Annotated in this window: 55 protein-coding genes and 1 rRNA gene; 41 read left to right on the forward strand and 15 right to left on the reverse strand. The window is 42.6% G+C overall.

Translation table 11 applies throughout. The features are described 5' to 3' along the window. The 7 genes from AC4EHK_RS00005 to dnaA all read right to left on the reverse strand — a co-directional run. A 16S ribosomal RNA gene (locus AC4EHK_RS00005) occupies positions 1–309 on the reverse strand; the annotation flags it as partial. An 850-nt stretch (positions 310–1,159) separates the two neighbouring features. After that, a complete protein-coding gene (gene gyrA, locus AC4EHK_RS00010) occupies positions 1,160–3,742 on the reverse strand; it encodes a DNA gyrase subunit A (protein ID WP_490976755.1) in 2,583 nt (860 codons plus the stop codon). A gap of 30 nt (positions 3,743–3,772) precedes the next feature. Continuing rightward, positions 3,773–5,701 (reverse strand): DNA topoisomerase (ATP-hydrolyzing) subunit B, encoded by a 1,929-nt coding sequence (gene gyrB / locus AC4EHK_RS00015; protein ID WP_490976756.1) that lies wholly within the window; start codon positions 5,699–5,701, stop codon positions 3,773–3,775. Positions 5,702–5,884: 183 nt separating this feature from the next. Next, positions 5,885–6,997 carry a DNA replication/repair protein RecF gene (recF, locus tag AC4EHK_RS00020; protein WP_490976757.1) on the reverse strand — a complete coding sequence of 371 codons (1,113 nt, stop codon included), beginning with the start codon at positions 6,995–6,997 and terminating at the stop codon, positions 5,885–5,887. After that, entirely contained in the window at positions 6,987–7,226 is a 240-nt protein-coding gene (yaaA, locus tag AC4EHK_RS00025) for a S4 domain-containing protein YaaA (protein ID WP_490976758.1), read from the reverse strand. Before yaaA ends, recF begins: the two co-directional genes overlap by 11 nt. A gap of 106 nt (positions 7,227–7,332) precedes the next feature. Further along, positions 7,333–8,469, reverse strand: a complete 1,137-nt coding sequence (gene dnaN / locus AC4EHK_RS00030; protein ID WP_490976759.1) for a DNA polymerase III subunit beta — start codon at positions 8,467–8,469, stop codon at positions 7,333–7,335. Between the two features lie 173 nt (positions 8,470–8,642). Continuing rightward, positions 8,643–9,986: a chromosomal replication initiator protein DnaA gene (gene dnaA / locus AC4EHK_RS00035; protein WP_142830332.1), complete on the reverse strand. Its 1,344-nt coding sequence runs from the start codon at positions 9,984–9,986 to the stop codon at positions 8,643–8,645. A 490-nt stretch (positions 9,987–10,476) separates the two neighbouring features. Between dnaA and rpmH the strand changes: the two genes are divergently transcribed. From rpmH to AC4EHK_RS00115, 16 genes are all read left to right on the forward strand, one after another. Next, positions 10,477–10,614 (forward strand): 50S ribosomal protein L34, encoded by a 138-nt coding sequence (gene rpmH / locus AC4EHK_RS00040; RefSeq protein WP_006830546.1) that lies wholly within the window; start codon positions 10,477–10,479, stop codon positions 10,612–10,614. Between the two features lie 80 nt (positions 10,615–10,694). Further along, positions 10,695–11,036 carry a ribonuclease P protein component gene (rnpA, locus tag AC4EHK_RS00045; protein WP_490976760.1) on the forward strand — a complete coding sequence of 114 codons (342 nt, stop codon included), beginning with the start codon at positions 10,695–10,697 and terminating at the stop codon, positions 11,034–11,036. Between the two features lie 60 nt (positions 11,037–11,096). Beyond that, complete coding sequence (gene yidC / locus AC4EHK_RS00050) at positions 11,097–11,882, forward strand: membrane protein insertase YidC (protein WP_490976761.1); 786 nt, start codon at positions 11,097–11,099, stop codon at positions 11,880–11,882. Continuing rightward, complete coding sequence (gene jag, locus AC4EHK_RS00055; RefSeq protein WP_490976762.1) at positions 11,879–12,628, forward strand: RNA-binding cell elongation regulator Jag/EloR; 750 nt, start codon at positions 11,879–11,881, stop codon at positions 12,626–12,628. The genes yidC and jag overlap by 4 nt, the downstream gene beginning before the upstream one ends. A 267-nt stretch (positions 12,629–12,895) precedes the next feature. Then, positions 12,896–14,281: a tRNA uridine-5-carboxymethylaminomethyl(34) synthesis GTPase MnmE gene (gene mnmE, locus AC4EHK_RS00060; RefSeq protein WP_490976763.1), complete on the forward strand. Its 1,386-nt coding sequence runs from the start codon at positions 12,896–12,898 to the stop codon at positions 14,279–14,281. A 22-nt stretch (positions 14,282–14,303) separates the two neighbouring features. Next, positions 14,304–16,193 carry a tRNA uridine-5-carboxymethylaminomethyl(34) synthesis enzyme MnmG gene (mnmG, locus tag AC4EHK_RS00065; protein WP_490976764.1) on the forward strand — a complete coding sequence of 630 codons (1,890 nt, stop codon included), beginning with the start codon at positions 14,304–14,306 and terminating at the stop codon, positions 16,191–16,193. 96 nt (positions 16,194–16,289) lie between these two features. Then, on the forward strand, positions 16,290–17,003 hold the full coding sequence (rsmG, locus tag AC4EHK_RS00070) for a 16S rRNA (guanine(527)-N(7))-methyltransferase RsmG (RefSeq protein ID WP_490976765.1): 714 nt from the start codon (positions 16,290–16,292) through the stop codon (positions 17,001–17,003). A gap of 88 nt (positions 17,004–17,091) precedes the next feature. Then, positions 17,092–17,958 (forward strand): nucleoid occlusion protein, encoded by an 867-nt coding sequence (gene noc, locus AC4EHK_RS00075; RefSeq protein WP_490976766.1) that lies wholly within the window; start codon positions 17,092–17,094, stop codon positions 17,956–17,958. A 156-nt stretch (positions 17,959–18,114) separates the two neighbouring features. Further along, positions 18,115–18,876, forward strand: a complete 762-nt coding sequence (locus AC4EHK_RS00080) for a ParA family protein (RefSeq protein ID WP_142830346.1) — start codon at positions 18,115–18,117, stop codon at positions 18,874–18,876. Further along, entirely contained in the window at positions 18,869–19,702 is an 834-nt protein-coding gene (locus AC4EHK_RS00085; RefSeq protein ID WP_490976767.1) for a ParB/RepB/Spo0J family partition protein, read from the forward strand. The genes AC4EHK_RS00080 and AC4EHK_RS00085 overlap by 8 nt, the downstream gene beginning before the upstream one ends. 142 nt (positions 19,703–19,844) lie before the next feature. Beyond that, positions 19,845–20,558 carry a DUF554 domain-containing protein gene (locus AC4EHK_RS00090; protein WP_490976768.1) on the forward strand — a complete coding sequence of 238 codons (714 nt, stop codon included), beginning with the start codon at positions 19,845–19,847 and terminating at the stop codon, positions 20,556–20,558. Between the two features lie 10 nt (positions 20,559–20,568). Next, the gene (locus AC4EHK_RS00095; RefSeq protein WP_490976769.1) at positions 20,569–21,459 is read left to right on the forward strand and encodes a mechanosensitive ion channel family protein; all 891 of its coding nucleotides are present in this window, start codon (positions 20,569–20,571) and stop codon (positions 21,457–21,459) included. Between the two features lie 17 nt (positions 21,460–21,476). Next, positions 21,477–21,677, forward strand: a complete 201-nt coding sequence (locus AC4EHK_RS00100; protein WP_490976770.1) for a DUF951 domain-containing protein — start codon at positions 21,477–21,479, stop codon at positions 21,675–21,677. An 88-nt stretch (positions 21,678–21,765) separates the two neighbouring features. After that, complete coding sequence (gene ychF, locus AC4EHK_RS00105; RefSeq protein ID WP_490977898.1) at positions 21,766–22,866, forward strand: redox-regulated ATPase YchF; 1,101 nt, start codon at positions 21,766–21,768, stop codon at positions 22,864–22,866. A gap of 82 nt (positions 22,867–22,948) precedes the next feature. Further along, a complete protein-coding gene (locus AC4EHK_RS00110; protein ID WP_490976771.1) occupies positions 22,949–23,101 on the forward strand; it encodes a hypothetical protein in 153 nt (50 codons plus the stop codon). Positions 23,102–23,201: 100 nt separating this feature from the next. Continuing rightward, the gene (locus AC4EHK_RS00115; protein ID WP_490976772.1) at positions 23,202–23,582 is read left to right on the forward strand and encodes a gamma-glutamylcyclotransferase family protein; all 381 of its coding nucleotides are present in this window, start codon (positions 23,202–23,204) and stop codon (positions 23,580–23,582) included. A gap of 15 nt (positions 23,583–23,597) precedes the next feature. Here the strand turns inward: AC4EHK_RS00115 and AC4EHK_RS00120 are convergent, their stop codons facing one another. Then, positions 23,598–24,155, reverse strand: a complete 558-nt coding sequence (locus tag AC4EHK_RS00120) for a DUF3267 domain-containing protein (RefSeq protein ID WP_490976773.1) — start codon at positions 24,153–24,155, stop codon at positions 23,598–23,600. 177 nt (positions 24,156–24,332) lie between these two features. Between AC4EHK_RS00120 and rpsF the strand changes: the two genes are divergently transcribed. The 17 genes from rpsF to AC4EHK_RS00205 all read left to right on the forward strand — a co-directional run bounded on the left by rpsF (position 24,333) and on the right by AC4EHK_RS00205 (position 42,179). Further along, positions 24,333–24,620: a 30S ribosomal protein S6 gene (gene rpsF / locus AC4EHK_RS00125; protein WP_106533339.1), complete on the forward strand. Its 288-nt coding sequence runs from the start codon at positions 24,333–24,335 to the stop codon at positions 24,618–24,620. A gap of 50 nt (positions 24,621–24,670) precedes the next feature. Continuing rightward, a complete protein-coding gene (gene ssb / locus AC4EHK_RS00130; RefSeq protein WP_490976774.1) occupies positions 24,671–25,147 on the forward strand; it encodes a single-stranded DNA-binding protein in 477 nt (158 codons plus the stop codon). A gap of 49 nt (positions 25,148–25,196) precedes the next feature. After that, positions 25,197–25,433 carry a 30S ribosomal protein S18 gene (rpsR, locus tag AC4EHK_RS00135; RefSeq protein ID WP_006830564.1) on the forward strand — a complete coding sequence of 79 codons (237 nt, stop codon included), beginning with the start codon at positions 25,197–25,199 and terminating at the stop codon, positions 25,431–25,433. 343 nt (positions 25,434–25,776) lie between these two features. Then, positions 25,777–26,736, forward strand: a complete 960-nt coding sequence (locus AC4EHK_RS00140) for a YybS family protein (RefSeq protein WP_490976775.1) — start codon at positions 25,777–25,779, stop codon at positions 26,734–26,736. A 14-nt stretch (positions 26,737–26,750) separates the two neighbouring features. Continuing rightward, the gene (locus tag AC4EHK_RS00145) at positions 26,751–28,727 is read left to right on the forward strand and encodes a DHH family phosphoesterase (protein ID WP_490976776.1); all 1,977 of its coding nucleotides are present in this window, start codon (positions 26,751–26,753) and stop codon (positions 28,725–28,727) included. Further along, entirely contained in the window at positions 28,724–29,173 is a 450-nt protein-coding gene (gene rplI / locus AC4EHK_RS00150) for a 50S ribosomal protein L9 (protein WP_490976777.1), read from the forward strand. The genes AC4EHK_RS00145 and rplI overlap by 4 nt, the downstream gene beginning before the upstream one ends. Positions 29,174–29,185: 12 nt before the next feature. Continuing rightward, positions 29,186–30,541: a replicative DNA helicase gene (gene dnaB, locus AC4EHK_RS00155; protein ID WP_490976778.1), complete on the forward strand. Its 1,356-nt coding sequence runs from the start codon at positions 29,186–29,188 to the stop codon at positions 30,539–30,541. 131 nt (positions 30,542–30,672) lie between these two features. Continuing rightward, positions 30,673–31,959, forward strand: coding sequence for an adenylosuccinate synthase (locus AC4EHK_RS00160; protein WP_490976779.1), 1,287 nt, complete (start codon positions 30,673–30,675; stop codon positions 31,957–31,959). Between the two features lie 494 nt (positions 31,960–32,453). After that, entirely contained in the window at positions 32,454–33,161 is a 708-nt protein-coding gene (gene yycF, locus AC4EHK_RS00165) for a response regulator YycF (RefSeq protein ID WP_142830287.1), read from the forward strand. Positions 33,162–33,165: 4 nt separating this feature from the next. Then, positions 33,166–34,995 (forward strand): cell wall metabolism sensor histidine kinase WalK, encoded by a 1,830-nt coding sequence (gene walK / locus AC4EHK_RS00170; protein ID WP_490976780.1) that lies wholly within the window; start codon positions 33,166–33,168, stop codon positions 34,993–34,995. Continuing rightward, complete coding sequence (locus AC4EHK_RS00175) at positions 34,986–36,320, forward strand: YycH family regulatory protein (protein ID WP_490976781.1); 1,335 nt, start codon at positions 34,986–34,988, stop codon at positions 36,318–36,320. The genes walK and AC4EHK_RS00175 overlap by 10 nt, the downstream gene beginning before the upstream one ends. After that, on the forward strand, positions 36,307–37,134 hold the full coding sequence (locus AC4EHK_RS00180; protein ID WP_490976782.1) for a two-component system regulatory protein YycI: 828 nt from the start codon (positions 36,307–36,309) through the stop codon (positions 37,132–37,134). Before AC4EHK_RS00175 ends, AC4EHK_RS00180 begins: the two co-directional genes overlap by 14 nt. A gap of 13 nt (positions 37,135–37,147) precedes the next feature. Continuing rightward, positions 37,148–37,936 carry an MBL fold metallo-hydrolase gene (locus tag AC4EHK_RS00185; protein ID WP_490976783.1) on the forward strand — a complete coding sequence of 263 codons (789 nt, stop codon included), beginning with the start codon at positions 37,148–37,150 and terminating at the stop codon, positions 37,934–37,936. 307 nt (positions 37,937–38,243) lie between these two features. Continuing rightward, complete coding sequence (locus AC4EHK_RS00190; protein ID WP_490976784.1) at positions 38,244–39,449, forward strand: S1C family serine protease; 1,206 nt, start codon at positions 38,244–38,246, stop codon at positions 39,447–39,449. A 544-nt stretch (positions 39,450–39,993) separates the two neighbouring features. Continuing rightward, positions 39,994–40,158 carry a CxxH/CxxC protein gene (locus AC4EHK_RS00195; protein WP_490976785.1) on the forward strand — a complete coding sequence of 55 codons (165 nt, stop codon included), beginning with the start codon at positions 39,994–39,996 and terminating at the stop codon, positions 40,156–40,158. An 89-nt stretch (positions 40,159–40,247) separates the two neighbouring features. Then, positions 40,248–40,727 (forward strand): 23S rRNA (pseudouridine(1915)-N(3))-methyltransferase RlmH, encoded by a 480-nt coding sequence (gene rlmH / locus AC4EHK_RS00200; protein ID WP_490976786.1) that lies wholly within the window; start codon positions 40,248–40,250, stop codon positions 40,725–40,727. 72 nt (positions 40,728–40,799) lie between these two features. Continuing rightward, complete coding sequence (locus AC4EHK_RS00205) at positions 40,800–42,179, forward strand: hypothetical protein (RefSeq protein ID WP_490976787.1); 1,380 nt, start codon at positions 40,800–40,802, stop codon at positions 42,177–42,179. 184 nt (positions 42,180–42,363) lie between these two features. Here AC4EHK_RS00205 and AC4EHK_RS00210 read toward each other — a convergent pair whose 3' ends face one another. The 3 genes from AC4EHK_RS00210 to AC4EHK_RS00220 are packed head-to-tail and all read right to left on the reverse strand — an operon-like array spanning position 42,364 to position 45,792. Then, on the reverse strand, positions 42,364–44,379 hold the full coding sequence (locus AC4EHK_RS00210) for a hypothetical protein (RefSeq protein ID WP_490976788.1): 2,016 nt from the start codon (positions 44,377–44,379) through the stop codon (positions 42,364–42,366). Next, positions 44,376–44,843 carry a hypothetical protein gene (locus AC4EHK_RS00215; RefSeq protein ID WP_490976789.1) on the reverse strand — a complete coding sequence of 156 codons (468 nt, stop codon included), beginning with the start codon at positions 44,841–44,843 and terminating at the stop codon, positions 44,376–44,378. The genes AC4EHK_RS00210 and AC4EHK_RS00215 overlap by 4 nt, the downstream gene beginning before the upstream one ends. Positions 44,844–44,847: 4 nt before the next feature. Beyond that, on the reverse strand, positions 44,848–45,792 hold the full coding sequence (locus AC4EHK_RS00220; RefSeq protein WP_490976790.1) for a hypothetical protein: 945 nt from the start codon (positions 45,790–45,792) through the stop codon (positions 44,848–44,850). Between the two features lie 354 nt (positions 45,793–46,146). Here AC4EHK_RS00220 and AC4EHK_RS00225 point away from each other — a divergent pair, with 354 nt between their 5' ends. Continuing rightward, complete coding sequence (locus tag AC4EHK_RS00225; RefSeq protein WP_490976791.1) at positions 46,147–47,592, forward strand: hypothetical protein; 1,446 nt, start codon at positions 46,147–46,149, stop codon at positions 47,590–47,592. Between the two features lie 148 nt (positions 47,593–47,740). After that, positions 47,741–48,499: a hypothetical protein gene (locus AC4EHK_RS00230; RefSeq protein WP_490976792.1), complete on the forward strand. Its 759-nt coding sequence runs from the start codon at positions 47,741–47,743 to the stop codon at positions 48,497–48,499. A gap of 250 nt (positions 48,500–48,749) precedes the next feature. Here AC4EHK_RS00230 and AC4EHK_RS00235 read toward each other — a convergent pair whose 3' ends face one another. From AC4EHK_RS00235 to fdhA, 3 genes are all read right to left on the reverse strand, one after another. After that, positions 48,750–49,499: an SDR family NAD(P)-dependent oxidoreductase gene (locus AC4EHK_RS00235; RefSeq protein WP_490976793.1), complete on the reverse strand. Its 750-nt coding sequence runs from the start codon at positions 49,497–49,499 to the stop codon at positions 48,750–48,752. A gap of 213 nt (positions 49,500–49,712) precedes the next feature. Further along, positions 49,713–50,132 carry a GlcG/HbpS family heme-binding protein gene (locus AC4EHK_RS00240; protein WP_490976794.1) on the reverse strand — a complete coding sequence of 140 codons (420 nt, stop codon included), beginning with the start codon at positions 50,130–50,132 and terminating at the stop codon, positions 49,713–49,715. Between the two features lie 45 nt (positions 50,133–50,177). Beyond that, positions 50,178–51,395, reverse strand: a complete 1,218-nt coding sequence (gene fdhA / locus AC4EHK_RS00245; protein WP_490976795.1) for a formaldehyde dehydrogenase, glutathione-independent — start codon at positions 51,393–51,395, stop codon at positions 50,178–50,180. 196 nt (positions 51,396–51,591) lie between these two features. On the opposite strand from fdhA, the gene AC4EHK_RS00250 reads away from it, so the two are divergent. The 6 genes from AC4EHK_RS00250 to AC4EHK_RS00275 all read left to right on the forward strand — a co-directional run bounded on the left by AC4EHK_RS00250 (position 51,592) and on the right by AC4EHK_RS00275 (position 56,585). Then, complete coding sequence (locus AC4EHK_RS00250) at positions 51,592–51,963, forward strand: winged helix-turn-helix transcriptional regulator (RefSeq protein ID WP_490976796.1); 372 nt, start codon at positions 51,592–51,594, stop codon at positions 51,961–51,963. Positions 51,964–52,182: 219 nt separating this feature from the next. Further along, the gene (locus tag AC4EHK_RS00255) at positions 52,183–53,031 is read left to right on the forward strand and encodes an NAD-dependent epimerase/dehydratase family protein (RefSeq protein ID WP_490976797.1); all 849 of its coding nucleotides are present in this window, start codon (positions 52,183–52,185) and stop codon (positions 53,029–53,031) included. 33 nt (positions 53,032–53,064) lie between these two features. Then, entirely contained in the window at positions 53,065–53,904 is an 840-nt protein-coding gene (locus AC4EHK_RS00260) for an aldo/keto reductase (protein WP_490976798.1), read from the forward strand. A 203-nt stretch (positions 53,905–54,107) separates the two neighbouring features. Next, positions 54,108–54,725, forward strand: a complete 618-nt coding sequence (locus AC4EHK_RS00265; protein WP_490976799.1) for an NAD(P)-dependent oxidoreductase — start codon at positions 54,108–54,110, stop codon at positions 54,723–54,725. A 47-nt stretch (positions 54,726–54,772) separates the two neighbouring features. After that, entirely contained in the window at positions 54,773–55,255 is a 483-nt protein-coding gene (locus tag AC4EHK_RS00270; protein ID WP_490976800.1) for a nucleoside deaminase, read from the forward strand. A gap of 133 nt (positions 55,256–55,388) precedes the next feature. Next, the gene (locus tag AC4EHK_RS00275; RefSeq protein ID WP_490976801.1) at positions 55,389–56,585 is read left to right on the forward strand and encodes a DUF4317 domain-containing protein; all 1,197 of its coding nucleotides are present in this window, start codon (positions 55,389–55,391) and stop codon (positions 56,583–56,585) included. Between the two features lie 87 nt (positions 56,586–56,672). On the opposite strand, the gene AC4EHK_RS00280 is transcribed toward AC4EHK_RS00275, so the two are convergent. After that, the gene (locus AC4EHK_RS00280) at positions 56,673–57,641 is read right to left on the reverse strand and encodes a sugar phosphate isomerase/epimerase family protein (RefSeq protein ID WP_490976802.1); all 969 of its coding nucleotides are present in this window, start codon (positions 57,639–57,641) and stop codon (positions 56,673–56,675) included. Positions 57,642–57,671: the final 30 nt, after the last annotated feature.

Raw genomic sequence — 57,671 nt, forward strand, 5'->3', positions numbered from 1 at the left:
CCCTCTCAGGTCGGCTACGCATCGTCGCCTTGGTAGGCCATTACCCCACCAACTAGCTAATGCGCCGCGGGCCCATCCTGCAGTGACAGCCGAAACCGTCTTTCCGTGCCGCCTCAGGAGAGGCGACAAACTATTCGGTATTAGCACCGGTTTCCCGGAGTTATCCCGATCTGCAGGGCAGGTTGCCCACGTGTTACTCACCCGTCCGCCGCTAAACCAAAGGAGCAAGCTCCAATGGTTCCGCTCGACTTGCATGTATTAGGCACGCCGCCAGCGTTCGTCCTGAGCCAGGATCAAACTCTCCATTATAGAGTAGTATTGATTGCTCAAATACTTGCTGGCGTTTCGCGGTCCGAAGACGCGCGATTCGCTCGTGATCTGCATAACGCTGATCAGTAGTTTTGCGCGGGCCGTTTTGCGCGGCCGTTGCGTTTTGTTGACGTTTTGCTGTTCAGTTTTCAAGGTTCAAGTTGTTTGCCGCGCTCATTGGCGACTTGATTAATATATCATGCTGACATATGAGAGTCAACAGTTTATGCAAAAAACTTTGGTTTTATCGAAAACTTCTTTTGAAGTGAAGATCTCACTATTTTATTAGAGTAGAATCACAGTGAGATTTAAGATCTAGAACCTTCTCAAAAAACATGGATTGTAAATAAAAAGCAAGATGGGCTTTAGCCGGTAGTGAAAGATATCAAAAACTGAATTAATAACTCACACCTCTATTCAGGATACTAATAAAGTTCTAGTAGCATCAGTTTCACTAACAGCAGAACAGTTAGCTCATTAATTTAAGACAGTAAAATTTCTGCACCGTCTAACGCCCCCTGGCACGTGCTATCGTTCCAGACACTATAAAATAGCTTTTAATTCTCACACACCATCTGCGCTTCTATATTTACTAAGACAATCCTAGAGATCTATTCGTTCCAGAATAAAATAATACTTTTCGTTAGTAAAAAATTTTGCTGCTAAGGATTGCCATATCCAACTGCTATGGAAATTTTTATCTGGAGGCTGCATAAAGAGAGGATTGAGGCAGCTCTTTAAAGGTCCTTGTCTATCAGACGCTTCATTGATAGGAGAACCAGACAACTCACTGTATAATTTTTAGCATAAAAAACCCGCTGAATAGCATCAGCGGGGGGCAAAGTTATTTTTATTCTTCGTCTTCTTCTGGAGTTTCTTCTATATCATCAATCTTTTCATCAGCAACAACATCTTCTGCTTCATAGACATCTGCTTCTGCACTTTCTTCGATCAATGTTTTTTCGACATCCTCTTCAATCTCTTCCAGATCTTCAGGGATCTCAATATCTTTTTTGACTTTAGCCACAGTCGCGACAATCTCATCGTCACCGAGACGAATTAACCGAACACCTTGTGTGCTTCTGCCTGTTGTCGAAATATCGTTGACGTCCATGCGGATCAATATTCCGTTAACGGTGATCAGCATGATGTCCTCTGTTCCATTAACAGTCCTAACAGCTACAAGCGGTCCGTTTTTATCCGTGATCTGACACGTTTTGATTCCCATGCCGCCTCTGGATTGGACACGGTACTCAGCTTCTTTGGTCTGTTTGCCGTATCCTTTTTCCGTGATAACCAGTACGTTGTCGTTCGGATCCAAAATCTCCATGCCGACTACTGCATCCCCTTCACGAAGACGGATGCCTCGAACGCCACTGGCTGTTCGGCCCATGCTGCGAATGTCGGTTTCAGGGAATCGGATCAAGGCGCCATTTTTTGTACCAATAACCATTTCCTTGTTGCCGTCTGTTAACTTAACTGAAATCAGCTCGTCTTCTTCGCGAAGGCTGATGGCAATCAAACCGTTTTGGCGAATATTGGCGTAATTCGTCACAGGGGTCCGTTTGCTAATGCCTTCACGTGTCGTAAAGAAGAAGAACGCATCTTCTTTAAATTCGTTGACGCGTATTACGGCTGTAACTTTCTCTTCTTTGCTGATTTCCAATAAGTTAACCAGCGGCAAGCCTTTGGCAGTACGGCCGTACTCAGGAATCTGATAGCCTTTTTTGCGGTACACTTTTCCTTTGTTCGTAAAGAACAAAATGGTGTCGTGTGTCGACGTATACAGCAAATGTTCCACGAAGTCATCTTCGTTGGTGCCCATTCCCTGCACTCCGCGCCCGCCGCGTTTTTGGCTGCGGTACGTGTTTGCCGGCAAACGTTTGATATACCCGTTGTGCGTCAGCGTTAATACTGAAGCTTCCACTGGAATCAAATCTTCGTCTTCGAACATTTCCGCTCCGCCAGTCGTAATTTCGGTTCTGCGTTTATCGCTGAAGCGCTCTTTGATTTCAAGCATCTCTTCCTGGATGATTTCAAGAATGCGGTGTTCATTCGCTAGAATGTCACGAAGTTCTTCAATCAATTTTACGAGGCCTAAATACTCTTCCTCGATTTTATCGCGTTCCAATCCAGTTAAACGCTGCAAACGCATGTCTAAAATCGCTTGCGATTGGCGTTCAGTTAAATTGAAATCGGTCATCAATCCATTGCGTGCCTGCTCGGCCGTTTGTGAACCACGGATCAAGGCAATGATTGCATCGATGTGATCCAATGCAATCCGAAGACCTTCCAGAATGTGGGCGCGGTCTTCTGCTTTGGTCAATTCAAATTGGGTACGGCGGCGAATGACCACTTTTTGGTGCTCCAGGTAATGGAAAAGAATTTCTTTCAAGCCCAGAACTTTCGGATGGCCGTCTACCAGCGCCAGCATATTGATGCCGAAGCTCGTTTGCATAGCGGTTTGCTTGTATAAATTATTCAATAAGACACTTGCGCTGGCATCTCTGCGAACTTCGATGACGATGCGCATGCCGTTGCGGTCAGATTCATCCCGCAGATCGGTGATGCCGTCAATTCGCTTATCGCGAACCAATTCAGCAATCTTCTCGATCAAGCGGGCTTTGTTTACCTGGTAAGGAATTTCGTTGACGATGATGACTTCCTTGCCATTGGCTTTTGTTTCGATGTCGACAACTGACCGCACGAGGACGGAACCTTTACCCGTTTCATAAGCACGGCGAATGCCGCTGCGGCCAAGAATAATGCCGCCTGTCGGGAAATCAGGGCCTGGAATAAATTCCATCAATTCTTCAGTCGTGATGGCTGGGTTATCAGCCAATGCCAACACTGCATCAATGGTTTCACCCAAATGATGCGGTGGAATATTGGTCGCCATCCCAACTGCTATACCGGAAGTTCCGTTTACTAGCAAGTTCGGGAAACGGCTCGGCAAAACAATCGGCTCTTTTTCCTGGCCATCATAGTTATCTCTATAGTCAATTGTGTTTTTATTTAAGTCGCGCAGCAATTCCATGGAAATCTTCGACATTTTCGACTCCGTGTAACGCATCGCTGCAGCTGAATCTCCATCAACAGACCCGAAATTTCCGTGTCCGTCCACCAGCATATAGCGGTAACTGAAATCTTGTGCCATGCGGACCATGGTTTCATAAACAGCTGTGTCACCGTGAGGATGGTATTTACCAATAACGTCTCCCACAATACGCGCTGATTTTTTATAAGCTTTGTCTGAGGTAATCCCCAAATCGTACATTGCATAAAGAATGCGGCGGTGAACCGGTTTTAACCCGTCACGCACATCCGGCAAGGCACGGGATACGATTACGCTCATTGCATAATCCAAAAAAGAAGTTCGCATTTCCGTACTTATGTTTATTTCTTCAACACCACTGCTAGGCCGTTCAGCCATACCCGCAGCCTCCTCTCAACTCTACATCACTTAAACGTCCAGGTTTTTAACGTATTTCGCATTTTCTTCGATAAAGTTACGGCGTGGTTCAACGTCGTCTCCCATTAAGATGTGGAAGGTTTCGTCCGCTACCATTGCATCGTTTAACGTGACTTGCAGCAAAGTCCGGACATCCGGATCCATTGTCGTGTCCCATAGCTGTGTTGCGTTCATTTCTCCCAACCCTTTATACCGCTGAATATTCGGCTTTGGTGTTGGAGACAATTTTTCAAGTGCATCTTTTAATTGCTGATCTGTATACACGTAATCCACGTGCTTGCCTTGTTTGATCTGGAACAATGGCGGCTGGGCAATATAAATATAGCCAGCTTCAAGCAACGGGCGCATATAACGGAACAAGAACGTCAGCAGCAAGGTACGGATGTGAGCTCCATCGACATCCGCATCAGTCATGATAACGACTTTGTGGTAGCGTGCTTTTGCCAAATTGAATTCTTCACCGATTCCTGTGCCCAGCGCCGTAATGATGTTGCGAATTTCAGCATTGGTGAGAATACGGTCAAGGCGGGCTTTTTCTACGTTCAGGATTTTTCCTCGAAGCGGCAAAATGGCCTGGAAATGACGGTCACGGCCAGATTTGGCTGAGCCTCCCGCTGAGTCACCCTCAACGATGTAAATTTCACTGATTTTAGGATCGCGTGATGAACAGTCGGCCAGTTTACCTGGAAGACTTGAAACTTCCAGTACCGATTTGCGGCGTGTAAATTCACGGGCTTTTTTAGCAGCCATCCGTGCGTGTGAAGCCATAATTCCTTTTTCAATGATTTTTCGCGAAACGGATGGATTCTCCAATAAGAATCGTTCAAATCCGCCAGAGAATAAATTATTGACGATGGTGCTGACTTCCGTATTGCCTAATTTTGTTTTTGTCTGACCTTCAAATTGTGGATCCGGATGCTTAATCGAAATAATTGCAGTTAATCCTTCGCGCACATCGTCGCCCGTCAAATTGAGGTCCTGCTCTTTCAACATGCCATTTTTGCGGCCATAGTCATTGACTACACGTGTCAAAGCGGTTTTAAAGCCGGATTCATGCGTTCCGCCTTCGTGGGTATTGATATTATTGGCAAAAGAAAAAATATTGGCTGCATAGCCGGCATTGTATTGCATCGCAACTTCCACGGTAATGCCTTCCCTTTCAGCTTCGACGAAAATGGCTTCTTCGTGCAGCGGATCTTTTGTTTTGTTTAAATGCTCCACGTAGGACTTGATGCCGCCTTCAAAATGATAGACTTTTTCTTTTTCTTCTCCTTCGCGCTCATCTTTTACGACGATTTTTAAGCCACGGTTCAAATAAGCAAGTTCGCGCAGGCGATGATCTAAAATATCAAATTCATAAACTGTGGTTTCTTTGAAAATTTCCGCATCCGCTTTGAAACGGATCGTTGTGCCTGTATGATCGGAGTCTCCGATGACATGCAAGTCTTCGGTGACTGCACCGCGTTCAAATTTAATATAATGTCTTTTTTCATCACGGTTAACGTAAACTTCCGTTGTCTCAGACAAGGCATTTACTACTGAAGCACCTACACCGTGAAGGCCACCGGATACTTTATAGCCGCCGCCACCAAACTTACCGCCGGCGTGCAGTACAGTCATGATAACTTCAACTGCCGGGCGTCCCATTTTTTCCTGCATGCCCACGGGAATTCCACGGCCGTTATCTTCCACGCGGATCCAGTTGTCAGGTTCAATCGCAACTTTGATTTCGGTACAGTGACCGGCCAAAGCTTCATCTATGCTATTGTCGACAATTTCCCATACTAAATGGTGAAGCCCTCTCGAACCCGTCGAACCAATATACATTCCGGGTCTTTTTCGAACAGCTTCCAATCCTTCTAATACTTGTATTTGACTCGCTTCATAGGACTCTTGTAAACCTTTTTCTTCCATAGCCATTCCACTCACCTGCTCTTTCTTACGCATTTCTAATCACTCGTGTCCGATAAAATTTTATAAGTGCAATCTTTACTTACAATCGGCCGCACAAAAGCAGCCGGCATCTTATTTTTGTATGGGATGACGGCAAACGTTCTAACTATTCGAAAGACATACTGCGCTAATCAACAGATTAACGCACAGTCACACCTTGACTGTGCCGTTGGTAACTTCAAAAAGACGGGCACTTTGGATTGTTTCGTGCTGGATGCCTTCGACACTTGTCGTTGTGACAAAGGTTTGGACAGACCCTTTAATCGTATTCAGTAAATGGGATTGTCTGTAGTCATCTAATTCAGAAAGCACATCATCAAGCAACAGTACTGGCGCTTCTCCGACTTCCTGCTTGATTAACTCGATTTCAGCTAATTTTAAGGATAAAGCCGTGGTCCGCTGCTGTCCTTGCGAACCATAAGTCTGGACATCGTACCCATTAACAAAAAATTGGAGTTCGTCCCGGTGAGGACCTACGAGCGTCACTCCTCGTTCGATTTCCCGTTTCCGGACTTCTGCCAGTTTTTGCTCTAAAAAAGACGCCATTTCTGCAGGCGTCCATTCGGGCTTTAAACCACTGATCGGTTGATAGCGGATTTGAAGTTGTTCCAGCCCTCGGGAAATGCCGTGATGGATCGGTTCGGCCCATTTCTGCAAAAGTTCCATAAACTGATACCGTTTGCGGATGATTTTGACAGCCGATTCGATAAATTGTTCTGTATAGACGTCAAACATGACGTCATTGATTGTTTGTTTCCCATAATGTTGCTTCAATATGTGGTTTCTTTGTTTAAGCAGTTTTTGATAAGTAACCAAATCATGCAAATACACTGGAGAAATCTGGCCAATCTCCATATCAATAAAACGTCTCCGTACTTGCGGGCTTCCTTTGACCAAATGCAGATCTTCAGGTGCAAACATGACAACGTTTAATTGGCCAACATAATCGCTCAGCCTGCGCTGTTCGAGATGATTGACTTTTGCTTTTTTCCCTTTTTTTGACAAGGTGATTTCAAGGGGAAGTTTGCCGTATTTACGGAAAACATCAGCTTTAATTTTACCATATTCGGCCTCCCAGCGGACCAATTCTTTATCATTGGATGTACGGTGGGATTTAGCCATGGATAAAACATACAAGGATTCCATGATATTGGTTTTGCCTTGTGCATTTTCTCCTATAAAGACGTTGATCTCTGGAGAAAATTCCAGCTCTAACGATTCATAGTTTCGATAATTGACAAGCTCAAGGCGGTCAATCCGCATCGAAGCTCATGCCTTCAGCGGTCACAATGCGAAAATCTCCAAACTCTGGAATATTCACCAGATCATTTGGACGCAGCTTGCGCCCTCTGCGGTTTTCAGCTTCACCATTTACAAAAACTTCGTGTTCGCCTAAAAACCATTTGGCCATTCCGCCTGAACTTATTGTATCCGTCATTTTTAACAATTGCCCAAGTGTTATATATTCAGTCTCAATCCCGATTTCTCTCAAAATGCACTCATCCTTCGATTCATAGTCTATCCCTCTATTTTACCCTATTTTAGCTAAAAAGTAAAAAGGATAGCCTAGATGGCTATCCTGGGGGTCTGTTTTAAATTTAATATGTTCGGACGGGAAGAATCAGTTGCAAAATCGAGTCGTCCAACGCTGATTTCAAAATGAACGGACGCATCGCTCCAGTAAACTGAATGACCACATCTTGTCCATCGATTGCTTTTAATGCATCCATCATAAATTTAGCGCTAAAAGAGATTTTCAGTTCTTCTCCTTCAATGCTGTGAGCCTGCAGCTGCTCTTCTACTTTCCCTACTTCAGGTGAGTTAGAAGAAACTTCTACTTCGTTTCCAGCGCTTGCTGAAAAACGAACAACGTTATTGCGTTCTTCCCTTGCGAGCAATGACGCCCGGTCAATTGCCTGCAGGAGCGAACGGCCGTTTACAGTTACGGTAGTTTTATATTCTGCCGGGATTAAACGAGTTGTATCCGGATAGTTCCCTTCTAATAGACGGGAAAAGAAAAGAATGTGCTTAGATTTGAATAAAACTTGCTGATTGGTCATAACGATTTCAACAGCTTCAGAAGTGTCATCCAAAATTTTATTCAACTCAGTCAAACTTTTCCCAGGAATTACAACGCTGTATTCCCCTTCTGGCAAAGTTTCCAATTTCGTTTTACGGCGAGCCAGTCGGTGGCTGTCAGTTGCTACACAAACAAGTTCTCCATCTTTTACTTCCCAATGGACGCCTGTTAAGACAGGACGCGTTTCAGAACTTGATACCGCAAAGACTGTTTCACGGTTAATGGTTTTTAGCAGATCTGCCGGAATCGTAAACAGGCGGTCATCTTGAATATCCGGCAATTGTGGATAATCCATTGCATCCAAGCCAATTAGGTGGAATTCGGATTTTCCTGAACGGATATGCGTTTGGAAATTCCCTGTAATTTCGATTTCTACTTCATTTGTCGGCAGCTTACGAATGATTTCGCCGAATACCTTAGCTTGAAGAACAATGCTTCCTCCATCTGTTACTTGGATGATTTGTTCTCCACCTTCTTCTGCTGGGATAAATGTTTGGATCGTGATATCAGAATCACTGCCCGTCAATCTCATTCCATCTGAAGAAACATCCATTTTAATTCCCGTTAAGATCGGAATTGTGGTTTTTGAACTTACTGCTTTCATTACATCGTTTAATCCTTCAACTAATCGCTCACGTTTTATCTCGAATTTCATTCTCGAACCTCGCTTATATATATATTTTATTTAAGGGCTTTTAAAGTAATAGTAGTAGTAGGGGCTGTGAATATGTGGATAAGCCACTTAGAGCCAATAAAAGCAGCTTATCCACATGTAGACAGCCTGTGCATAAACTGCTTGCTAATTTATTGGGTTATCCACAACTCTTTTTACTTGCCAAGCGCACTTTTGATGTCCTTGACGTCTTGCTGAAGCTGCTGATTGTCTTTCAGCATTTTAGAAATTTTGTCATGTGCGTGAATAACCGTTGTGTGATCGCGTCCGCCAAATTCCTCGCCAATTTTAGGCAAAGAGAAATCCGTCATTTCACGGGACAGGTACATAGCGACCTGGCGTGGGTAGGCAATATCTTTTGTGCGGCGTTTTGTTTTAAAATCTTCTAATTTGACGTTAAACTGCTCACCGACTGCGTTTTGGATGTCCAAAATGGTAATAACTTTCGGTTTTGAGTTCGGCATAATATCTTTTAAAGCTTCTGCAGCCAGTTCAGCACTCATGTCGCGGTTGATCAAAGAGGAATAAGCCACAACGCGGATTAAGGCCCCTTCAAGTTCGCGAATATTCGAGTCGATGGAATTGGCGATGTACGTCATGACGTCGTTTGGAATATCCAATCCATCTGCTTTTGCTTTTTTGCGCAAAATTGCAATTCGTGTTTCCAAGTCAGGCGGTGTAATGTCCGTGATCAAGCCCCATTCAAAGCGGGAGCGAAGTCGGTCTTCCAGTGTCGGGATCTCTTTTGGAGGCCGATCACTGGAAATAATGATCTGTTTGGATTCTTCGTGCAAGGTGTTGAATGTATGGAAAAATTCTTCCTGTGTCTGCTCTTTGCCCGCTAAAAACTGAATATCGTCAATAAGAAGAATGTCGACACCCCTGTATTTGTCGCGGAATTCGCCTGTTTTGTTGTCACGAATGGAATTGATGAATTCGTTTGTAAACTTTTCCGAAGACAAGTAAACCACTTTAGCATTCGGATTGTGTTCCAGGACATAATGTCCAATTGCGTGCATTAAATGCGTCTTGCCAAGTCCAACTCCCCCATAGATAAACAGCGGGTTATAAGCTTTTGCCGGTGCTTCGGCCACGGCCAAAGATGCGGCATGGGCAAAGCGGTTGCCTGAACCAATTACAAACGTATCGAAAGTATATTTCGGATTCAGCATGCCAGGCAAAAACTCTTGCTGCTGGTCTTGTCCCGGTTTAACTCGAGGTGCAGGGAGTTGAAAATCATCCATATCCTGATCTTTGGGCACAACAAATTTGATCATCATATCATCACCGGTGGAATCCGATAAAATTCCAGTAATCAAGTGTACGTAGTGGTTTTCCAACCAATCACGTGCAAACGAATTCGGTGCTGAAATAGTGACTGTATCATCCTGGTAGGATAAAAGTTTTGTCGATTTTAACCACGTTTCAAAACTTGGTTTGGAGATTTTAGTTTCAACTTGGGCTAAGACACTCGACCAAAGTTCGTCTAAGTGTTCCAATAGCTCTTCTCCTTTATATGTAACTATATTTTAAAGTATATCATACACAAAATCACAGCTTGTGGATAACATTTGCAAACAAGGTGGTGAATAACTATCCACACCTTACCCACAATTTGTGGATAACTTATTTAGGGTGAAAACTATTAACAAGTGAAAACAAGTTAATGTTACCAAAAAAGATGAGACAACACAAGAAGTTCTTTAAGTTATCCACACATCTTTTTTTGCTCACACCAGAACTATCCACAAGGGGTTTGTATGTTAAAAAACTGTAGATAAGGCATGTGGATAAATATTTTTGAGAAAAAATAGTGCACAGGCCATCAAGAGAGAAAGGAATGATCTGTGTATAACTTAAAAGGGAAGGAGGAGGGAGATTCAGAAGGCTTTTACAATAAGACGTTGACATTTATACCCGTACGCCTTTATAATAGTCGAGACTGTCTTTAGTAAAAATAGTTAACTCTTATTATAGGAGGTGTCACATATGACATTGCGCACATACCAACCAAATACACGCAAACACAGCAAAGTACACGGCTTCAGAGCACGTATGAGCACAAAAAACGGACGCAGAGTAATAGCTGCACGCCGTCGTAAAGGAAGAAAAGTATTATCAGCTTAAGTCCACTGACCGCATCAGTGGTCTTTTTTTCTTTTCTGCACGTTTTTGTCGGAAAAGCATTAAAATAAGCAGGTGAAAGAATGAACAAGCACCAACGGATCAAGAAGAACAAAGAATTTCAGCAAATATTTAAAAGAGGAAAATCTTTTGCGAATCGGCAGTTCATTGTTTACGTATTAAAGGATGAACAAACCGAATTTCGCTTAGGATTGTCCGTCAGCAAAAAAGTAGGGAACGCAGTCGCCCGCAACCGCATTAAACGCTATATCCGGCAAACTTTCTTGGAATTGAAAGATGACTTATTGCCGAATGCAGACTACATTATTATCGCCCGACCACAGGCGGCCACATTGGATTTTCACGAAAGCAAGAAAAGTCTTGAACATGTATTGAAGATCGCACGCGCATTGCCCAGGAAGTAGAAGACAACACAGAATAGATGTTATTATAGAAGTAATTGAAATTAGTTTGGGGGAAGAAGGGTGAATAAGAAATTAGTTTTGCTTATTTCACTGATTGCAGTAACGTTGCTGCTTTCTGGCTGTACCGAGTTTGATCAGCCGATCAGTGACCAGAGTGAAGGGTTTTGGAATGAATTTATCGTTTGGCCATTGGTATCAGCCATTGTATTCTTCAAAGATTTGCTGGGAACTTACGGTTTCGGAATTATCGCAGTTACGGTCATCATCCGGTTGGTAATGCTGCCATTGATGATCAAACAAACGAAAAGTTCAAAACGTATGCAGGAAGTACAGCCTGAGCTTGTGAAGTTGAAAGAAAAGTACAAGTCAAAAGATGCCGTTACGCAGCAGAAGTACCAAAAAGAAATGATGGCGCTGTTCCAAGAAAAAGGCGTGAATCCAATGGCGGGTTGTTTGCCTGTATTGATTCAAATGCCGGTTCTGATCGGTTTCTATCATGCAATCAGCCGCATGAACAGCACACCTGAAATCGATTTGGGCTCATTTCTGATTTTCCCGCTGGCAGAACCAAGCATTATTTTAGCTATTATTGCTGGATTGATGCAGTTTATCGTTTTGCGGACGGGTCCAACAATGGACAATCCGCAAATGAAAATCATGATGTATTTCATGCCGGTAATGATTATCGGATTTGGTATTGTCTTGCCATCCGCACTAACACTTTATTGGGTTATCGGGAATATCATTTCGCTTATCCAAAACTTGTTCATCTACCGTCCATGGGAGAAAAAAGAAGTACCTCAGCAGCAACCTGTTAAAACGAAAGCAGGAGGGGTTAAAAAGTGAAACAGATTACGCAAACGGGTCCAACTGTTGAAAACGCGATATCTGAAGCATTAGAAAAACTCCAAGTTACACGTGAAGAAGTAAGCATAGAAGTTATTCAGGAAGAAAAAAAGGGGTTCTTCGGTTTCGGCGCCAAAAAAGCAGAAGTTGAAGTTACTGTTATTGAAAAAAACCCGCTTCCTGAAAAAGAAAAATCGAATGCTGCAGCAGAAAAAGCGGTTGAAATCGACGAAATACTTGAGGTTTCGCCTGCAAAAGAGGAACAAGCGGAAGAAATTCCTGCAATCTCGAATGAACAGGCGATTCAAGAAACAAAAAACTACATCCAATCGATTGCTAAAGGGATGAAAATCGATGATTTATCGATTACTCATGAGCATCGAGGCAAAAAAGTTAGTTTTTATTTGGAAAGTGACAAAGTCGCCATGCTGATCGGCAAACGAGGACAAACTTTGAACTCTCTTCAGCAGCTGGCACAGCTTGTTGCCAACAAATACTCCAACCAATTCATGATGGTTCAACTGGACGCTGAGAATTACCGTGAACGCCGCCAGGAGACGCTGGAGCAATTGGCGGATCGAATGGCCGACAAAGCCATTCGGACCGGTGGACGGGTTCAGTTTGAACCGATGCCATCATACGAGCGAAAAGTCATTCACCAAGCATTATCAAGACGTTTAGACATTGATACGCATTCGGAAGGGAAAGACCCCAACCGTTATCTCGTCATTGAACCACATAAATAAGATGAAGTCCGCCGACATGGCGGGCTTTTTTTATGTCGAATTAATGAAATTTATCAAAACAAAGCACTGTGTCTTTTGATTTCGAGTACTTTATGCTATTGTAGTATGTTAGAAAGCCATGTGCATTTACTGGTTGTCCACATGTGGACAACTTTTTTAGAGTGTAAATTAAAGTTATGAACATATATTTTGGCATTCGGGTTGTTGCGCTGCTTTGTTTTTTATCCACAGCTGGCGCTGCTGCTTTTCTCAAAAGGGGGAACCATCATGGAATTCGATACAATTGCTGCCATATCAACACCGAGCGGAGAGGGAGCAATCGCGATTGTTCGTCTGAGCGGTCCGGAAGCTGTTGCTATTGCAGATAAGCTGTTTCGGGCTGCCAGTAAGAAAGCATTGGCTGCTCAACCTACCCATACCATCCATTACGGTCATCTTGAAGATCCGGCAACAGCGGAAGTAGTGGAAGAAGTTATGGTGTCGCTGATGAAAGCGCCCAAAACGTTCACACGTGAAGATGTTATTGAAATCAACTGCCACGGCGGAATTGTATCGGTCAATCGAGTGCTCGAGCTAGCATTGCGTGCAGGAGCCAGGCTTGCGGAGCCAGGCGAGTTCACAAAACGGGCATTTTTGAATGGCCGCATTGATTTGTCCCAGGCAGAAGCCGTTATGGACCTGATTCGTGCGAAGACGGACCGTGCCATGGATGTTGCACTCAACCAGATGGAAGGGAAACTGTCGAAACTGATTGGGACGCTGCGTCAGGCCCTGTTGGAATCGATTGCCCAAATGGAAGTGAATATTGATTACCCGGAATATGACGATGTAGAAGAAATGACGCGTCCAATTATGCTGGAAAAATCAAAATGGGTCCGTTCGGAAATTGATAAATTGCTGAAGACATCCTCGCAAGGGAAAATTTTGCGAGAAGGACTTTCAACCGTCATTTTGGGGCGTCCCAATGTTGGGAAATCTTCTCTATTAAACAGTTTGGTTCAGGAAAATAAAGCCATTGTCACAGAAATAGCGGGAACAACCCGTGATATAATAGAAGAATACGTAAATGTCCGCGGTGTGCCGCTGCGCTTGGTCGATACGGCAGGAATTCGGGAAACCGAAGACATTGTCGAACGGATTGGCGTTGAACGGTCACGTAAAGTGTTGAAAGAAGCCGATTTGATTCTTTACGTATTAAATTATGCAGAATCATTGACTCCTGAAGACGAGCTGCTGTTTGAAACGGTAAAAGATATGGACTATATTGTCGTTATCAATAAAACCGATTTGCCGCAAAAAATCGATCTGGAACAGGTGCAGAAACTGGCCGGTGAAAAATTACTGGTGACAACTTCCCTAATCGAAGAAGAAGGCATCGATCAGCTTGAAGAAGCCATCGCTGCTTTGTTCTTCCAAGGGGAAATCGAAGCAGGGGACATGACCTATGTGTCCAATGTGCGCCACATTGCATTGCTGCATCAGGCTCACCAAACCATCTCAGATGCCATAAATGCGGCTGAAATGGAAGTTCCTGTAGATATGATTCAAATTGATGTCACACGAACATGGGAAATTCTTGGGGAAATTATTGGAGACACCGCAGATGACGGCCTCCTGAACCAGTTATTCTCTCAGTTCTGTCTAGGGAAATAAAACTCGAAGGGAATGAACGAACATGCCACAATACGAAGCAGGCACGTTCGATGTCATCGTAGTAGGAGCTGGACATGCAGGAGCAGAAGCTGCTCTTGCCTCAGCACGAATGGGCGCTAAAACGCTTGTTTTGACGATGAATCTGGATATGATCGCATTTATGCCATGCAACCCATCCATTGGTGGGCCCGCAAAAGGCATTGTTGTACGTGAAATTGACGCACTTGGCGGAGCCATGGGACGCGTTATCGATAAAACACACATTCAAATGAGAATGTTGAATACAGCAAAAGGACCGGCTGTCCGCGCGCTGCGTGCACAAGCCGACAAAGTGCTTTACCAGCAGGAAATGAAACGCCTGATGGAAGAAGAACCAAATTTAACGTTGCACCAGGGCATCGCTGAAGAATTAGTTGTCGAAGATGGCAAAATCCAAGGATTGATCACGCAAGTAGGGGGCATTTACCGTGCTAATTCCGTCGTTATTACGACCGGAACATTCCTGCGCGGCGAAATCATCATCGGGGATCTGCGTTATTCAAGCGGACCAAACAATCAGCAGCCTTCCATTAAATTGGCAGAAAATCTGGAGAAGCTCGGCTTTGAAACGGTTCGTTTTAAAACGGGAACGCCTCCACGTGTCAACAGCAACAGCATTGACTACAGCAAAACCGAAATTCAGCCTGGCGATGATGTGCCGCGTGCCTTCAGCTACGAAACCACTGAATACATCACCGATCAGCTGCCATGCTGGTTGACTTATACAAACGAACAGACGCATCAAGTCATTGACGACAATCTTCACCTGTCGCCAATGTATTCGGGAATGATTAAAGGAACTGGACCGCGCTATTGTCCTTCGATTGAAGATAAAGTCGTCCGTTTCAACGATAAACCGCGCCATCAGATTTTCTTGGAGCCTGAAGGCCGTAATACGCGTGAGGTTTACGTACAAGGCCTTTCAACCAGTTTGCCTGAACATGTTCAGCGGAAGCTCTTAGAATCGATTCCGGGGCTTGAGAAGGCTGAAATGATGCGTGCTGGCTACGCGATCGAATATGATTCCATCGTACCAACGCAATTATGGCCGACATTGGAGTCAAAACGGATTGAAAATCTTTATACAGCAGGGCAAATCAACGGAACTTCCGGCTACGAAGAAGCAGCTGGCCAAGGACTGATGGCTGGGATCAATGCAGCAGCTAAAGTGCTCGGCAAAGAAGAAGTTATTTTGAGCCGTTCGGATGCTTATATCGGTGTTTTGATCGATGATTTAGTAACAAAAGGAACCAATGAACCTTACCGTTTGCTGACTTCCCGTGCAGAATACCGGTTATTACTGCGCCACGATAACGCAGACATACGGTTGACTGAACTGGCTTATGCAATCGGCATGGTCAAAGAAGAACGCTACGTGAAGTTCCTGGCGAAAAAAGAGCGCATCGAAGAAGAAATCAAACGCTTGAGAGGTATTATGATCAAGCCGAATGAAATCACCCAGCAAGTGATCCGGGACGCTGGAGGCAGTGAATTGAAAGATGGCATTCGCGGAGCGGATTTGTTGAAACGTCCAGAAATGACATACGACATGATTTCACAGCTGACTGCCTCAACCGTAGAGCTTGAAGATGAAGTCAAAGAACAAGTCGAAATTCATATTAAATACGAAGGCTATATCGAAAAATCATTGCAGCAAGTTGATAAACTCAAGAAGATGGAAAACAAGAAAATTCCAGAAAATATTGATTATCATGCAATTTCGGGAATTGCGACCGAAGCACGCGGCAAGCTGACAGAGGTTCGTCCGCTGTCGATTGCACAGGCTTCCCGCATCTCCGGCGTAAATCCGGCTGACATATCCATCTTATTGGTGTATATTGAACAAGGAAAGATTGCGAAAATCTCAGTTTGATCTTAAAGGCATAAGCTAGACAACAAAATGGGCTGGCGCATACCAGTCCATTTTCTTTTACATAGAACGCCCGTGAAAAAGAGGGAGGAAGCCAGCTTGAATGAACAACAGTTTAAAGAGGCCCTCAGTGAAAAGGGAATCCTTTTGACCGAGCAGCAGCTAGAGCAATTTCGAATTTACTACAAGGAATTGGTCGAATGGAACGAAAAAATGAACCTGACAGCAATAACAGAGCAACTAGCCGTTTACTTAAAACACTTTTATGATTCGATCAGTGCCGCATTCTATTTGGATTTCACAAAGTCGATGAAACTTTGCGATGTCGGAGCGGGAGCCGGATTCCCCAGCATTCCACTAAAAATTTGTTTTCCTCATATTGAAGTGACGATTGTCGATTCATTGAACAAGCGCATTCAGTTTCTGGAGCATTTGAGCAGTAAGCTTGAACTTAATAAGATGCAATTCGTCCATTCAAGAGCAGAAGATTTTGGACAGTCACTGCACCGTGAAAGCTATGATTTGGTAACAGCGCGTGCTGTAGCTCGATTGTCAGTTTTGGCAGAATTATGTGTCCCACTTGTTAAAAAGGGTGGAGTATTTGCGGCCATGAAAGCTGCATCTGCTGCAGACGAATTGGGCGACGCGGAAAAAGCATTGCAGAAACTTGGGGTGAAATTGGAAGCTGTACATTCATTCCTTTTGCCGATAGAAGAAAGTGAACGCTATATCCAGGTTTTCAAGAAGTTCAAAGAAACGCCAAGAAAATACCCACGAAAAGCGGGCGTTCCTAATAAATCTCCCATTTCTTAATGTTTCACGTGAAACAATTTACTCTTTAAGGAATATCGGTGATCTAGATTCAGCAGTAAAGTGAGCAAGTAAAAGGTGGTGCTTGAGGATGAAAAGTCCTTTTTCCCGTTTCTTCGGAGGCGGCGATAAAGCAAATGAGACAGCGAAGAAAGAAGCGACAGAACCTAAGTCTTCAGAAGAAGTATTAAAATTGCCACTCGATAAAATACACGCCAATAAGTTTCAGCCAAGAACCGTATTTGATCAAGAGAAGATTGAAGAACTGGCACGAACGATTCATGTTCACGGCGTCATCCAGCCGATTGTCGTTCGGAAATCTGATACTGAAGGGGAATACGAAATCATTGCTGGAGAACGGCGTTTCCGTGCCATGAAGTCCTTGGATTGGAAGGAAGTCCCGGCAATCCTTCGCAATCTCAGTGATAAAGAAACTGCTTCCATTGCGTTAATAGAAAACCTGCAACGGGAAGAGTTGACATCAATTGAAGAAGCTCATGCCTATCAAAATCTGCTGGAGATTCAAGAAATTACGCAGGAGGCACTGGCGCAGCGCCTTGGCAAAGGACAGTCAACGGTGGCCAATAAGCTACGGCTTTTGAAATTGCCCGAAGAAATTCAAACGGCTTTGCTCAATCGGTTATTGACGGAGCGGCATGCAAGAGCGCTGTTGCAAGTCAAGGATGCCGAAGCACAGAAAAAGCTATTCGATGAAACAATCGAAGAAAGCTTGAATGTAAAACAGTTGGAAGCGAAAGTGACGAAACTGCTTTCGGACGATCCCAAAAAGCCGAAATCTCGCAGAAAAGCAGTTAGTCGAGACGTACGAATTGCAATGAACACCATTAAACAGTCTTTGGATATGGTTTCCCAAAGTGGCATCGATTTGACCACAGAGGAAGAAGAACATGAAGAATATTATCAAATCACAGTGAAAATTCCAAAAAAGAAATTATAAAGTGCTCTTTCCAGTATGGAAAGAGCTTTTTTAATGGCTTTGTCATCGTATTGTTGAAAAATTTTGATACAATAAAGAAATGGGAGCCTAACAGAATGGCTAAAATACTGGTTCCGCAGTAAAATGAAGAGAAGATTAAAGAAAGTTGGTGCAAGTGTGGGTAGAACTATTGCGATCGCCAATCAAAAGGGCGGCGTAGGAAAAACAACGTCTTCAGTGAACTTAAGTGCCTGCCTTGCTTATTTAGGCAAAAAAGTTCTATTAATAGATATAGATCCTCAAGGAAATGCCACTAGCGGAGTAGGGGTAAACAAAGGGGATGTCAATCAGTGCATTTACGAAGTGTTAATTGACGATGTCGATGTAAAAAGCACAATTATGGAAACAAAAGTAGAAAATTTGCATGTGGTTCCTGCCACAATTTCTCTTGCAGGTGCTGAAATTGAGTTGGTGTCGACCATTTCAAGAGAAGCACGCCTGAAAAATGCCTTGGAAGAAGTCAAAGATATGTACGATTACATAATCATTGACTGCCCGCCTTCATTAGGATTGCTGACATTAAATTCCTTAACAGCGTCTGATGCGATTATTATTCCTGTGCAATGCGAGTACTATGCGTTAGAAGGACTAAGCCAATTATTAAGTACTATTCGCTTAGTGCAAAAGCATTTAAATCATGATTTAATGATTGATGGTGTCCTATTAACAATGCTGGATGCGCGGACAAACTTGGGAATTCAAGTAATCGAAGAAGTAAAAAAATATTTCCAGGACAAAGTCTACAAAACAATCATTCCAAGAAACGTAAGATTGAGTGAAGCACCGAGCCACGGAGAGCCAATTATTATTTATGATCCAAAATCCAGAGGCGCAGAAGTGTATTTAGAATTGGCGAAGGAAGTGATTCATAATGGCTAAAGGATTGGGAAAAGGCATTAATGCATTGTTTCCAGGTGAGACAATCAATGAAGCAGACAAAGTGAACCAAATCAGTGTCGGTGAAATCCGGACGAATCCTTACCAACCAAGAAAAATTTTCGATCAGGCTGCATTAGAAGAATTGGCGGAATCCATTAAAGAACATGGAATTTTACAGCCGATTGTTGTGAGAAAAGCTGGTGATAAATTTGAGCTGGTTGTAGGAGAACGCCGATTCCGCGCAGCCAAATTGATTAAATTAAAAGAAGTTCCAGCCATTATTAAAGAGTTGACCGATCAACAAATGATGGAACTTGCTATATTAGAAAACCTTCAACGGGAAGATCTAACACCGATTGAAGAAGCAGAAGCCTACCAGAAATTGATGGAAGCTTTAAACTTAACCCAAGAACAGCTTGCTTTCCGCTTAGGCAAGAGTCGTCCTCATATTGCCAACCATGTCCGTCTTTTGGCTTTGCCTCAAAATGTCCGCAAACTTATCTCTGATAAAGAGTTGTCAATGGGACATGGACGTACGTTATTGGGATTAAGAAGCAAAAAACTGATTCCTGAAACAGCAGAAAAGGTAGTCAAAGAAAACTTGAATGTTCGACAACTTGAGAATTTAGTCCAACGTTTAAACGAAGATGTTCCACGTGAAACAGTTGAGAAAAAGAAAGATATTTTTATAGAAGAAAAACAATCTGAACTTAGAGATCGTTTCGGCACAAATGTCCAAATTAAGAAAAATAAGAACAAAGGCAAAATTGAAATCGAGTTTTTCTCAGAAGATGATTTGGAACGTATTTTAGAATTGTTAAGCTAAAGAGTGCCTATTTCCCAAAAGGGGAATAGGTTCTGTTTTTGAAAAAGAGTATGTGCAATAACTAAAGTGCAGGGACTTATTCTTTTAAAAAGAGGGAGAAGAGAATAAGTTGATAAAAAGAACCTTGTAAGGGGGAGAAGCAGTGGTTCTGTTTGGGACGTTGATCAATGCGCTTTTAATTGTTGTGGGAACCATTTTAGGAAGGGCTCTACGCAATATTCCTGAAAAAATGAAAGAAACGGTCATGTACGTTATTGGGCTGGCCGTAGTTGTCCTTGGACTGCAAATGGGATTTGAGAGCCAAAATTTCGTTATTGTCATCATTAGCTTAGTGCTGGGGGCCGTTCTTGGGGAATGGTCAAACATAGATGGTAAACTAAATGCATTTGGCCATTGGATTGAACGCATGCTGGGAGCAAAGGAAAGCAAAGGCAGCATCGCCCAAGGTTTTGTTACCGCAACATTGATTTTTGTCATAGGTGCGATGGGAATCATTGGAGCAATGGAAAGCGGCTTGAGCAATGAACATGGAGTCTTGATTTCGAAAGGGATTATTGATGGTTTTACGTCCATCGTTCTGGCCTCTACGCTCGGCTTTGGCGTTTTGCTCGCCGCTATTCCGGTATTTGTGTACCAAGGTTTGATTGCTTTGTTTGCAACTCAAATTAGTTTGGCCATCCCTGCGGATGCACTTGACATGTTCATCATGGAAATGAGTGCAACGGGTGGAGTTATGATCGCAGCCATTGGTTTGAATATGATGGGGGTTACAAAAATTAGAGTAGCAAACTTGTTGCCGGGAATATTGGTAGTTGGAATCGTGGTTACGGTTATTTATAAATTTAATTTGATGTGAAGGTGAAAGAGTGAATGTTGAAAAAATAACAGAGCAAGTAATGGGTGTTCTTTCAGATGAAGCAATGTGGATAGGCTTAGTCGTTATTTTTCTGAAAGTGATTTTGATAACGGTAGCAGCGGTGATTTTAGTGAAAGTGCTGCGTGTATTGATCCGCAAGACTTTTTCGGTCCGAATTAAAGGCCCGATGCTGTATAACGAACGGCGGCAGCAAACCTTATCGAAACTATTATCGAATGTCGTGGCCTATGTAGTTTATTTCATAGCAGGTGTTTCGATTCTGTCGACGTTTACCATTGATATTACCGGTTTGATTGCCGGTGCAGGGGTGTTGGGTCTGGCAATCGGTTTTGGTGCTCAAAACTTGGTGCGGGATGTTATCACCGGTTTCTTTATTATTTTTGAAGATCAGTTTTCGGTAGGGGATTATGTTCGCATCGGCGCGGCTGAAGGAACTGTGGAAGAGATTGGATTGCGGACGACAAAAGTAAAAGCGTGGACCGGTGAATTGTTTATTTTTCCGAATGGCACGATTACGGATGTTGTAAACTTTTCCATCCATAATTCCATTGCAGTGGTCGACGTCAATATTTCGTATGAATCGGATATTACACGCGTTGAGAGTTTAATTATGGAGTTTTTGGACAGCTTGCAAGACCGCTATGAACAAATCATTAAACCGGCGGAACTATTGGGTGTCCAAAACTTAACGACAACTGAAATTGTCATGCGTATCACCGCAGAAACTTTGCCAATGCAGCATTTTGCTGTGGCCCGAGGGATGCGCCGTGATTTGAAGGATTTCCTGGATCAGCGCGGTGTTGAAATTCCTTACCCGCGTATGGTAATGATGCAGCGTTCTCCGGAAGAAGCTGCAACCGCAAAAGATGTGAAAGTTTAAAAGAGGGAGGCAAACTCATGGAGATGAAAGAGTTTGGACTGAACGATGTAGTTGAAATGAAAAAAGGCCACCCGTGTGGAGCCAATGCCTGGAAAATTATCCGTATGGGAGCTGACGTCCGCATTAAATGTGAGGGCTGCCAGCACAGCGTTATGCTGCCTCGTGTGGAATTCAACAAAAAGATGAAAAAAGTTTTGGTTAAAGCCGAAGCGGAATGAAAAATGGACAATTTCAAGTTTCGTTCTTATAATGAAATGGTTGTGTAAAAAATAATTCGTTTGATATAGAGGAAAGGTTGTGAATCCTATGGCATTAACTGCAGGGATTGTAGGATTACCAAACGTGGGGAAATCCACATTATTTAATGCAATTACGAAAGCGGGAGCCGAGGCGGCAAACTACCCGTTCTGTACAATAGATCCAAACGTCGGGATTGTTGAAGTTCCAGATGAGCGTCTGAACAAATTGACAGAATTAGTGGATCCGAAAAAAACTGTACCAACAGCTTTCGAGTTTACTGATATTGCAGGAATTGTTGAGGGCGCCAGCAAAGGCGAAGGCCTGGGCAACAAGTTCTTGTCTCACATTCGCGAAGTTGATGCAATTTGCCAAGTGGTTCGCTGCTTTGCAGACGACAATATCACGCATGTAACTGGTAAAGTAGACCCGATTTCCGATATTGAAGTCATTAACCTGGAATTGGTGTTGGCGGATATGGAAAGCATCGAAAAGCGTATTGTGCGTGCTGCAAAATTGATCAAACAAAGAGACAAAGATGCAGTTGCAGAAGAACCTGTCTTGATGAAACTACGTGAAGCTTTTGAAAACGGCGATTTGGCGCGTTCGATCGAATTCACAGAAGATGAGCTGCAGATTGCCAAAGGATTCAACTTATTGACACTTAAACCAATGCTTTATGTAGCAAACGTTTCAGAAGATGAGATCGCAGATGCCGATAACAACGAATACGTTCAAAAGGTTCGCGAATTCGCAGCCAAAGACAATGCCGATGTTATCGTAATTTGCGCGAAAATCGAAGAAGAAATGGCTGAACTGGAAGACGAGGAAAAAGAAATGTTCCTTGAAGAGCTGGGCATTAAAGAATCTGGGTTGGATCAATTGGTTAAAGCTTCATACAGCCTTCTTGGATTAGCCACTTACTTTACGGCCGGCGTTCAAGAAGTACGTGCATGGACATTCAAAAAAGGCATGAAAGCACCACAATGTGCCGGCGTTATCCACTCTGACTTCGAACGCGGATTTATCCGTGCCGAAACGGTTGCTTACGAAGAACTAGTTGAAGCCGGATCAATGGCATCAGCGAAAGAAGCCGGAAAAGTGCGTCAAGAAGGCAAAGAATACATCGTCAAAGACGGCGACGTTATGTTATTTAGATTTAATGTCTAAAAGCGAGGATGGCCGTCAAGGTTCGACAGGCATAAGGCGGACCAGCAGAGTGGCGTTCTTTGCCACGTCGCTGGGGTGACTTATGACCCGAGAATCTGGACGCCGCAGCTGGATAGAACTAAAAGCGGAGGCGCCTGTCCAGTCCCGACAAGCGCTGGAGACCTTGCAGGTAATGGCGTATTTTGCCATTGCAGGCAGGGTCGAAGCGACTCGAGGGACTAGGCGCCGCAGCTAGATATACTAAAAGCGGAAACGACAGCTGGAACACGAAGTACCAAAAACTAAAAAAAACCGGGTGCAGTGCTGCATCCGGTTTTTGCATGGAGGAATAGGAAATGTTGTTATTTGCATACGGAACGCTGAAACGCGGCGGGAAGTATCATTGTTATTTGGAAGAAGCGGAATTAGTGGAAGAACAAGCGACGGCAAAAGGAAGCCTATACGATACTGGAATGGGCTATCCGGCCATGGCATTAACGGGCAGCGGGCAGGTTGAAGGGGAAGTCTATGAAATTCCGGATGTGTTGTGGCCGGCATTGGATTACTTGGAAGATTACGCTGGTAACCCTGATACGGATTTATATGAAAAAACGACCATTGAGGTAGAAGCAGGCGGCAAATCTCTGGAAACAGTTGTGTATGTTGCAAAAGATAAAAAACTGCTGAAACAGCATATTCCAACAGGAACGTGGGAAGTCGAACAATTTGTACGATAGAAAAAAGCGCCGCTGCTAGTCGGCGCTTTCGGATTCAGGATAGTGATCGTAAACATGAAGGCGCGGCAGTGCAGGGTCATCAATGATCCAGGCCGCGTTTTTTTCTTTGCGCAATTCTCGGTACATGATAAAATCTCCAAACGCTCCCGCAGTCAGCATGGCACCCAGCAGCACCAATACTTGGCTGTCAAACCAAAATCCCAAAACTGTCGGGATGAAGGCAGTGGTCCAAAATGGCAGCAGCATCACTTTGCGCATGGCGCGATTTTGGACGGGGTGTGTGGTGGTGGCATAAGCGATGCCCATTTTCAGGTTGAAGCCGTAATTCAATGAAGAAACCGGGACTTTTCCAAAAAGGACAAAGCCAATCAAATGGAAAACTTCATGAACCACAATCAGCACTGCGTAGCCCACTGCAAAGAAGAGGATTCCACTCAAAGAAAAATGGAATGCTAAAGGCTCGTTTAAAAAATGGTAGGCCGTTGCAAATGCGACCAGCAAAAACAGGTTGAACCAAAGGGCTTTGGGAGCTATTTCATCCATTTTTAACTCAATGATGTGGGAAGGGGTCATAGCTTCACGTCCTTCTGTGTCTGTACAAAAAGTATAGAGGATTTCTCCTGCAAAATCATGCTTGCGAGCCTATATGAGATGTGATACAATACAGTGATGTGAGTAATATTTATGAATTGCTTGCTCCTTGCCCGCTGGATACAGCAGGGCCCAAGTCCATGAGGAGGTGACAACACGATGAGAGAATATGAATTAATGTATATCATTCAGCCTGCAATTGAAGAGGAAGCGAAGAAAGCTCTAGTTGAGCGTTTCAACGACATCCTTACTTCTAACGGTGCTGAGATCATCGAGTCGAAAGAGTGGGGTAAACGTCGTTTAGCTTATGAAATCAACGATTTACGTGAAGGTTTCTACCAAATCGTAAAAGTAAACGCTGGTTCTGAAGCTATCAACGAATACACACGTCTTGCGAACATTAACGAAGACATTATTCGTCATATCGCTGTACGCAAAGACGCGTAAACAGGATACTGGCACTGCAATTTTTTTGACTTGAAGGAGGTTGAATTCTGATGATTAACCGAGTTGTTTTAGTCGGAAGACTGACAAAAGATCCAGATCTTCGTTACACACCAAGCGGCGCGGCAGTTGCCCGTTTTACACTAGCTGTAAGCCGGACATTCTCGAACGCTCAAGGTGAACGCGAAACTGATTTCATTAATTGTACCGTTTGGCGCAAACAAGCTGAAAACACAGCGAATTTCCTGAAAAAAGGAAGCTTGGCTGGCGTTGAAGGCCGCATTCAGACAGGTAGCTACGAGGGACAAGACGGGAAACGCGTTTATACGACAGAAGTAGTGGCAGACAGTGTTCAATTCCTTGAACCGAAAAGCGCCAATACGGACCGTTCACAAGGACAGCAGCCTTCCTATCAACAGAACAACCAATCACCGAGTCCAAGTCAGCAAAATCATACTCGTGTAGATGAAGATCCATTCTCAAGCGGCAGCGGCCCGATCGAAGTATCGGACGACGATTTGCCGTTCTAAGATGAATTGAATCTGACGATCAACTTTTAAGTAAAGGAGGTAATTCGATATGGCACCACGTCGCGGAGGAAAAAAACGGAAAAAGGTTTGTTACTTCACTTCCAACAACATCACGCACATTGACTATAAAGATACTGACCTTTTGAAGAAATTCATTTCTGAAAGAGGAAAAATCTTGCCACGTCGTGTTACAGGCACTAGCGCTAAATGGCAACGTAAGTTGACAATCGCTATCAAACGCTCTCGTATCATGGCACTTCTACCGTTTGTTGCGGAAGAAAGATAATTAAAGAAAAGCGAAAGCACCCGGAATTTGGGTGTTGGCGTCTGGACGATGATTTCAAAAAGACCGGGAAACCGGTCTTTTTTTTATGCGGTAAAACAATAATGCAACGCCAGAAGGAAGAAGTTGCCCGAGTATGATGGTTGTTAAGACACAGGAAGATTGATTTTCGAATACAAGCATGCGATAAAGCAATTCGACAAACTAAAGTGCTGTACGCTTTGTGTCACCTTCTGCCCTCGGGCAATTATGCTTTACCACGGAACCGCTCGTTTTGTTCAGATTCTTGAATCATGGTACAATTACAAGGATGAAATCTGCCCGAAAGAGGGGAAAAAACAGTCATATGCAAAATCAACAAACGAGACAACTTACAAACGGGGCAATGATGGCTGCGGTGTTTACGGTCCTGCTGGCAATCTCGGTGTACGTGCCTGTTTTGAGTTTAGTAAGTACTTTGATTCTAGCATTGCCGGTCGCTTGGTATAGCGCCAAGTATCCATGGAAAGCTTCTGCGCTCTTCGCATCGGTCTGCCTGGTACTGTCGTTCATCATTGGCGGTCTTTTATCAGTACCGCTTGCACTGATCCATGTGCCGTTGGGCTTAGCGATTGGTATTTCAATTTATTATAAAAAAAGCAAATTATTCATGTTCATGGGTGCCAGCATTGTATTATTGGTGTCCTTGATGGTCCAATACGTGGCTTCGATTGCGTTGTTTGGCATTAATGTCCTGGAAGAGTTTTCGGCCATGTTCGATCAATCCTATGAACAAACAGGTTCATTAATGGAACGTTTTGGTGCTACGGAAACATCCATGGAAGAGTACAATGAACTTGTTGCGCAACTGCAGTTTTCGTTTGAAACGCTGTTGCCGGTTTTATTGGTGCTTGGGGTTTTCATGTCAGTGTGGGTGCTTTTGCTGATCCTGTTGCCAATCTTGAAACGTCTTGGAATCGCAGCTCCTAAGTTCCCGCCGTTTCGAAACATGAAATTGCCAAAATCTGTTTTATGGTATTATTTAATCGTATTGCTCGTTTCGCTGTTATCAGAACTTGAACCTGGAACGATGGCATATATGATTTTTATTAACGCAACCGTGTTGCTTCAATTCTTACTGTTTTTGCAAGGTGTTTCTTTCTATCACTTCTATATCCATCAGGAAGGCTGGCCAAAATGGGTGACGGTGCTGGTAACGATATTGGCATTGCCGCTGCAATCATTTACGAGTATTGTCGGAATCGTGGACCTTGGATTCGATATCCGGGGTTGGGTCAAGCGGGCACACGAGTTTAAAGGAAAATAAGGAGCTGAAGAATAATGTCGGCTTTTTTTAGAAAAAGAAAACTTCGATATCCGCTGATCGCATTGCTGTCTCTTGGTATGGCGGCAGCGATTCTGATTTCGCTTTGGTCGGAATGGGCAGCTGGAATTTTTACGCTGCTCTTTACGCTCGCCTTTACGGCGGCGTGGGTGACGGAAAAAAGAGTGTACGAAGCCACTGAAAAACACATCGAAACCTTGTCCTACCGGATGAAAAAAGTCGGAGAAGAAGCACTGCTGGAGATGCCGATTGGAATTTTGCTGGTCAATGATAAATACAACATTGATTGGGCGAATCCTTATATGACATCGACACTCGAGTACGATACGCTAATTGGCGAGTCTCTCTATACACTGTCGGATGATTTTCAAGCACTTGTGAAATCTGATGACGAAAAAGACGCGATCATTACCTTGGGCGGCCGAAAATACCGCGTTTACTATAAAGCGGATGATCGGTTGTTTTACCTTTTTGATATTACCGAGCAACTGGAAATTGAGACGCTTTATCACGCAGACCGCACTGTCATCGGCATCTTGTTTATTGACAATTACGATGAGCTTGCTCAGGGCATGGATGACCAAACGCGCAGCAATTTAAACAGTTTGGTGACATCGCTCGTCAATCAATGGGGGGCGACGCAAGGCATTTTTGTCAAGCGCATTTCGTCTGACCGCTTTATGGCGGTTTTTAACGAATCGATTTTGACAGAGCTGGAACAGTCGAAGTTTGCTATTCTGGATGACATTCGTGAAGTAACGGCCAAAGACAATTTGGCTTTAACTTTGAGCATCGGGGTAGGTGCCGGTTCCGGATCGCTGGTTGAACTTGGCGGTTTGGCTCAATCGGGCTTGGACTTGGTACTCGGCCGCGGCGGAGACCAGGTTGCCATTAAGCATCCAAGCGGAAAAGTGAAATTTTACGGCGGCAAGACCAACCCAGTTGAAAAACGGACCCGGGTTCGGGCGCGCGTTATTTCGCATGCATTGCGTGACTTGATTCAGGAAAGTGATCAGGTATTTGTTATGGGCCATAAAATGCCCGATATGGATTCAATCGGCGCCGCAGTCGGCGTGGCCAAAATGGCGGCTATGAATAAAGTCAAAGGTCGGATCATCATTGATTTTGATGAATACGACCGTAGTGTCATGAGGCTGATGGAAGAAATCGAAGGGGCACCTGAGCTGTTTGAGCAGTTTATTACACCAGAAGAAGCTTTGGCAGACATGACCGAGCATTCATTGCTGGTCATCGTGGATACGCATAAGCCATCAATGGTTATCGATGAACGGGTCTTGCAGCGGATGGAACGGGTCGTCTTGATTGATCACCACCGCAGAGGCGAGGAGTTTATTACCAATACGATGCTGGTTTATATGGAGCCTTACGCTTCTTCAACTGCTGAATTGGTGACTGAACTGATTGAGTACCAGCCAAAGCACGAAAAACTGTCTATGCTGGAAGCTACCGCAATGCTTGCAGGAATTATTGTGGACACGAAAAGCTTTACGTTGAGGACCGGTGCACGGACATTCGAAGCCGCGTCTTACTTGCGTTCGAATGGAGCCGATACAGTGCTCGTCCAGCGCATCCTGAAAGAAGATTTGGAAACTTACGTTGAACGTGCGAAAATTGTCCAGACCGTGGAATTTGTCAGCAACGGCATTGCCATTGCCAAAGGAGAACCTGATCGTGTTTACAGCCCGGTGTTGATTGCACAAACCGCCGATATCCTGTTGACCATGAAAGACGTCAATGCCTCTTTTGTGGTGGCTGAGCGATCAGAAGGCGGCATTGGCATCAGTGCGCGTTCACTCGGGGAAGTAAACGTCCAAATCATTATGGAGAATCTTGGCGGCGGCGGCCATTTAACCAATGCAGCCACCCAGATGCCAAATGCAACAATAGACGAAGCCGTGAGACAATTAAAAGCGGTCATCTTGGAAGATTATGAAGGAGGAACAAACGAATGAAAGTAATATTCTTGAAAGACGTAAAAGGCAAAGGCAAAAAAGGTGAAATTAAAAACGTAGCGGATGGCTACGCACATAACTTCCTATTAAAAAACAACTTGGCAATTGAAGCCAATCAGGCAACGATCAGCAAATTGGATGGCCAGAAGAAAAAAGAACAAAAAGAAGCAGATCACGAGCGTGAGGAAGCGGAACAGCTAAAAGAAAAGCTAGAAAGCCTGACAATCGAATTGACGGCTAAATCCGGAGAAGGCGGGCGCCTTTTCGGTTCGATTACAACAAAACAAGTAGCAACCGCCCTTGAGAAAAAACACGGCATTAAATTGGACAAGCGCAAAATGGATTTAGACGATGCAATCCGCGCGCTTGGCTATACCAACATTCCTGTAAAATTGCATCAAGATGTGACCGCTACGCTTCGAGTTCATGTTACTGAAGAAGCGTAAGGTGGGAGATTGATGAACGAAGCAATTGATCGCGTCCCCCCACACAACCATGAAGCCGAACAATCGGTCATTGGCGCCATCTTTTTAGAACCGCCTTCTCTTATCACAGTTGCTGAAATTGTGATGGCAGAAGATTTTTACCGGATTGCCCACCAAAAGATTTTCCAGACGATGCTGAATCTGTCAGATCACGGAAAAGCGATAGATGTGGTAACCGTGACAGAAGAGCTTTCTGTCAAAAAAGAATTGGAAGACGTCGGCGGTTTATCCTACTTAACAGAAATCGCCAACGCCGTGCCAACGGCAGCAAACGTAGCGCATTATGCCCACATTGTGGAAGAAAAAGCGCTGCTGCGCCGGCTTATCCGGGTAGCGACAACGATTGTGGAAGATGGCTTTACCCGTGAAGACGAAGTGGAAGCATTGCTTTCGGAAGCGGAAAAGAAAATGATGGAAGTATCGAGCCGGAAAAAAGCCGGTGACTTTACCCACATCAAAGATGTCTTAGTCAAGACTTATGACAACATCGAACTGCTGCATACCCGCAAAGGGGACGTTACAGGCATCCCTACAGGCTTCCGTGACTTAGATAAGATAACAGCAGGGTTTCAGCGCAACGACCTCATCATCGTGGCTGCACGGCCTTCTGTTGGTAAGACGGCTTTTGCTTTGAACGTGGCGCAAAACGTCGCGACGAAAACCGATGAGAACGTCGCCATCTTCAGTTTGGAGATGGGTGCTGAGCAGCTGGTAATGCGTATGCTTTGTGCTGAAGGCAATATTGATGCGCAGGTGCTGCGTACCGGGGCTTTACAGAACGAAGACTGGCGCAAGCTGACGATGGCAATGGGCAGTTTGTCGAATGCCGGTATTTTCATCGATGATACACCGGGGATCCGGGTCAACGATATCCGCGCCAAATGCCGCCGCCTGAAACAGGAATACGGCCTTGGCATGATCATGATCGATTACCTTCAGTTGATCGCGGGACCCGGTAAATCCGGTGAAAACCGCCAGCAGGAAGTATCGGATATTTCCCGTTCTTTGAAAGGTCTGGCGCGTGAGTTAGAAGTGCCGGTCATCGCTTTGTCTCAGCTGTCCCGTGGAGTGGAGCAGCGGCAGGACAAGCGGCCGATGATGTCGGATTTGCGTGAATCCGGAAGTATTGAGCAGGATGCTGATATTGTATCCTTCCTGTACCGCGAAGATTATTACGACAAAGAAACCGAAGACCAAAATATGATTGAAATCATCATTGCCAAACAGCGTAACGGCCCGACCGGTACGGTAAAACTGGCATTTGTGAAAGAATACAATAAATTTGTCACCATTGACTGGAGCGAACATGAATCCGGCGGAGACTTTTAAACACGAACATTAAATGTGGTAACACATTTGGATGTTCGTGTTTTCTTCTGTTTTGTGTTGACGATTGGCCGTTCTATTGGTACAATAAACACTGTTTGAGACAGGGCATATGCCTAACGGAGGTGCGGACGATGACATCAGTCGTAGTAGTAGGAACGCAATGGGGAGACGAAGGAAAAGGGAAGATCACTGATTTTCTATCTGAACATGCAGAAGTAATTGCACGTTACCAAGGCGGGAACAACGCTGGACATACCATTATTTTTGGTGGAGAAACGTACAAATTGCATTTGATTCCTTCAGGGATTTTTTATAAAGATAAAACATCGGTTATCGGAAACGGCATGGTCGTGGATCCGAAAGCGCTTGTGAAAGAATTAAAAGGCCTGCATGACCGTGGAGTGACAACGGAGAATTTGCGCATTTCCAACCGTGCACACGTCTTGTTGCCATATCACATCAAGCAGGACGAAGTGGAAGAAGAGCGCCGCGGAGTAAATAAAATCGGAACAACAGGCAAAGGCATCGGCCCTGCTTATATGGACAAAGCAGCACGTGTCGGAATTCGCATGGCGGATTTGTTGGATCATGTTGTGTTCGAAGAAAAACTGCGTATGAACTTAAAAGAGAAAAACCGTCTGTTCGAGAAGTTTTACGAAACAGAAGGATTTACTGTAGAAGAAATCATGGAAGAGTATTACGCATATGGCCAGGAAATCGCCAAATATGTAACGGACACATCAAAAGTGTTGAACGATGCCATTGACTCAGGCCTGCGGGTCCTGTTTGAAGGCGCGCAAGGTGTTATGCTCGATATCGATCAAGGGACGTATCCATTTGTTACATCTTCTAACCCGGTAGCGGGCGGAGTGACAATTGGTGCAGGTGTTGGCCCGACAACAATTCAGCATGTTATTGGTGTCTGCAAAGCCTATACGTCGCGTGTTGGCGACGGACCGTTCCCGACAGAATTGCATGACGAAGTGGGTCAACAGATTCGCGAAGTCGGCAAAGAATACGGAACCACCACTGGACGCCCACGCCGCATCGGCTGGTTTGACAGCGTGGTAGTGCGCCATGCACGCCGTGTCAGCGGTTTGACGGATTTGACGGTTAACTCGATTGACGTGTTGACAGGCCTTGAAACGGTGAAGATTTGTACAGCTTACCGCTACCAGGGAGAACTGATCACCGAGTACCCAGCAAACCTGCGTATGCTGGATGAGTGCGAACCGGTTTATGAAGAACTTCCAGGCTGGTCGGAAGATGTGACAAGCTGCAAATCATTGGATGAACTTCCTGCAAACGCGCGCCATTACTTGGAGCGCATCTCTCAATTAACAGGCGTTCAGATTTCGATTTTTTCAGTCGGTCCTGACCGCAACCAAACGAATATTGTAACGAGTGTGTGGAGATAATTTTTAATAGCAGTAGATGAATCGGATTAATTGATTTGCTGGGGTTGCTATTCCGCATAACAACTCCGCTTTCCTGCGGACTTGCGCCGAACTAACTCGGCCTAAACGTCCGAGTGGATTTCGGCACTGCGTTATTCCGCGGGAGTCTCCGTTGTTATGCTCCATAGCTAAGTGATTAATGGTCTAAAGAGCAAATTCTACAATTCATCGTTACCATTTTTATTAAGCAGTCGCCTTTGGCGGCTGTTTTTTTGCCGTTCACTTTTTAGAGAATAAAAGAGGAAGAAAGAGATGGATAAGGTCTGTATGACAAAGAAAAGGCTGTGGTGTAACACAGCGCTTGTATGGCCTGCTTGGGTTTCCGGGAGTGCCCAAGGTGCACAGCCGCTGAATAGGTGCGAAACGGCCTAAAGAATGATAAAGTATAGGGTAGTAAAGAGTGTTCAATGGACAAAATAGGGTGTACGTGGAAAGAAAAAAAGGGGAGAAAAATGATGAGTAAAACAATATTGGTTGTAGACGATGAGAAGCCGATTGCAGACATTCTGCAGTTTAACTTAAAAAAAGAAGGATTTAATGTAGTGTGTGCATATGATGGAGACGAAGCAATCAAGATTGCGGGGGAAATTCAGCCAGACTTGATGCTGTTGGATATTATGCTGCCAAACCGTGACGGCATGGAAGTGTGCCGCGAAATTCGCAAAAAGTTTGATTTTCCAATTATCATGCTAACGGCAAAAGACTCGGAAATTGACAAGGTTCTGGGCCTTGAATTGGGTGCAGATGATTACGTCACAAAGCCTTTTTCGACACGTGAATTAATCGCGCGCGTAAAAGCGAATTTGCGCCGCCAAAATATCGCACCCGCAGAAGACGAAGGACAAAATTCAAACGACATTCAGGTCGGTTCTTTGACGATTCAACCGGACGCCTATCTTGTGCTAAAGCGTGAGGAAACCATCGAATTGACGCACCGTGAATTCGAATTGCTTCACTACCTCGGCAAGCACATCGGCCAAGTCATGACCCGCGAGCACTTGCTGCAGACGGTGTGGGGCTATGATTACTTTGGCGACGTTCGGACCGTGGATGTGACCATCCGACGCTTGCGTGAGAAAATTGAAGACAACCCGAGTCATCCTGCGTGGATCGTGACACGCCGTGGTGTCGGGTATTATTTGCGAAATCCTGAGCAGGAGTAATTGAATGTCAAAAGTTAATTTTTTAAAATCGATACACGTAAAATTTGTGTTAATTTACATTTTGCTGATTCTTTTGGCTATGCAGATTATTGGTCTTTATTTTGCCCAGCAGCTGGAAGAAACACTGAAAGGGAACTTTGAGAGTTCCATTAGAGACCGAATGGAAATTATCGAATTCAGTGTCCGTGAAGAAATGATCAAAGAGCGGACAGATGAAGATTTGACGCTCGAGCAGACGCTGCGAACGGTTTTATACGGTTTCCAGTCCGACGATCTCATTGAAATACGAGTCGTCGATACGCGCTACAGCATTCTGGCCTCATCAGACATCGAGAGCCAGTCGTTGGTTGGGCAACGTTCGACCACTGATTTGGTGCGGCGCTCTATTGTCGGCGAAACCGAGCTGGAGCAAACGTTTGTTGATGAAGAAAGCGATGAGCGGATTTGGGTGCGGACTCAACCAATCATTGCCGCAGGTGGAGAGATTCTCGGGACTTTATATGTCGTGGCAGAAGTTGAAAATGTCTACGATCAAATGGACGATATCAACTCGATTCTTGCAGTGGGTACCGCGATTTCTCTGGTCATAACCGCAATTCTTGGGATTTTAGTCGCGCAGACCATTTCGCGGCCGATTGCGGATATGCGGAGGCAAGCACAGGCGATGGCCAAAGGGAATTTTTCGCGTAAAGTACGGGTTTACAGTGACGACGAAATCGGTCAGCTTGCCCGTGCCTTTAACCATTTGACAAACAGGCTGCAAGAATCCCAGCAGTCAACGGAAAGCGAACGCCGCAAATTGGCATCGGTTCTTTCCAATATGACAGATGGCGTTTTGTCGACGGATAGACGGGGACGCATCATTTTAATCAATGATCCTGCGCTGCAATTGCTGAATGTTTCACGTGAAACGGTGATTAACCGGCCAGTAACCAGCGTCCTGGGGCTGGAGGAAGAATACACCTTTGAAGATTTGATCGATATGAAAGAAGCAGTGACACTTGATTTTAGTTCGTATGAACAAAGCACCTTATTGCGGACGACGTTTTCAGTCATCCAAAAAGAAACAGGATTTGTTAACGGACTGATTGCGGTTCTGCATGACAACACAGAGCAGGAAAAAATTGATATTGAACGCCGCGAATTTGTAGCCAATGTATCGCATGAATTACGAACGCCGCTCACGACGATGCGCAGTTATTTGGAAGCATTGGCTGATGGGGCATGGCAGGATCCGAATCTTGCGCCGAACTTCCTGAACGTGACGCAAACAGAAACCGAACGGATGATCCGGCTCGTTAATGATTTGCTGAAATTGTCGAAAATGGATTCGAGTGAGACGGAATTGAGCAAGGAAATGGTCGAGTTTACTGTCTTTTTCAATCGCATCATTGACCGGTTTGAAATGTCGAAATCGCACAAGGTTCACTTTGATCGGCATTTGCCGAAGGACCAGTATTTTGTGGAAATCGATCCTGATAAACTGACCCAGGTAATCGACAACATCATCTCCAATGCCTTGAAATATTCTCCAGAAGGCGGCAAAGTCCGCTTTGACATGACAGTGGAGGAAGGTTTCCTTCTGATTCAGATCAGTGATGAAGGAATGGGAATCCCGAAAGAAAATGTGGACCGCATTTTTGACCGCTTTTACCGTGTTGACCGAGCGCGTTCGCGTGAAATGGGCGGAACCGGTTTAGGGCTGGCTATTTCAAAAGAAATGATTAACGCCCATGGCGGCGTCATTTGGGCAGAAAGCAAATACGGAAAAGGCACAACCATCTTCTTCACGCTGCCTTTCGAGATGGATGATGGAGGAGGTGAGTGGGATTGAAATATGTAGAGCAAATCAAATCAGGTGCTTTATTTCTACTGATCTTACTTAGTCTGGCATTGACGTTCACGATCTGGACGTTCACTCCTTCTCACGAAACCATTGAGCCGCCGACTACTGTCGATGAGCCAATCGCAGACACTAAAAATACAGAAGAAATTGTACGTCCGGTAAAATTGCTGTTCCATAATGAGGAAGACGTTACGGGAACTACTGATCAAGGAAATGTCCAACTGTTGCTCGATGCACTGGAGCAATGGCAAATTGAGGATGTCCGATTGGTACAGGAAGAAACGACTCCTGATACGATGGAATCTTATATGCATAGCTCGAACCGGGCAGTTGTCTACTATCCGGGTCTCGTCCCGTTTCCGGTATTTGACACAATGACGAACATTAACGACACAGCAATTCCTGAATCGTCTTTTGACCGAATCGTCATCGAATGGGATGCACCCGCTAACGATCGACCGGCCCTTTACTTTATCAATACGGTATCCGGCGGAATCTATAAAGCGGCAATTCCTTCTGAAAGCTTAAGACAATTCCAGGCGGATATCTTAGCCGAGGCTGCAGAATACGAAACTTATATCACAAATGAATCAATCGGTGCCTTGCCCGTCTATGTGACAGAAGGTGAAGTTGAGAAATCGAGTGTTGATTATTTGCCTGAGGACACATCGACTTCACAATTTGCGGAAGCCTTATTGGATGGACCGGCATTGGAATTGTCTGCTGATTTAACGACTCAAGAATATACAGGTAATTCTGGTGCGTTTATAAGAGAAAATCCTAACACGAAAAGCATCAGGTATATTCAACCTAGAGCCGAAACGTCCGATCCAGCAATTCCATCCGATTTATTGTTCGATTCTCTTAGCTACGTTAATGGGCATGGCGGCTGGACAGATCGATACATTTACACCGGCATGAACTCAGTCAGACAGCAGATCGAGTATCAGATGTATGTAGCCGATTTCCCGGTTTTCAGCTCGACAACTGCGACGTCCCTGGATCTTACCTGGGGAATAGACGAAGGGGAAGAGCAGGCTTATAGCTACAACCGGCCGGCCTATCAATTGGACTCTGAAGTGGAGAGAAGTATGACAGTGCTTGCCTCAGGCGAGGAAGTGTTAAACACCCTCACCCAAATCAATAATTTGGATTTATCCACTATCACGGATATTACTCCCGCTTACAAATTGACACGCAGTGAAGATGGGTATTTGATTACGCTCGAACCCGCCTGGTATTTTGAAGCAGATGGAATATGGACGGAAATGACGAGTGAAATGATAGGAGGACGCGAACTTGGATTGGAATAAAACCAAGACCATCTTTATTATTGTCTTTTCTATTTTGAATGTCTTTTTGTACTCCTTGTATTTGAATCGCTATACAGAAGCCGAAAATTTAGAGGAACTTGCGGAATCCTCGGTGGACGACAAAATGGATCTTGATAACATTACCTATTCGAAACTTCCTGAAGAAGTGGAAAGCATGCCTTATATTCGCGGCGAAACAAAAGTTTTCACCACGAACGATGCACCTGCCAGAAACGTTCAGGCCAGTGTTCAAGATAGCAAAAAGTTGCAGGTCGCTTATCGAGAACCTGTTTCGCCCACAGGAGAAGCGGAAAGTGCAGATGCTTTAAATGCGTTCGTTGAAGAAACGGTCCATGAAGGTGCTGCCTACAAACTATGGGAAATTGACGAAGAACAAAACAAAGCCGTGTATTTCCAAACCTTTGATAGCGACATGCTATACTACAGCGAAGATGGAAAAGTAACCGTGTATTGGAACAATGATGGAGATATTGTTCGCTACGAACAAACGATGTTCACGGACATTATTGAAAACCAGGAACCAAAGGAATTGGTATCAGCCATCAAAGCGATTCACACGCTTTACCAAAAAAATGAACTGGAACGCGATTCCGCTATCAACAAAGCTGAATTGGGCTATTCCGTCCATGTACAAGTATCGGAAAATCGTCAAATGTTTGTCCCAACCTGGCACATTCAAGCAGAACTTGCAGATGGCAGCCGTGAAGATTATTTTATCAATGCCGTCAAAGATGGTGTGATTGAATTGAATGAAGAGGAAGAAGTAGAAGAAGCAGAAGAAGCAGTAGAGTAAGGAGATTTTTGCTATGCAATTCAGTGTATTAGCCAGCGGCTCGAGCGGCAACGCCACTTATATCGAAAACGGGGAGCATTCTTTCCTGGTCGATGCGGGACTTAGCGGCCGCAAGATGGAAGAGCTGTTTGCGGCCATTGGCAAAAAAATGAGCGATTTGGATGGCATTCTGGTCACTCATGAACATAGCGACCACATTAAAGGGCTTGGCATCGTGGCACGCAAGCACAAAGTGCCGATTTATGCCAATGCCAAAACGTGGACCGCAATGGACGGGTTGGTCGGAGCGATTCCGCTGGAACAGCGATTCCATTTTGATATGGACACCGTAAAGACCTTTGGTTCGCTTGATATCGAATCATTTGCAGTGTCACACGATGCCGCCGATCCAATGTTCTATGTCTTTCATGCGGGAGGACGGAAGTTGTCGTTGATTACGGATACGGGCTATGTCAGCGACCGGATGAAAGGTGTTATCCAGGCTTCAGATTCCTATGTGTTCGAAAGCAACCACGATGTGGGCATGCTGCAGATGGGGCGTTATCCGTGGTCTGTCAAACGCCGAATTTTGAGCGACGTTGGCCACGTTTCAAACGAAGATGCGGCAGTGGCAATGAGCGAAGTGCTCGCTGAAAAGCCGACGCGCATTTACTTGTCGCATTTGAGTAAAGACAACAACATGAAGGACCTCGCGCGCATGAGCGTCGAGCAAACTTTGCAGTCAAAAGGCATCATTGTCGGAGAATACATCAACCTTCTCGACACGGATCCCAATGTGCCAACCAAATTGATTGTAGTGTAACCAACAGCCGAAAGCGAATTCGCTTCCGGCTGTTTTTTATTGGAGAGTAGAGCCGGATGTTCATTGCGATGCAGTAGCATATGTTTGCCCTTCGCCCCCTGCATTTCCATCAGTGTAGCTAACTCCAAAATCCCAGTAAGACTAGTTAAGAATAAACAGATCAAACGGCCACTATTCGACTTCTTTAAAGAAAAATGGACATATTTATACTTTTAAAAAAAGACTCCGACTCTTCCAGCTTGCTTTGTCTGATTCGAATTTCTACACTAAGATTAAACAAATAGAAGAATGAGGAAGGATGAACGCAATGGGCTATTACAATCAAACCCCACACGGCCGCCAGAGGCCAAGCCGTTTGGGTACATTTGCTGCAGGTGTAACCGGGGTAGCAGCTGGTGCTTTGTTGGTATGGTTATTGTTTTATTCGATGCCGGGGCTGATACCGGACAATGATAATGAGACACAAATTGTCCAGCAGGATACTGAGGGACGTTCCGAGTCGGTTTCGGTTGATATTACAACAGATGTGACTGAAGCGGTCGAAATTGCGGCAGATGCCGTTGTAGGCGTCACCAATTTGCAGGCAGCCGGCGATTTCTGGTCCCAGCAATCGCCTGAACAGGAGCAAGAGGCCGGCACAGGATCTGGGGTTATTTATAAAAATGACAACGGCACGGCGCATGTGGTGACCAATCATCATGTAATCGACGGCGCCAGCGGCATCGAAGTGACCTTGTCGGATGGTACTAAAGTGGAAGCGACAGTGGTCGGGAGTGACATTTGGACGGACCTCGCCGTTCTGGAAATGGATGGGGCTGATGTACAAGCTGTGGCCCAATTTGGCGACTCGGATGCTTTGAAACAAGGGGAGACGGTCATCGCGATTGGCAATCCCCTCGGCCTTGATTTTTCCGGTTCTGTGACAACTGGAGTGGTATCCGGAACCGATCGTGCCGTTCCAGTGGATTTGGACGGGGATGGCCAGGAAGATTGGCAGGCAGAAGTGCTGCAGACCGATGCCGCAATCAACCCCGGCAACAGCGGCGGGGCATTGGTCAATCTGGCAGGCCAGCTGATTGGCATCAACTCGATGAAAATTGCCACATCATCTGTGGAAGGCATCGGCTTTTCGATTCCGATCAATTCTGCAATGCCGGTCATCAGTTCGCTTGAAGCAAATGGAGAAATGATCCGGCCTTCAATGGGAATTACGCTGCTTGATTTGCTTCAAGTGCCGCGTGTCGATCGCCAAGAGACCTTAAACCTTCCTGATGACGTCACAGCGGGTGTTGTGGTCAATTCAGTGGTCGATGGGTCAGCGGCAGCGGCAGCCGGTATGGAGCAGTTTGATGTTATTGTGGAGATGGATGGTGTTGCGATCACGGACATCATTGAGTTGCGCCAGCATTTGTATAACGAAAAGACAATTGGCGACACGATGACCGTCAGCGCTTATCGCAATGGAGAACTGATGGAGTTTGAACTGGAGCTTGTTGATAATTCAGCGTTATAGAGTAGATAGCCGGCCTGTGTAGAATTTCGATTCTATGCGGGCTTTTTTGTTTCGGGTTATTAATTCGTCGGCTATCTAATACTCCGCAAATCAGCTCCGCTTTCCTGCGGGCGAGCGCCAAGCCTCCTCGGTCGCTCTGCTCCCTGTGGGGTCTCGGCTGTCTCGCTATTCCGCGGGAGTCTCCGCTGATTTGCTCCGTATTTTATGTGGAGATTTAAAGAAAAGAAGCCTATTTATAATTTCGGCATATTTTATTATGATTCACAAACTAAATGAGTAATTTTGAGCCAAAAATCCTGAGTTCTACTAATATACTATTCAAATATGTAAATCTGAGGAACCACTTCCAGCATGCAATGTTCGGAAAAGGAGAAAAGAGCGTGTGGATAACTTTTTTGATGTAAATTTATTATTAACAATCCATAGACCCATAAAAGCTTCGCTATCCGTAGCTCTTTTCTTCTGTTAAAATGGGTTGTGGATAAAAGAGAACGAAATGTGTATAACTGTGTGGAATATTCGGAAATCGAAAGAGGTGGAAAAAATGGAGATCAAATGCTGTAAAACCCATGTGGAGCATGCCTTAGACATGTTTGTAGCTGAGACGAAAAGCTATCCTATACTTACAGAATTATCAGAAATAGAAAAGTTATCCACAAGATGTGCCTACTGTGAAGAGGCTGCAACGTATCTTGTGGCAAACGCCTGATCGGGCACAAGATGTAGAAATGACTGTGGATATGTGTATAACATTTGTGGGTAACTTGTTTGTAAATTTATTGTGAAGGGGGATAACATGTGAATATCTCAATTGTCAGTGTCGGGAAGCTAAAAGAGAAATATTTAAAATCCGGGATTGAAGAGTACACAAAACGTCTCGGAAGCTATACAAAAATAAATGAAATTGAAGTAGCCGATGAAAAAGCGCCAGAGCAATTGAGCGAGGCGGACATGGAAATCGTCAAAAAGAAGGAAGCCGAGCGGATTCTGGCAAAAATTTCACCAGATGCCTATGTTATTGCGTTGGCGATCGACGGAAAAATGAAAACCTCCGAACAGCTGGCAAAAGACATCGAATCGCTAATGACCTACGGCCGCAGCAAAATTGTTTTTGTGATTGGCGGATCGTTGGGGCTGCATGATGAAGTGTTAAAAAGGGCGGATGAGAAATTGTCCTTTTCGAAAATGACGTTTCCGCATCAATTGATGAGGTTGATTTTGGTGGAGCAGGTGTATCGGGCTTTTAGGATTATGAAGGGTGAGCCTTATCATAAGTAAGTGAGGTATAAATATCTGCAAGAAAATTTAAAAAATCTCATTCAATTATACTTTAAATAAAGGGGTGTTTTTTTGAAAAAAGATTGGCATGAATTATGGGAACTGTATAGTAATCCAGATATTAAAGATTTTAAGATGGATAAAAAGGCTGGAAAGTTTGTGAATCCGGCTATGCCAATAAAAGAAAAGTCAACTAGTAGTGACATGTATATATATAGTTTAACCGTAGGGCACTTATGGCTTATTAACCTAATTAATAAACACGGTTTCGGTGACTTTATAAAAGAAATGATAGTACTTGCACAGGCCTCGAAATGTAATATGTTGGAATGGAATATTGATGAAAATGTAGAACAGCAAATAAAAATTTTATTAAGCAGTCATGATATTAATTTTGAACGACTAATTGTTATTGGTTTCGATTCTTTAAAATTTGAAGAAGAACTAAAATTACTAAAAGAAAAAAATCATCCATATCATACAATTAGTAGAATTTTGCATTTGCAAGAAGCAAATTTATTGCCGGAAAGTACTTTAGATTTTCAAACAACCGACATAGAACAAGAACTTATTGAAAAAAGTTCTATTATAAATGCTATTTATATAGGGATGAAAATTACTGGTCAAGTAGAAAATAATATAATTCCTACAGAAGAAACTATTCAAATTTTAAAAGAATATTCTCCTTGTATAGTCAGTCAAGAGGAACTTAGATATTACCCGAACATGTTGATTGAAAAAAATTATTTAGAAGCATTGCCTAAATTTTTCTCACATAATTGGGATTGGTTTGATGAGAATGAGCAAGTTCTATTTTCGAAACTTCTTTATAGTATAAAGGTATTAAATGAATTAAGAATGTCTTTATTTGCTGTAAATGGAATACTCGCATCTACAACTACTAGAATAGTTTTTGATAATTATTGGCAATCTAAATATTTAATAGAAAAAGGAGAAGTAACTCAATATAGAGAATTTGCTCTGGATAGAATGAGGCTCCATATTTTGAAAAGGATCGGTAAAAAAGATGTAAAAGATATAGAAGTTTTAATGCTTGCATCTCAAAATGATTTACTAGAAGCTATACCTATAAACGGGGATTATTTCAAAAAATCCGCTCGAGAATATGCAATCGAATTAGGTATTAAGGATGAATACGATAAATACTATGAATATAATAGTGAATTCATACATGCCTCTCTGACCGCTGTTTTTTCAGGAATAATGGTGGAATGTGAGAATCCAGAACATATAGCGCATTTGACTGTAGCACCCACTTCCGCTAGATATATTGATGTAATCCCCCATATTTTTAATATATTAAATAAACATATAGAATTGATTAATCAAACTCTTGGTGAAGATTTAATAGATTTTTTAAAACTAGAAGATTACTTTTTTACAGACAGAAAAAATTTTTTAGAAAGCATGGAAAAGTCGCATGAGAGATAGTTGTTAACGTCTCATTGTTACCAGCAGTGAAAATGAAATAGTTTAAGTAAATGCTATAATCATACGAAAAAAATCTGTGATTTAAGTATCTATTAAAAATGTATATAGGAAATTAAAAAGGTTAAGCTGCACTAGATTTAAGTCTAGGGCAGTTTAACCTTTTTTTAGTAAACACTTTAAATTTCTAATTTAATAAGGGCTTGATAATATAATCCTCTCCAAGATCGATTATATTTAAATCAAGATTTTTCGTCACCTCTACTATTTCTTCGGGTTTAAGTGAAGTTCCTATAATAGATTGATTATTGGTTTGTGATAAAACTTCAAAGAGTTTCCTTTGACTATTTACATCCATTTGTTGTTGACCAGGTTCATCGAATACAATTACTCCAGGATGGTTTCCGAAAAACTGCTGACTTGTCTTATAAACAGCAATTATATAGGACCAAATTAAGCGAATGTTATCACTAGCTGAAGAATCAAATTTAATGTCAAATCCGCTAACAATGGGGGTATATTTATCATGTGAAATTGTGATGTCTTTTGTATCAACACTAGAGAAGGTGAAACTTTTTAATAAACTTAAAAATTCTTTTTCGAAAAAGATTAATTTTTTCTTGTCGTGCTGTGAAAAGTAATCTTTTGGTAATTTTTCTTTCCTATCTAAGTAATTTCGCCATTCTTCTTTTAATATCTTAATCTTCTTTTCTAATTTTTCAAAGGAGTTATTTGCTTCATGTAACTTATTTAAGCGAATTTTTAACTCTACTAATTTGTTCAATTCCATTTTAGTTGGTAACTGAGGATTTTCATTTAATTCTGATTTATATAGTCTTAATTCTCTTCTAGCGTTATCAATATATTCTGAAAGCATTGCCAACTTAGATGTTTTATTTTGTATGATCTTTTGAGACTGCATTGTTCCAAATTTCAGAGTTTTAATTTGTTCTTTTATAAAAGTTATATTCTCTGATAAATCAAGTGGTTGAATATTTGTTTCTGGGGGCATAAGGGAGTCTTGAACAAGCTGATTACATGTTGGACAGATATTATGAGATAAGGTTGAGTCAATAGTGGAGCCTAATCTATAGAGTTTTTCAGCTTCTTGATTTCGTGTTAAATCTAAATCTAATTTTATTAAATTTTCATTCATCGAATATTGATTATTTTTTTCTAAGTGTAAATCCTGTCTACTAGAATTTATTTCATTTTGTAATTGTAATACTAAAAGTTCTTGTTCTTTTACTTTCTCTTCGTACTCAGTTGTTACGTCTGAGATTTTTACGACATTATAATTTTCCTTTTCTTTAATTTCACTCTCTAATTGAAATATTAGATCAACAATAGATATTAATTGTTGATTTTCGTCATAAACGTTAAAAGGTATTTCATTTAAAAGAGTAGGCTTTTCAGGTAACCATGGAATTTCAGCGTTAATAGGGACTGCTAATTCTTCTAGCTCTTGTTTCATGCTAGACCATCTACTTACAAGTAAAGCTTTCAAAATTTTTAATTCTTCACGTTCTTTCGTATTTTTGGTAACATCCATTTTTAATAGAAATTCGAATGCACGTTTAGATAAATCTCTTATGCCAAAACTTCCTGAAATAGGGGAATAAAAGCTATTCCAGCCTTTATTTTGTTCCACAAAAAATAAAGGGAAAAGTGTCTGCAAGTACAAAATCTTATCTCCACCGTCGAATGAAGGGACTTGTGGAAGTTCCCAACCTATAAAATCAGATAAAAAAGAGTGAAATCCTGCGTTTTTGGATGCAGAACCTTTCATATGGACATAAAAATCCTGTGAATTTACTTTATCTTCTTTTGATAGAAGAGCTCCAAAATGAACTCTAATTAATTTTTCATCAATGCTAGATGACTTAATCCATCTAGTAATGGTAATAATATCTCCTATATAGTTGGAAATCTCTAACTGCGCTTTAGATTCTAAGATAAAAACTTCTTTTCCTTTGTATGACAACTTGTCTTTTAATGCTGGTTTCATTGTTTTTGCATTTCTTCCACCAAGCATTTCTTCAATTCCTAAAGTGTATAGGATTGAGTTAAGAGTAGAGCTTTTCCCTTTTGTATTACTAGCTCTTAATATATTCAATCCATTTTGAAAAGGAATATCGGTGCCAAATAAACCTTCTGACGTTTCGATCGTTATTTTTAGACGATTAAATTTTATTTGGGTCATGAGGAGTACCTCTCTTTAAATAATTTAGTAATGTAAGAATCAGATAAGCTAACATTAATTATTTTTAAAAAACTTTTCTCTTTTGAAAATACCTCTTCTTGTAATATATTTTGAGCGAAAACTTCTCCCTTTTCTGTTAATGAAAATTTTCCGGTCTTATTATTAAAGGATAAAACATTCATCGCTATCCCATAATTCAAAGCTCTATTCAAAAAAGGGTCAAAGCGAATGATTGGTAAATAATTTGTTTCTTTTATCTGAAGCAGTCGCTCAGAACGGCTTTCAGTCTGCAGTCCCCAGTTAAATAACTGTAATTTTAAAAGAGATGCCGTTTGTTTTGTTGATGAAAGATATAAGACAAGAATAATTTGTGAAATTCTGTAGATAGGACGTAATTCAGGTGAGATGGGGACTTTTTTTCTACTGAATCTAATTTCTTTTATTTCATTAAAGGGTAAATCCATTACTCTAACCTCCAAAATCTAATGGGCAATCAATTAACCAGCTTGCAATTGCTTCATGACACAAATCGTTATACACTGAGAACTCAAAAACATCATGAAATTTCTCTCCCATAAGTGCTGTCTTATATTTTTCTAAAGTATTATTCAATATTTCTTTTGGCGGTAAATTAGTCAGTAGTACTTCTGTTTCTAAATGGTTTGCAATTGAGCTCTTTATTCTGACTTGTTTTTCATAGGCAGAACTATATGTCTGCTGCATATGGTTTAAGATCTCTTGACCTTTAATGTAATTTCTTATTTGTATATCAATATATTTATTTGTTCTATTATTTTTGGTTGCCTCATCAAGGTCGTGAAAAAGGCTTCCTATTTTCCTATCTAATATATTAATGGATGCTGTTTGACACTGTTTCCAATTAACAATATCTAATTGACCAGGTGTTGGGACATTGATAATTATTTTTTCATCTAAAATTTGCTTCGCTTGAATAATTTCTTTTCCATAAAACGATTCATCTTGTGCAAAAACATCAAAAGAGTCATCTAATAAATCCTTCATTGTACTATCAATTCTGTATTCAACTGCTTTTTCATGGCAGTGCCTAATTAGTTCTTTATTAGTAATTTTGGGAGTGAGAAAAATCCATTTTTTTATTTTCACTCCTTGAAGAAACTTCAGTAATTGACTTTTGAATTTTTTTAATTTTCCTAAGTCCTGAGTAATCTTATCTCTTTGATGGTTATAGAGGTTAATGGAATCATATTCTTCATCCGGGCAATAACATTGAAAAACTATTCCATCTCTTGTAAATCCCTCAATGCCTAAATCGCCATTTGTATGTGCAGTCATTTCTTGATAACCATTAACTTCATATTTCATTTTTAAAAAGGCCTGACAATGAGATTCCCAACTGTTTCCATTGTATGTGCCGAAAGGTGTAATAATCATATTTATCCTCCACGCCAAAATAAAGATTTATATTAATGAATATCACTTACAATGGTACATTAATCCTGTCATTTTAGCCATTTATCTTGAAAAAAATACCATAAATTTATATCAATAACGTAAACATTAATAAATAATGAGTAATCGTGATGTATTATTCAGTATGTATTTAAAAATCTAGATTAAATTAGTTTGAATTTTATTAGACTATTGATTTTACTTATGAATGGAATTCCGCTCTGTATAAATCACATCTAGATAGACTATAGAGATCCTTATCATAAGTGAGTGAGATTTTTGAAGGAATATGTAAAAATAAGGGATAACAGAGTTCTTGTTACGAGGGGGATGAATATGGAGCGTGATATTCGTTTGAAAATTATTGATTTGAATTGGGGTTTTAAATTACTAAAGAAATTTGAAGATAATTGGATTTATATAAAGATGGTTTTACATACTTCTAAAAACTCGAGTAATTGCGCCTATTTTAAATTTAAGCTGAAGGATTTCATACTTTTAGATGATGATATATTTCTTTATGGAAATGAAGATGAGGATAGACTGTATTTAAACAAAAGTGGAATCGTTCAAACTGAATGTTCCCCTGAAGAAGATGAAATTCTTTTTAAAATAGCGTCCTCCGAAGGAATTATAGAGGTGTTTATAAAAAAATATCTTCCTATCTTAAATGTTAGATTAGATGAGTTAACTAATCCGAGAAAAAATATAATTATTACAGAAGGACAAACAGATTGGAAACATTTAAAATATGCTTTAAAAAAGCTAAATGAAGATGGAATGTTTGAAAGCTTAGATATTGAATTTTTTGAACCTGATAAAAAAACTGAGATGGGTAACGATAAATTAAAAAAAATCCGTGATTATCATGCTTTATTAGAGAATGAATATTGTAAAATATTTATTTTTGATAGAGATGTTGATGAGATTAATAGTGAATTTGGAGATACCCAAGTATTAAACCATGGGAACAATGTATATTCTATGCTGTTACCAGTACCAGAGCATCGTAAAGACACACCATATATTAGTATCGAACATTATTATTTCGATAAGGATTTATTTAGAGAAGACAGTAATGGAAGAAGACTATATATGGTGAAAGAATTTGATAAAATAACAAAAAAGCATCTACTGATCCCTAATTTATATGCACTAAAAATAAATAAAGATTCTAGTGATATAGGTGTTTTGGATTATAAAATTATGAAGTATGAAGAACAAGAAGTGGAGTTATCTAAAGTAGCTAAAGACGGAAAAAATATTGCATTAAGTAAAAGTAGTTTTATTACACATATTGAAAATGAAGAATTTAAGGGAGTTAATGTAGCGGCATTTTCATCAGTCTTCACGTTGATTGAAGATATATTACAAGATTACACACAAAACAAAGCTGGGGAAATAAAGATAAGTGAGGGTACCTATTTAAAAAAATATCCCACAGGATTAAGTACATTATCTTTATTCGCACAGGCTTCAGAAGAATTATTAACTCTTTATAAAGGTACAAATCTAGTAGCCGTTAGTCCTGTAGTTTTAAAAAAATATAATAAATTGATATTAGAAATAGAAGCTTTGATTAATGAGGAATGGCATCGGATTACACAATTCCCTATAGATATTACTCCCTGTTTAGTGGATTTTATAATGAAGAAAAATAAGAATAGATTTAATCGTATAGAGCTTCATATGTTTAGCCCTAATAGAGAAATAAGTTCTTCAAGAGAAATCTTAAAAGATGATATCTCTGGAACAGTTCTATTAAGAGCACTAAATTTGTAAAAAATTGTTAAATAAATAAGTAGTTTGAAACTAAAAAAGTGATATAAGGTTTTTAGATTGGGTAAGTGGATTGAATGTTTTTAACGGTAGTATTTTAAGAGAGAGTTGTAACCGGTGAACACGCTTGTATATGGAGGAGGAACTTCAGATGTATTTGGAGGTTGCGGTAATTGATTATTTAAATGTAGATGGTAAACTTACTAATTTTAATATTAGTCCAAAAGATTTGAATTCTCACGTCATAGTTGAGCCATTATCTAATATTTATAGGAGTAGGAATGATTCAAATTTTTCAGTTGGTGGTACCCTAATATATAATTCTGCTCAATGTCAAATAAGGAAATTGGAAACAAACTTGCGAACCGTTGTCCAAGAACCATCATCAGATACTGTTAGCTTTCAATTTAATCATATGAATATACCATTAGGTCCATCTAACAGAGGTCACGGAGGTGTATGGAATTTTCTATTACCACCTAGATGGCGATTAAGGGATTTAAAAGTCATAAATCCATATGATAAAACATCAGAAGTTATGATTGAAAAAAAAGAATTTAGGTATACAGTATATTGGGATGAAGCAAGTAGCACTCAAATGGTAGAAATGGAATTGAAGTCAAGAAGGGGTAGCTTCTCTTTCGAAGTAATAGGAATAATGTCACTTATTGATACAGATGAACAAGGAGTTAATTATGTACAATCGAATATTACTAATTATGCCGTTGAGAGATTAGAAAATATACGAATTATGGATAGTGAAGGACAAATGATGTTATCTTCTCAGTTGGCCGAAAAAGCCAAATGGCTCGAATTGAAACCGAACATTGCAGGTATTGGTTTGAATATAAATGCAATTCTTGAAAGTATAGACTCTTTTAGGAATAAGATAACTGGTCGCAGAAGTTGATTCTACAAGTTAATATAAAACATAAAAACCGCACTTAGATACATCACGGAGAACCGTACCATAAATAAAGGCAAACTATTAAGGGACTCTAATAGGTCCCTTTTATATCTCTATTAGCTGAAATACAGCTTATTGACCAAATATTTAGCTGCTGCTATCCGAGCGCTATCAAGTTAGGGCCAATCACAGTAGCACGAAAAAGGGGACAGGGGCTTCGTCACAAGACAAAGCCCCTGTCCCCTAAATTTATTTATTTTAATGAGTAGCCGCCATCTACGACTATTTCTGCACCGTTTATATAAGATGCTTTGTCTGAAGCTAAGAAGAGAACGACTTCTGCAATCTCATTTGGTTTTCCGTAACTTCCTCTAGGGTGTCCCTTGGATTGTTTTTCATAATTCTCTTTTCCGCCATATGCATTAATGGCTAGGTCGGTTTCTGTAGGGCCAGGGGATATGCAATTGACCCGGATTCCTTGATTCGCAAAGCGAAGTGCCGTGCTTTGGGTCATCGCAACCACTGCTGCTTTTGTCCCGCTGTAAGCTGGCAGCATCGGATTGACTTTATCGTTTCCAAGGATCGCTGCATTATTAATGATGACTCCCTTTTTTTGCTTACTCATTACGACTAAAGAATATTTCATGTAGGCGAAGATCGCTGTTTGATTGACGGCAATTAAATAATTCCAGTCATCTAGCTTTACGCGAGACAATGGCCCCATTCCTGTAGACAGAATACCGGCATTGTTGAATAGAATATCAACAGTATGCCCATCATTTTCAAGTGCTTTAAAAAAGCTTTCGATTTCTTCTACGTTTTCGTTATGGACTTGGGTAAAATGAGCCTTCCCGTCGCATTCACTCTCTACTTGAGAGCCTTTGGTACGGTCTCTTCCCGTAAAATGAACGCTAGCCCCTTCTTTGCAAAAGAAACGAACCACTTCCTTGCCAATTCCATCGGTTCCACCATTAACAATGACTACTTTGTTTTCGAACATCATAAGATCCCCTCCGACCGTCATAGTAAAGTCTGTTTAATCAGTATATAGCATTCGTATCATCGCAGGAAATCTAAGTATCCACTACTCGAGGGGACATGGGCGTTATCTTATATGAAGGATTCGACGCACACTTTTCCCTTCATTCCCTTAAAAAAAGAGCCAGGATAATTATCTCGGCTCTTTTTCATATTAAAAACATAGTATCGAAATATTTTAAGATGTTAGTATCTTGTTAAACACCTTCACACCGGCTTCCGCAACTTGCACATCATGCGGCACAGCACTTCCACTGACGCCTATAGCTCCCACTACTTTACCATCAATAATAAGAGGGATTCCTCCACCAAACACGACAAGGCGTCCGTTGTTGGTTGTGTTTAATCCAAAAAGTTCAGCTGCAGGAACCGTCGCATCCGCTAAGCTTGCTGTCGGCATTTTTAGAGCTACAGATGTCCAAGCTTTGTTTTGAGAAATGTCGATACTCGCCAACCACGCATCATCCATCCGGTGAATGGCCACTAGATTTCCGCCATCATCCACCACCGAAATAACCATGGAAATGCCAAGTTTAGTTGCTTCTTCTTCAGCACCAGCAATAATTTTTTTTGCCAATTCCAACGTAATTTTGTTCATGGGAATGAACCTCCTTGTTTTTCTATAAGCCTATAGGAAAACACGTTACTTGTTCAAATTTCCGTGGGGATCAATGACAAACTTCTTGGAAGCGCCTTGGTCAAATTCAGCATATGCTTCTGGTGCTTGGTCTAACGAGATTACCGTTGCATTTACTGCTTTGGCAATTTGCGCTCTCCCGCTTAAAATCGTCATCATTAAGTCGCGATGGTACCTCATAACTGGCGTTTGACCTGTTACAAAAGTATGTGCTTTTGCCCAGCCAAGCCCTAAGCGCACCTTCAAGGTTCCATTTTTTGCATCTTCATCGGATGCGCCAGGATCACCGGTTACATAGAGTCCGGGTATGCCAAGGCGTCCACCTGCACGAGTCACTTCCATAATGGAATTTAATACGATAGCGGGTGCTTCACCAGCTCCCTCGCCATGTCCGCTGGCTTCAAAGCCGACGCAATCAATGGCGCAGTCAACCTCCGGGACACCCAGAATTTGAGCAATTTGTTCTCCGAGATTCGCATGTTCCCGAAGGTTTACGGTTTCACAGCCGAAACTATGGGCTTGTGCAAGGCGCTCTTTGTTTAAATCCCCTACAATCACAACAGATGCACCCAATAGTTGGGCAGAGTGGGCAGCGGCTAAACCTACAGGGCCAGCCCCGGCAACATAGACAGTAGCTCCTGGTTTTACACCAGCACTCACGGCACCATGATAGCCTGTCGGAAAAATATCAGAAAGCATCGTTAAATCAAGTATTTTTTCCATCGCCTGATCTTTATCCGGAAATTTCAGCAACTGAAAGTCTGCGTAAGGGACCATGACATATTCCGATTGGCCGCCAACCCATCCGCCCATATCAACGTAGCCATAAGCAGATCCCGGACGGTCCGGGTTTACGTTCTCGCAAATATGCGTATCTTGCTCTTTGCAGCTGCGGCAGCGGCCACAGGCAATATTAAATGGTACAGACACGAGGTCTCCTTTTTTTATAAATTCAACATCCCGGCCCACTTCAATGACTTCACCGGTAATTTCATGGCCGAGGACAAGCCCTTCAGGAGCTGTCGTCCGACCCCGCACCATGTGTTGGTCGCTTCCGCAAATATTCGTGGTAACGATTTTCACAATCACGCCATGCTCACATTTCCGCCCGACATTTAACGGATTTACCCCGGGACCGTCTCTAATGATTAATTCAGGGTAACTGATGTCTTCAACGGTTACATGTCCAGCACCTCTGTATACCACTGCTCTGTTTCCTGCCATCCTTGTCATCTCCTATCCCATTTTTTCACACGTAAAATGCCAGCACCAAAGAGAGAATCAAAACGTTTTGCCAAGAAAAGAAATCTATATATTCTGTTTATTCTAAATTATAATTCTTTTTATTGGAAGAACGCACTTTTTTGTGAGAAGGTTACCAAAAGGATACTTTCAGGAATAGAAGGGAAGGAGCAGCCCAATGGATGAGTTACGGTCAGAAATAAAAAGAGAAATTGAGTGTGGCGAATTTAATTGCGAAAAAGAACTGACCTTATCGATTATTAGTGGCAAATGGAAAATCATCATTATTTACTATTTAGAAACAGAAGGTACTTTACGATTTAGTGAGATTAAACGATTGCTTCCAAAAATTACGCATAAGGTATTAACCACGCAAATTAGAGAGTTAGAAGAAGATGGGATTGTTCATCGGAAAGTATTTCCTGAAGTTCCATCGAGGGTGGAATATTCTTTAACCGATTTGGGGGAAAGCCTCATTCCAATCGTCTTGCTGATGGACGAATGGGGGAAGAAGAACATCAAACACTTTCCTATTGCAAAAAATGTGTAAGGATCTCTTCGTGGGATCCTTTTTCATTTTTAAAAGTATCAGCAAGTCCTCAGTTCATTAAGAAATGGTATTTAGGCACATTGCGAAGAATACAAACCGAACTTACTTGATGATAATTCCTTTTTCACCTATAGTTAGTTTGATTGATAAACAAAGTTGTTAAATGAAACTAGTTTTATTTACACAATTCAGGAACGCTCAAAAAATGGAGGGATGAACATGCAAAAGGTAGTGGTAACAGGCGGAAGTGGCCTGCTGGGCCGGGACGTGATAAAGGAATTTTTGGAGCATGGCTATGAAGTTGTCAATGCAGATATGAAGCATCCAAAAGAAGCGCTTTGCAGAACGGTAATCACGGATTTGACGAATCTCGGTGAGGTTTATGGGGTGTTGGCTGGTGCCGATGCGGTGGTCCATCTTGCAGCGATTCCGGTTGCTTACTCGCATCCGAACGAAGTGACGTTTCAGAATAACGTCATGTCCACGTATAACATTTTAGAAGCTGCGGGGAGTTTGGGGATTAAAAAAGCGGTCATTTCATCCAGTGAGTCTTCATACGGCATTTGTTTTTCAACGCAAAATTTAACTCCACAGTATGTACCGATAGATGAAGCGCATCCGCAATTGCCGGAAGAAAGCTACGGCTTGTCCAAGATTGTCAATGAAAACACTGCCGACATGATCGAACGCAGAACAGGCATGCAGGTTGTATCGTTCCGGTTGGGAAATGTTATTGCACCTGAAATGTATTCGAATTTTCCTGGGTTTATCCACGATCCGGAACAGCGGAAAACCATTTTGTGGAGCTATATTGATACACGTGATGCTGCTAGTGCTTATCGACTGGCCGTGGAAACGGATGGACTTGGTTCTGTTGCCTTGAATATCGGAGCAGATGAAACCAGTATGGACATCGAGAGCAAACAATTGATGGAAACATGCTATCCGGATGTAAGCGAATTTAAAAAAGAACTGACAGGCTACGAGCCGCTGTTAAACAACGAGAAGGCCAAGCAGCTTCTGAATTGGAAGCCTGTTCATAAGTGGAGAAATTACGTAAACATATAAATGAATTAGGAAATTCAGATAAGGGGTGCAAACATGTCAAATCCAATTCAACCAACAACTACCTTACATAACGGGGTAAAAATGCCATGGCTGGGCCTGGGCGTCTTTAAAGTAGAAGACGGCGCAGAAGTCGAACAGTCCATAAAATCGGCTCTTGAAGTAGGCTACCGCAGCATTGATACTGCCGCAATTTATGGAAATGAAGAAGGGGTCGGCAAAGCGCTTGCGGAAACCCATGTTCCGAGAGAAGAATTGTTCATTACGACAAAAGTGTGGAACGCCAACCACGGCTATGATGCCACCCTCGCTGCGTTTGATGAAAGTATGGAGAAATTGGGCTTGGATTACTTGGATCTGTATTTGATTCATTGGCCCCTTCCTTCAAAAGGGAAATTCGCAGAAACGTGGAAAGCGCTTGAAAAGCTTTATAAAGATGGACGCGTTCGTGCCATTGGCGTGAGCAACTTTAAAGTTCATCACCTTGAAGAAATTATTGCCAACTGTGAAGTGGTGCCGATGGTCAATCAAGTTGAGTACCATCCGCGATTTAATCAACGAGAACTCCACGGTTTTTGTAAAGAGCATGGCATTCAACTCGAAGCCTGGTCTCCGTTAATGCAGGGAGAATTGCTGAATGATGCGGTGTTGCTGGAAATTGCAAAAGAATACAACAAGTCAACAGCTCAGATTATTATCCGTTGGGACATCCAAACGGGAGTCGTGACGATTCCAAAGTCAATAAAAGCTCACCGTATTGCTGAAAATGCAGGTGTTTTTGATTTTGAAATTTCCCCGGAAAATATGGACAAAATCAATGCCCTGAATAAGGATCAGCGTATGTTCGCGGATCCGGATGAGTTTGATAGAGTGTAGTCTCAGATTATAGTGAAAGAGCACCAGAAGCCAACGAGCTTTTGGTGCTCTTTTTTGCATGCAGCATGGATTTATAAATGAAGTGGATATTCGTAAAAGTATTCCAATGGAGTGAAACGTGCATATGACGGGTATTGAGAAATAATGCAGATACAAGATTTTTGTTTTTAATTCAACTATTTGGGAAGGAAAGGTGAAGAGACATGAAAATCATTGTGTTCGGGGCCACAGGCGGTGTGGGCCAATTGGTTGTGAAGCAGGCAATCGAAAGTGGATTTGAGGTCACTGCATTTGTGCGGACACCCGCAAAGTTGAAAATTGAACACGAAAATTTAACGGTCGTTCAGGGAGATGCCTTTCATCCAGAAAGAGTCGCAGCGGCAATAGCAGGCCATGACGCGGTCGTTTCCTGCTTAGGTTCTAATCAAGGGATGAAGAAATCGACTGATCTTCAAGACATGATCAAAAATATTGTGGCAGGCATGCTGCAGCATGGTGTAAAACGCATCGTCTACACCGCGTCTGCGGGAATCTATGACGAACTGCCAGGCGTAAGCGGGAAACTAATGATGGGCGTGCTTAAAAATGCACTCACAGATCACCGGGCTGCTGTCGATCATATTGAAGCACATGGACTAATCTACACATTTGTCAGACCAATGGGGTTAACCGACGGGACTTTTACAGGGACATACAAAGAAGCAGCGAAAGGCGTTCCCGAAAAATCGAAGTCCATATTACGTGCGGACGTTGCCCATTTTATCGTAAAAGTTTTAAGGGATCCACAATATGAAAACACATCGATTGGCATCGCTAATTGAATGGCGTAAAGTCATGAACAAGACTATAGAGCAAAGGGGGAGCTAAAATGATTAGCGACACAGATTTAAAACATTTGCGGCGTTGTGTGGAATTGGCAGAAACAGCCTTGGAAAAAGGCGATGAGCCATTTGGGTCCGTCCTTGTTTCGGCTGCTGGAGAAGTGCTGTTTGAAGACCATAACCACGTGGCAGGCGGGGACCATACGCAGCATCCGGAGTTTGCGATAGCAAGATGGGCGGCAAATCATATGTCTCTAGAGGAAAGAAGCAAGGCGACGGTTTATACTTCCGGGGAACATTGCCCGATGTGTGCCGCGGCACACGGCTGGGTCGGTTTGGGACGGATCGTCTACGCCAGCTCGTCGGAGCAATTAGCCGGGTGGTTAAGCGAATTGGGCGCTGCGCCATCCCCTGTCCGGAATCTCTCTATCGGAGAAGTGATCAAGAACGCGGCAGTAGAGGGGCCTATTCCGGAACTTGCAGAACAGGTCCATCAACTTCATCGAAGGCTGCACGCCACTAGACGTTAATAGCCAATCTTTTAAGGTTACTTTCTCGACCTAAAATATTGTTATAATGAAAGAGCACCAAAAGCTGCATAGCTTTGGATGCTCTTTTTTTGTGTATAGGATGGACTTACAAGTTAGGGAGTTGGAATTTAAAATGAATAAAAAAGATATAGCGGACATTCGCAAACGATTTAAACTGGATACCGATTTATTAAAAATCGCTGAAATTTATAACATTTACATCCAGCAGGAAAGCAATGAGATTTTTCACGAGGAAAGCCGCTCGTTTTCGATGTTGGACCGGGAGCAGCAAGAGCTGTTCTTTAACAATTTTAAAAAGGTATTGGGCGGAAAGCTCGATGCCAAAATGTTTGAAGTGAAGTTCCAGCCGCAAGAAGAAGGACAGGCAGATCATACGCAGCGGCTTCTGTACGGAGGGCTTGAGGCAAAAGAAGTTGCTGAATGGAAAGAGAATATGCAGCGCATTGCTTTGAAAATGGTGGAAGACCGGACCTATGAAAAGGACATGGTCGTCACGTTCATTCGCGGAAACTACTCGAAAACGACAAGACGCCAGCCCGATGAAACAGAAATCGACATGAGGGATGAAGTGTATACGACTTCGTTTATTCTTTGCAGCATGAACCAAACCGAACTGCCGAAAAGTTCGCTGGTATTTGATTTTGTCGAGAAAGAATTCAAGTCGAATGTGCTGGTTGATCCGGTCATTAAACTGGCTTCTCCAATTGGCGGTTTTTTGTTCCCGAGCTTCACGGATAATTCTGCAGACATTCACCACGTTCTGTATGCGGCGGGCAAAGCGAACAAACCGGATTTTCAGTTTATCGAGAATGTGTTAAACGGCGACGAGATCATTACGGCCGAGGAAGAAAAAGCGGTATTTGAAGAAATCGTCAAAGCCGTTATTGGCAGCGACGAAGTGAATTCCAGAACGCTCGCCGGCGTCTACGATGAAATCAACCAGATGCTGGTTGTCGCAGAAGAAAGTGACGATGATGAAGAGGATGCGCCGATTTTGGATACGACCGAGATTACGCGTGTATTGAAAGCGAGCGGCGTTAAAGACGTCAGTCCGGAAAAAGTGGAAAGGGCGTTTCAACAAGTCGTAGAAGACAAAACCTACGAAATGAAAGCCAGCCATATTGTTCCAAGCTATTCGTCCAAGTCCATCAAAATCAGCACGAAAGTCGCCAATATTGCGATCAGCCCCCAAGACTTACGTTACGTCAAAGAGGTGAACTATAACGGCAAGCGCTGCATTTTGATCGAAGTGGAAGAAGACACAATGATCGAAGGGTTTAAGCTGCTTGCGGAGGAAGAGTTGGAGTAGCAGGAAAGTAAAATGTATTGAACTTGAAAAAACCTCAGTGAGCCCTGTTAAAAGGAGCCCAGTGAGGTTTCTTTTTTTCATTGGCAATCACGTCCACCACATCTCCCCAACTGATTCTTTCACCATCACGGGCTTTAAATTCTCTACCGCTTTTGTAAAGCCTTCGTTGATCGACATCAGCCCATCTTCGTGTTCAATGCTCACTACGTAATCGTAATCGTAGAGGCGTAAGGTGCTGATAATGTCGGCCCAAGTTTTTTGGTCGTGGCCAAATCCGACGGTGCGGAAATACCAGGAACGGTCTTTCATCTGCGAATAGTCGGTCATATCCGTCAGGCCGTTTCGGTTGGTGTTGGCTTGGTCGATGACGGTATCTTTGGCATGGAAATGATGGATGGCGTTTTCACGTCCGAGAATTTTGATGGCTTCCACGGGATCGATGCCTTGCCACCACATATGGCTTGGGTCCAGGTTGGCGCCGATTGCAGGACCGCACGCTTCCCTCAGCCGCAGCATGGTGGCAGGAGTATGGACGGAAAAGCCGCCATGCAGCTCCAAGCCAATTTTAACATTGAGCGATTCAGCCAGGCTGTTTTTCTCTTTCCAGTATGGAATCAGCTTTTCTTCCCATTGCCATTTTAAAATTTCCTGGAAATCGTTTGGCCATGCAGCGATGGGCCAGTTGGGGTACAGCGCATTTTCGTGGTCGCCCGGACAGCCGGAAAACGTGTTAACAACAGGAACTCCGAGTTTTGATGCCAGTTGCATGGTCTTGGTGAGCAGCTCATCTGCCTCATCTGCAATCTGTTTTTGCGGGTGAAGCGGGTTGGCGTGGCAGCTGAGTGCGCTGATGATCAAGCCGGCGTCTTTGACTTGCTGCTTGAACCCTTGCTGTTTGTTGGCATCATTCAGCAGCTCGTCCAATTTGCAATGGGCATTTCCCGGGTAGCCGCCTGTGCCCAGCTCGATGGCTTCAATGCCTTTTGAAACCACATAAGCCAACATGTCTTCAAAGCTCCGGTCGGAGAACAATACAGTAAAAACTCCCAATTTCACGAAAATCCCTCCATTATAGTTTTCTGAATA

Source organism: Planococcus sp. TJ-307 (assembly GCF_058268435.1).

What these genes read in the sequence shown, in the direction of transcription:
- dnaN (WP_490976759.1), bottom strand. Translation starts at nt 8,469, where the DNA reads ATGAAATTCGAGATAAAACGTGAGCGATTAGTTGAAGGATTAAACGAT.
- ssb (WP_490976774.1), top strand. Translation starts at nt 24,671, where the DNA reads ATGATTAACCGAGTTGTTTTAGTCGGAAGACTGACAAAAGATCCAGAT.
- AC4EHK_RS00250 (WP_490976796.1), top strand. Translation starts at nt 51,592, where the DNA reads ATGGATGAGTTACGGTCAGAAATAAAAAGAGAAATTGAGTGTGGCGAA.
- AC4EHK_RS00100 (WP_490976770.1), top strand. Translation starts at nt 21,477, where the DNA reads ATGGAGATGAAAGAGTTTGGACTGAACGATGTAGTTGAAATGAAAAAA.
- AC4EHK_RS00210 (WP_490976788.1), bottom strand. Translation starts at nt 44,379, where the DNA reads ATGACCCAAATAAAATTTAATCGTCTAAAAATAACGATCGAAACGTCA.
- AC4EHK_RS00270 (WP_490976800.1), top strand. Translation starts at nt 54,773, where the DNA reads ATGATTAGCGACACAGATTTAAAACATTTGCGGCGTTGTGTGGAATTG.
- rplI (WP_490976777.1), top strand. Translation starts at nt 28,724, where the DNA reads ATGAAAGTAATATTCTTGAAAGACGTAAAAGGCAAAGGCAAAAAAGGT.
- AC4EHK_RS00215 (WP_490976789.1), bottom strand. Translation starts at nt 44,843, where the DNA reads ATGGATTTACCCTTTAATGAAATAAAAGAAATTAGATTCAGTAGAAAA.
- AC4EHK_RS00195 (WP_490976785.1), top strand. Translation starts at nt 39,994, where the DNA reads ATGGAGATCAAATGCTGTAAAACCCATGTGGAGCATGCCTTAGACATG.
- AC4EHK_RS00240 (WP_490976794.1), bottom strand. Translation starts at nt 50,132, where the DNA reads ATGAACAAAATTACGTTGGAATTGGCAAAAAAAATTATTGCTGGTGCT.
- AC4EHK_RS00110 (WP_490976771.1), top strand. Translation starts at nt 22,949, where the DNA reads ATGACCCGAGAATCTGGACGCCGCAGCTGGATAGAACTAAAAGCGGAG.
- gyrA (WP_490976755.1), bottom strand. Translation starts at nt 3,742, where the DNA reads ATGGCTGAACGGCCTAGCAGTGGTGTTGAAGAAATAAACATAAGTACG.
- rnpA (WP_490976760.1), top strand. Translation starts at nt 10,695, where the DNA reads ATGAACAAGCACCAACGGATCAAGAAGAACAAAGAATTTCAGCAAATA.
- gyrB (WP_490976756.1), bottom strand. Translation starts at nt 5,701, where the DNA reads ATGGCTATGGAAGAAAAAGGTTTACAAGAGTCCTATGAAGCGAGTCAA.
- AC4EHK_RS00145 (WP_490976776.1), top strand. Translation starts at nt 26,751, where the DNA reads ATGTCGGCTTTTTTTAGAAAAAGAAAACTTCGATATCCGCTGATCGCA.
- yycF (WP_142830287.1), top strand. Translation starts at nt 32,454, where the DNA reads ATGAGTAAAACAATATTGGTTGTAGACGATGAGAAGCCGATTGCAGAC.
- AC4EHK_RS00120 (WP_490976773.1), bottom strand. Translation starts at nt 24,155, where the DNA reads ATGACCCCTTCCCACATCATTGAGTTAAAAATGGATGAAATAGCTCCC.
- dnaB (WP_490976778.1), top strand. Translation starts at nt 29,186, where the DNA reads ATGAACGAAGCAATTGATCGCGTCCCCCCACACAACCATGAAGCCGAA.
- AC4EHK_RS00185 (WP_490976783.1), top strand. Translation starts at nt 37,148, where the DNA reads ATGCAATTCAGTGTATTAGCCAGCGGCTCGAGCGGCAACGCCACTTAT.
- fdhA (WP_490976795.1), bottom strand. Translation starts at nt 51,395, where the DNA reads ATGGCAGGAAACAGAGCAGTGGTATACAGAGGTGCTGGACATGTAACC.
- ychF (WP_490977898.1), top strand. Translation starts at nt 21,766, where the DNA reads ATGGCATTAACTGCAGGGATTGTAGGATTACCAAACGTGGGGAAATCC.
- AC4EHK_RS00275 (WP_490976801.1), top strand. Translation starts at nt 55,389, where the DNA reads ATGAATAAAAAAGATATAGCGGACATTCGCAAACGATTTAAACTGGAT.
- mnmE (WP_490976763.1), top strand. Translation starts at nt 12,896, where the DNA reads ATGGAATTCGATACAATTGCTGCCATATCAACACCGAGCGGAGAGGGA.
- recF (WP_490976757.1), bottom strand. Translation starts at nt 6,997, where the DNA reads ATGCGGATTGACCGCCTTGAGCTTGTCAATTATCGAAACTATGAATCG.
- AC4EHK_RS00265 (WP_490976799.1), top strand. Translation starts at nt 54,108, where the DNA reads ATGAAAATCATTGTGTTCGGGGCCACAGGCGGTGTGGGCCAATTGGTT.
- rpmH (WP_006830546.1), top strand. Translation starts at nt 10,477, where the DNA reads ATGACATTGCGCACATACCAACCAAATACACGCAAACACAGCAAAGTA.
- AC4EHK_RS00220 (WP_490976790.1), bottom strand. Translation starts at nt 45,792, where the DNA reads ATGATTATTACACCTTTCGGCACATACAATGGAAACAGTTGGGAATCT.
- AC4EHK_RS00160 (WP_490976779.1), top strand. Translation starts at nt 30,673, where the DNA reads ATGACATCAGTCGTAGTAGTAGGAACGCAATGGGGAGACGAAGGAAAA.
- AC4EHK_RS00230 (WP_490976792.1), top strand. Translation starts at nt 47,741, where the DNA reads ATGTATTTGGAGGTTGCGGTAATTGATTATTTAAATGTAGATGGTAAA.
- noc (WP_490976766.1), top strand. Translation starts at nt 17,092, where the DNA reads ATGAAAAGTCCTTTTTCCCGTTTCTTCGGAGGCGGCGATAAAGCAAAT.
- AC4EHK_RS00260 (WP_490976798.1), top strand. Translation starts at nt 53,065, where the DNA reads ATGTCAAATCCAATTCAACCAACAACTACCTTACATAACGGGGTAAAA.
- AC4EHK_RS00225 (WP_490976791.1), top strand. Translation starts at nt 46,147, where the DNA reads ATGGAGCGTGATATTCGTTTGAAAATTATTGATTTGAATTGGGGTTTT.
- AC4EHK_RS00235 (WP_490976793.1), bottom strand. Translation starts at nt 49,499, where the DNA reads ATGATGTTCGAAAACAAAGTAGTCATTGTTAATGGTGGAACCGATGGA.
- AC4EHK_RS00190 (WP_490976784.1), top strand. Translation starts at nt 38,244, where the DNA reads ATGGGCTATTACAATCAAACCCCACACGGCCGCCAGAGGCCAAGCCGT.
- AC4EHK_RS00140 (WP_490976775.1), top strand. Translation starts at nt 25,777, where the DNA reads ATGCAAAATCAACAAACGAGACAACTTACAAACGGGGCAATGATGGCT.
- walK (WP_490976780.1), top strand. Translation starts at nt 33,166, where the DNA reads ATGTCAAAAGTTAATTTTTTAAAATCGATACACGTAAAATTTGTGTTA.
- AC4EHK_RS00255 (WP_490976797.1), top strand. Translation starts at nt 52,183, where the DNA reads ATGCAAAAGGTAGTGGTAACAGGCGGAAGTGGCCTGCTGGGCCGGGAC.
- rpsF (WP_106533339.1), top strand. Translation starts at nt 24,333, where the DNA reads ATGAGAGAATATGAATTAATGTATATCATTCAGCCTGCAATTGAAGAG.
- AC4EHK_RS00085 (WP_490976767.1), top strand. Translation starts at nt 18,869, where the DNA reads ATGGCTAAAGGATTGGGAAAAGGCATTAATGCATTGTTTCCAGGTGAG.
- rpsR (WP_006830564.1), top strand. Translation starts at nt 25,197, where the DNA reads ATGGCACCACGTCGCGGAGGAAAAAAACGGAAAAAGGTTTGTTACTTC.
- mnmG (WP_490976764.1), top strand. Translation starts at nt 14,304, where the DNA reads ATGCCACAATACGAAGCAGGCACGTTCGATGTCATCGTAGTAGGAGCT.
- AC4EHK_RS00115 (WP_490976772.1), top strand. Translation starts at nt 23,202, where the DNA reads ATGTTGTTATTTGCATACGGAACGCTGAAACGCGGCGGGAAGTATCAT.